Source organism: Anaeromyxobacter sp. PSR-1 (assembly GCF_000964525.1).
In the GTDB taxonomy this organism is placed as follows: Bacteria; Myxococcota; Myxococcia; order Myxococcales; family Anaeromyxobacteraceae; genus Anaeromyxobacter.
In genome coordinates this window covers 1-55349 of record NZ_BAZG01000012.1, presented here as the reverse complement: position 1 = coordinate 55349, position 55349 = coordinate 1, and the positions used below count along the sequence as shown (strand labels likewise).

The window sequence follows — 55349 nt, the reverse complement described above, 5'->3', positions numbered from 1 at the left end:
GCGTCCGCGGCGGGCCGCCGCCGTGTCCGCTTGACAGGAGGCGCGTCCGCTTCTAAGGATGTCCGCTATAACGGAATCGGCCGGGCGACCGGCGGGAGCGAGGGCGCATGCGGATCGCGGACGACGTCACGAAGCTCATCGGAAACACGCCGCTGGTGCGGCTCAACCGGATCATCGACGGCGCCCGGGCGACGGTGGTGGCCAAGCTGGAGAGCTTCAACCCCGCCTCCAGCGTGAAGGACCGCATCGGCGTGGCGATGATCGAGGCGGCCGAGCGCGACGGGAAGATCGCGCCGGACACCATCCTGCTCGAGCCGACCAGCGGCAACACCGGCATCGGGCTCGCGTTCGCCGCGGCGGCGAAGGGCTACAAGCTCGTCCTCACCATGCCCGACACCATGAGCGTGGAGCGGCGCAAGCTGCTGGCCGCGTTCGGCGCGAAGCTGGTGCTCACGCCCGGCGCCGAGGGCATGAAGGGCGCCATCGCGAAGGCGCAGGCGCTCGCGGCCGAGGACCCCCGGTACCTCATCCTCCAGCAGTTCGAGAACCCGGCCAACCCCGAGATCCACCGCCGCACCACCGCGGAGGAGATCTGGCGCGACACCGACGGCAAGGTGGACATCGTGGTCGCCGGGACCGGCACCGGGGGGACGCTCACCGGCGTCGGCCAGGTGCTGAAGGCGCGCAAGCCGTCCATCCGCATCGTGGCCGCCGAGCCGGCCGACTCGCCGGTGATCTCGGGCGGCAAGCCGGGGCCGCACAAGATCCAGGGCTGGGGACCGGGCTTCGTGCCGAAGGTGCTCGACACCTCGCTCATCGACGAGGTGATCACGGTCCAGAACGCCGACGCCGGCGACTTCGGCCGCCGGCTCACGCGGGAGGAGGGCATCCTGTCCGGCATCTCCTGCGGCGGCGCGGCCTGGGCGGCGCGCGAGGTGGCGCGGCGGCCCGAGAACGCGGGCAAGCTCATCGTGGTGGTGCTGCCCGACACCGGCGAGCGGTACCTGACGACCTGGCTCTTCGAGGAGGCGCCGGCGGCGTAGGGTCGGTGGGCGCGGCGGCGATCTCCCCGGAGGCGCCGCCGCACCGCGTCATGAGGCCTCGCGACCACGTTTCGCTCCGTGCGGGGCGCCAGCGTTCAGTTGCGGCCGGCCCCTCCACGCCCCTACCTTTCCGCGGCCCCGCCGGAACGGCCGGCGACCGGAGACGCGGACCATGACCCAGGCTTCCCGTTCGGAGTTCCGCGCCGAGCTGCTCTCCCGGATCCCGCGGTGGTACTCGCCCTGGGGGCACCTGCTCTTCCCCGCGGTGGCCGGCCTCGCCATCGCCGCGTTCGCGCTCTCGCGCATCCAGGGTCTCGCCGCGTGGCAGCTCGCCGCCGTGCCCGCGTTCCTCGTGTTCGGCAACGCCGTCGAGTGGACGGCCCACCGCGGGATGCTGCACCGCCGGCTGCGGTTCGCCGAGGTGTTCTACGTGCGCCACACGCCGCAGCACCACGCGGTGTACGTCGCCGAGGACATGGCGATGCGCGACTGGCGGGAGCTGAAGCTGGTGCTGCTTCCGGCCTACGGCGTGCTCGCCATCCTCGCCGTCACCTCGCCGCTCACGCTCGCCTTCGTCTGGCTCCGCCAGCCCAACCTGGCCGCCCTGTGGGTCGCGAGCGTGGTGCTCTACGTGCTCTCCTACGAGTGGCTGCACCTCGCCTACCACCTGCCCCAGGACCGGTGGCTGGCGCGGACCGCGCTCGTCCGGACGCTGCGGCGGCACCACCAGCTCCACCACGCTCCGCACCTCATGAACCGGTGGAACTTCAACGTGACCGTGCCGCTCTGGGACTGGGTCCGGGGCACGCTCTACCAGGCGCCCGCGCCCGGCTCCCGCCCCGCCGCGCAGCCCACCGGCGCGGCCGGCCGCGCGCCTTGATCGCGCGCAGTTCCCGCCCTCCCCGTCCGGGAAACGCGCCCCTTTACACGAGCCCAAGGGTCGGGTACTAGACCGCGCGACCCCATCGTCTAGAGGCCCAGGACACGGCCCTTTCAAGGCTGGAACCGGGGTTCGAATCCCCGTGGGGTCAAGTAGCTGAATTTAAAGGGCTTTCCGGCACATCCGGGGAGCCCTTTTGTTTATCCAAGTGTACCTATGTGTATCACTGATGTACCACCTACCCACCCAAGGAGGGTGGCATGGCCTACAAGAAATGGCTCGGTGGGCGGTACTGGGAGGCCCCTGGAATCAAGGTCTTCCACATCTACAAGATGCGGAACGGCAAGCGGTACTCGGTCAGCACGAAGTGCTCGACGGAGAAGGCGGCGCTGAAGGAGTACGAGCGGTGGGAGCAGGACCCAGACAACTACAGGCCGCTCGGAGGCGAGGACGGGGTCACGCTCGACCAGGACCTCATCGACTCGTACGTCGAGACGCTACGTGCCGGCGGTCGTTCTGAGGGTCGGATCGGACGCTGCCGGTCGTACTTGAAGTGGTGGGCGGAGCGGCTGCCCTCGGACATCTCGAAGGCGAACCTCAAGGACTTCAACCTCGCCCTCAAGGAAGCTCCGAACCGCGGGATGCGGGTGAACGTCGTCAGCGCCTTCTGGACTTGGCTCGTGAAGAGCGGCCTCGTGGAGAAGGACCCGACGAAGTCTCTGGTCAGGCCGCCCGGGAAGCCAGCCCAGCTCACCCGGCCCAAGGTCATCTCGGACGACCGACATCAGAAGGTCATGAAGCATCTGTCTGAGGAATACCGGGACCTGATGGTCTTCCTCGAGGCCACCGGCTGGCATGTCTCGGAGTTGGAACGGTTCGCCCAGGACGACGGCGGCAACCTCACCTACCCTCGGCGTAACGGGAAGGACATCTACGTGGCCGAGGTCATCCACAAGTCGGGCCGGGTCCACCGGACCGAGCTGACCGAGGAGGCTGAGGAGGTGGCGGTCCGCATCCGGGGCCGTGGCCCGTTCAACCGAGTGATGTTCTACCGGGCGGTGAAGAAGGCCTGTGAGGATGCGAAGGTGAAGCCGTTCACGCCGGGCATGTACCGGGCGACCCTGGCCACGAAGGCTGTCGAGGCAGGCGAGGACCCGAAGGCTGTGTCGGCCTTCCTGGGACACTCGTACAACACGATGATGAAGTTCTACGCCACCCGGGCTGTGGTTCCTCGTCCTAGGATGAAGTAACTCTGCGACGTAGAGCGGCGGAGATCTTGGCTCGGGTCTCCGCCGTCTGCTTCTTGCCGGTCATCCCACGATGATTCTCTGAGAGCTTCTTCCGGTATTCAGCAGAGAGCTGCTTACCCTTGTTCCAGGCAGGCGTTCCCTTCTTAGCTTCTGAAATACGCCGCCGTGTTTCCTCTGAGACGGGAGTTTTCCTCGGGCCGCGGCGTCCGCCGCCACCGTCAGAACTGTTCGTGAGGTCTAGCTCTTGCTGTCGGTAAAGAGCAATCCAGCGAATCTCCGCTGTATCGAGTAGTTCCTTAACATCTGGGCTCTCGTCAAAGCTCTCAACGACTTCGATCTCGTACTGCAAGCCTAGGCTCAGAAGCTGTCTGATCCACCTGTAGCAGTGAGATTTGCCAGCATCATGGTTCAGCCTGGCTCTAGCCGCATGATCACGGGGACGATCGAGGCCCCTGCTTGATTGTCCGATATAACGGACCCGACCATCTCTGGGGTCCTTCAGGGCGTAGATGAGATGTTTTGTGTTCACCTAATAGGTAGGCTCTACGCCACCTAACGTCCCAGTTATTCTCAGGTGCCTCGGGTCAAGACCAAGGCCTGACCTACCTCGCCATCGCCTGGAGCCGCTTCACCCGCTCACAGGAGTCGAGGCGCTCCCGGCAGTAGGTCTCGATCTCAGCCTGCTTGTCCCTGAGGGACTTGTCGGCGTCGCGCCACTTGCTGCATGCCCGATCCCGATCCTCGATCGACCTCGGGTTGTTCTGGCTGGCCATCTCTGAAGAGAGCTCACAGGAACGCTTTGCGTTCGCCAGGCTCTCGGTCGCCAGCCGCAGGCCCCAGAAGTGCGTCTCGGTGGTCTTATCGATCTGCGTGGCGCTCGGGCCGCAGGCTGCGATCAACAGTACGGCGAGAATCAGCTTCCTCATGATTATCCCCTCGAAGTTCGGTGGAGGGGCCCGCCGCCACGCCTTATCTGAACCGCCCCATCCACCATTTGTGTGGTGCAACAGCAACATGCCTGCCTCTCAAGTAGTGCGATGTCGGTGCAACCCCGATCCGGTCCATGAGCCGTTTCTGCGTCAACAGAAACGGCTTTTTTCATACCTAGATCCTGTTTAACGTCAATCCTAAATAGCAACACAAAAATAAAGAGGCCATCGCATTTGTAAATTATATCACTGAGTTTACTCAGCGTTTCACCTATGTCCCTCGGCCCGCCACTTGCTGAGGAGGTCGGCGACAATGCGCTGCACCTCGGGATCGTCCTCCTGCCTCTTGAGGCGGCCTTGGCTGCGATGGCCCATCACGGCGACTCCTGGCATGTGGTAGTAGACGGCCGCCTTGGACACTTGGACCTGCTCGGCGATCTCGGCGACCGACAGCCCGAGGGCAGCCAGACGCCGAAGCTCGGCGATCTGCTCATCGGTGACGGTCCGTCTACGGCCAGGCTTCCCGCTCATGACTTCAGCTTCCTTCCGATCTCGATCGCCTTTTGGCGCTCGGTCCTGACCCGTTCCTCGTCCACCGGGATATTCAGGCAGTAGTGGCAGACGCCATCTTTGACGAGGTAGCGGGGCAGGATCCTGAGGCACTCACGGCAGTGGGTCAGCCGATGCGCCGTGTAAAGTTCCCGTTCCCAGGCTCGAAGACAGGGCATCGCATGCAGCCTCCGGTTCACATCGCAGTCGAGGCGGTCTGACGCCTGTAGCTGTTGCGGATCGGCCTGGGAATCTCGGGATGGGCGTCGGCCCAGTGAAACCCGGAGTTGATGTGCACCACGGTTAGGTAGCCGATGCCGAAAGCGTCGGCGATCTCGTAGTACGTCTGGTCCGTGTCCCGGAGCAGCTCCACGATACGCTCGGCGTTCTCGCTGCCGATGAACTTGCGCCGCTTACGTGGGCAGAGATTACGATCCCAGGCCTCTTGGATGTTCTCGGCGTGAGTGGTCGCCCTGAGGTGTGCAGGGTTGCAGCACTGCTTCACGTCGCAGCTATGCGCTAGCTCAAGACCTTCAGCGATCTGACCGACGAAGGTCTCGTAGGCGAACCTGTGTGCCTTAATGTATAGCCCACGGCCGAGGTTGAGGCTGCCGTAGCCGTTACCGGACAGACTCCCTGTCCAGATCCAACAGCCCGTCTCCGGGTCGATACGTACCTTCTTCCAGAACCGCTTCAGCGGATCGATCCTCTTGCTTGCCATCTCATTAACTCTCCCAGACTACCAAACCAGCTCTCATGTTCCTGAGACAGTCGAGACTACATACCGGAACCTCGAAATCTGCCTCTGTGTAGAAGGTCCGTCCGCATGACTTGCACACCGATTTCACCCTGGACGGATCCTCGTGTTTGACGGGCGACCGGAACGCCACCCTCGTGCCCTGCTTCGGCCGGCGCATCACTTGCCCCCTCGCTTCTCAAGACGGTCCAGCGTCGACTCGACACGCCTCTGGCTCTGAGCGATCTCATCGATCAGCTGCCGAAGAGTCGGGGCCGGCGCCGGGACACGGCAGTCATCGCAGATCAACCTGGGACGACCGATCGCCGTGCTACGGCTGTAAGTGAACTCTGCTCCGCACTCGTTGCATACTCCCTTCAGTTTCATATCCATCGCCTCCTATCTCAATTAGGAGGTCGGACAGATATTTACCCTGGAGGACGCAAAATATTTTGCAAAAGTGACGAAGTGACTGGTGACGATCGGAGGCCCTCTGACAGCCGGGCCATCCAGGACATAGGCCTGCCGGTTCCGTCACTCGCCGAGGGGTCCTGGGTGATCGAGCGATGGTCCTGAGGAATGGTCAGGAAGTGGTTGGGATGTTCCTGGACGTCCTAGGTATCCCTGAGGAGACCCGACGATGATCCAGTGCCCGAAGTGCAAGAGTGTAGAGGTGACCCTGAGCAAGGGCTCTGGCCCGCATGCGGCAGCGGCCAGATGCAGCTCATGCAAGAAGTTCTGGTGGGTGAAGCGGGACGATCTGATCAGGCACAGGGCAGAGGAATCAGAGAATGAAATCAGATCATGATTCCAGCCATGTAATTTTTACAAAGAGCAGTAAAAAGCAGAAAAATTGGTCACAAAGTCTTTTGAGCCGCCTATTTCCCTGCAAGGGGGCTGCTGAGAGAGGCTGCTGAAAAAGAAAAAAGAGTTGTCTGCGTTCCGCCTCTATTCTTATTTCCGTTATGCCTCCGGCATGCTCTTAATCTATAGCTATAGACTATAGAATAGCTAGAAGCTTAAGACTGAAGACTAGACTATAAGAGAAGATCAGATACAGGCTGAATGCTAGATTAGATACTAGATATAGCTAGAAGCCCTGATACAGGCTTCCCTCACAGATCGGTCCTCGATCGGCCCTGACTGAACTCCTAGACAGTCAGGGCTTTTCTATTGCCCGTTCGTCGAGAATCCGACGGAAATTAATATAGCTAGGGCTGAAAGTTTGCCGAGGGCCATACCTAGAACGTGGCCCTGTCTCCCCTCAGAATATGCATGCACCCAGGCTGCTCGATCCGGGTCAGAGGAGCATCACGCTGTCCTCAGCACCAGCAGGCCGCAGCCGAGGCTTACGCACAGAGGCAGGCGCAGAACAGAGAGAAGCGAGCCGATCGCTACGCCCTCTACCGTACGCCTGAATGGAGACGGCTCAGGGCAGTTGTGCTGGCAGAGGAACCTACCTGCCGGATGTGCGGAGAGAAGGCGACGGTCGTTGATCACATCACTCCTCATCTCGGTGACCTGATGTTGTTCCTCGATAGAGCCAACCTTCAGGCGCTTTGTAAACGTTGCCACGATTCTAAAACGTGCCGTGAGGACGGCGGTTTCGGACACAAGAGGAAGGAAGTGATCAGGTGATTTGGCGGGAGTTCGACCACTCGAAGTTCAAGGGCCTACAGGTCCAACCACGGAGCGATGAGAACCCAGAGCAGACGATACGGCGGTTCAGTCGGAAGGTCCGTGACGGTCAGATCTTGAGGCAGTACCTGGACAGACGGCACCACACGAAGCCGTCCCAGCGCAGGAAGCAGAAGGAAGCGAGAGCAGCCTTCGACCGTAGAGCAGAGGATGGCTGCTCGAAGTGACCAGTGACGATCGGAGAGGGCGGGACGGAAGGGATGGTGGCAACCATGGCTCAACATCCCAATCACTCTGAAGGGCTCCGAAGGGCCTCGGTGAGTGACTCAAGATAATGGGCCTGGGGGTCCCGTCCCCCATCGCCAGGTCAAAACTTGCGCGGTCAGCGAAACGAGGAACAAAGTCTATGGGTGGCAAAGGATCGGGCGGGGCTAACCGCCTACCAGACGAGATCAAGAAGGCGTCCGGCACGCTCCGCAAGGACCGGTCGAAACCTGACGCACCTCAGATCGATGTCGTGGAGGTCCCCGCACCACAGCCCGGCCTCGATGGCACAGAGCGTACGATCTGGCTCAGATTGAAGCAGGCCGTCGACCACCTCGGAGTCTATGGCGCCGAGGATTACGACGCCTTCGTGATGACTGTCTCTGTCAGGTCCAACTACGAGCGTCTACGCCTCAGCCCGGACGCCACGCAGAAGGAGCTGATCGCCGCCCAGCGGGCGGTGAAGGAGTGGCTGTCGGTGTTCGGTCTGACTCCTCAGTCTCGATCCACCGTCAGCATCAAGGGCAAGAAGCCCGAGGATTCCGCGTTCAAGCGGATCTTTGATGACCTCATGAATTGATGCCGAAGAAGCCCGTCAAGCGTGACTACTCGAAGATAGCCAAGCAGTACGCCAGAGAAGTCATCGACGGGAAGATCGTCGCCTGTAAGCTGACGGTCGGTGCGTGTAAGAGGTTCCTGAACGATCTGGAGCGGTCGAGGTCGGACGACTTCCCGTTCAAGTTCGATCAGAAGAAGGCGGCCAAGGCCTGCACTTTCATCGAGTGTCTGCCCAGGAACGACGTTCCTCGGTACGAGCGGATCCACCTCGAACCCTGGCAGGTGTTCATCGTCGCCAACCTCTTCGGTTGGGTCGACAAACGGACAGACCTCAGGCGCTTCCTGGTCGCGAACATCTGGATGGGTAAGGGGAACGGCAAGTCGTTCTTGGCCGCGCCCATCGGCATCTACATGGCGTTCATGGACGGCGAGATGAACGCCGAGGTCCTCGCCTACGCCTTCAGCAAAGAGGGCACGGACTACGTCTGGAAGACCGCCAAACAGATCCTCGAGGCGGCCGTGGGCTCACAGCTCGACATCGCCAAAGAGCTCGGGATCGAGCTCAACGCCAGCTCCCTGCTAAACACGAAGTCTGGCTCTGTCTTCAAGCCGAAGACCGCCAACGCCGACAGCCAGCACGGATCACGCCCGAACTGCCTGATCCTCGATGAGCTGCATGTCCTCAGGTCTGACCTCTGGGACGCACTCAAGGGAGCCATCGTCAAGAGGAAGCAGGCCCTGCTCCTCACCCTCAGCACGGGCGGCTTCGACACCAGCTCCATCGGCTACGGCATCTTCCAGCAGAACAAGGACATCCTCGAAGGGAAGGTCGAGGCCGAGGAGACGTTCACCGTCATCTATCAGGCCGAGACGGACGACATCGCCGATCGACGTGGCTGGCTCATGGCCAACCCGAACCTCGGTGTCAGCGTCTACGAGCGGAACCTGGAGAAGCTGGCCCGTGACGCCCTGGCCATGAGCCAGCAGCGTGGCCAGTTCATCATGTACCACCTGAACCGCTGGGCCGGCGCCGCCGAGGGGTGGATGGCGATCGAGAAGTGGGACGCCTGCGCCGATCAGAAGCTCAGCCTCGAACAGTTCAAGGGACAGCGGGCGTTCATCGGTCTGGACCCGGCCGCCAAGGGCGACATCTTCGCCATCGCGATCGTGTTTGTCGGCACCGACGAGCAGGGCCGACGGAAGTACACGGCCTTCTTCGACTGTCACATCAACGAGAACTCTGTCGCCCAGATGCAGAACGCCGGGATGCTCCGTGGATGGGGCATCGACGGTCACCTCACGATCCACACAGGCGACACGATTGACCAGCTCCAGGTGGCCGAGTCGGTGGCTGACTACGTCGAGATGTTCCCGGGATCCACGGTCTGCTTCGACCCTGCCTTCGGTGACTCGGCCCTCGGTCAGGTGCTCATGAGGGAGGGTATCGAGCCCGTCGAGGTCCGCACCAACCCCGTGAACATGAACCGTCCGATGACCGAGACCGAATCGGCGGTGCTCGAGAAGCGGCTCGTCCACACCGGCAACCCGGCCGTCTCCTGGCAGATCGGCAACGTGGTGGCGTTCAAGAACCGTGGCGGACTGATCACGCCCGACCGCTCCTCACCGACGGCAAAGATTGACGCCGCCACGGCTCTGTTCACGGCCATGGCGTTGGCGCAGGACGCAGCTTCGGAACAATTCGACGGACCATTGCTATTCAGATTGTTGGGCGATCGGCCTGAAAACCAAAGTCGCGCCTAGATATGAGGAGCGCGCTAAGAACATGAGCATTTGGACACGTCTTTTCAACAGGACGCAACCGGCCGATCCAAGGTCAACCTATCCCTCGTTCTATGCGAACGGGATGGTTGCCCCGGTCCTGCGTCTGTCGACCGCCGACCAGCTGTCACTTTCGGCGGTCTTCGCATGCGTCAGGGTCATCGCCGAGGCGATCGCGTCCAGCCCTTGGGACGTCTACCAGCTGGAGGGACGGAAGCGGATCCTGCTTCCAGACGATCCGCTTCACTGGCTCCTCAACGTCAGGCCGAACCCAGACACGACTGCCCAGTCGTTCCGTGAGGCGCTGATCGTCCAGACCATCGTCCACGGTAACGGTTACGCGGAGATCGTCCGCGACCGTGCCGGCCGAGTGATCGAGCTTCAGGTGCTCCCGTCTGAGCGGGTCCAGGTGGCCCGTGATCCTGACGGCAAGCTCTACTACGTCTATTCGCAGTACCAGGGCGGCCAGGTCAGGCTTGAGCAGGACGAGGTCTTCCACCTCCGTGCGCTCGCCTCCGTCGATGGCCTGATGGGCGACTCGATCCTCGGACGGGCCGCCAAGGCGGTCGCCTCCGCCCATGCCGCAGAACAGTTCTCGTTGGCCTACTTCGCCAACATGGGCCAGCCGGGCGTGATCATGAAGGTCCCCCGCCCGCTGAAGCCAGATGAGGAGGCCAGCCTGATGCGCTCCTGGGAGGCGTCACGCGGCGGCGCTGGCAAGGCGTTCAAGCCGGTGATCGCGCCGGGCGGCGTCGAGGTCGTCTCCTCTGAGGTGAAGGCCACCGACGCCCAGGTCATCCCCTCCCGCCAGTTCTCGGTGGAAGAGGTCCTCCGCTTCTTCGGCGTCCCACCTCACCTCGTTGGCGTCTCCATCGCCAGCCAGGGTTACGGCCGGAACCTCTCCGAGCTTGGCCTCACCTTCACCCGCCACACGCTGCGCGCATGGACCAAACGCCTCGACCAGGAGGCGACCTTCAAGCTCCTGCCCCAGCGGAAGCCGTGGCGCTACGTCGAGATGGACCTCACGTGGCTCGCCGAGGCGGACGCCCTGACCAACGCCCAAGAGAAGGAGGTCTTGTTCAGGAACGGGATCCTCTCGAAGAACGAGTGGCGTGACTCACTGAACATGAACGACATCCCGGACGGCGACAGATATGACGGCAAGCCCTCCGAGGCACCCGAGCCCGCGGATGGTGTGGACCCCTTGGCTGAGGAGACGGATCCCTCCGACGAGGACGCAGGCCCCTCAGAACATGCCGGTGATGAGATGGCCATGAAGGCCGTCAACCGTCTGCTCCAGGACCGGCTCGAGCGTCACGTGAAGCGGCTCCAGGCTCGGGAGACCGATCTCAGGCGGACCAACACGAACGGCGTCCTCGGCCAGAAGCTAGAGCAGTCCAGACAGGAGCTTCGCGCCAGGGCGCTCCGAGAGTTGCATGGCTCCGATGACCTCTTCCCCGTGAAGGGAGAGGAGCTGAACAACCTCTATCTGGTGGCGATCGAAGCCGTCGAGTCAGGAGACATCAACGAAGTGGCGGCCGCCCTGACGGTGCAGCTGCTGGGGGACCAGTCATGAAAATCATCCAGCCTGTGCGGCTCAGCGCCGCCGAGCATCGAGCCCTGAAGCCAGAGGGTCTGGTGCAGATGAAGAACGAGCGGGTCCAGCTGTACCTCTACGGCGATGTCGGCCGGGTGTTCGGTGGCTTCGGCTCCCAGGACATCGCCGATGCGCTGAGCGGGAAGAAGGGACCGCTCGACATCTTCATCTCCAGCGACGGTGGCGACGCTCACGAGGGCGTCTCGATCTTTAACATCCTCGCCCGTTACCCCGGCCACAAGACCGCATACGTGGATGGCCTGGCCGCCTCGGCCGCATCCGTGATCCTGATGGCCGCCGACGAGCGGATCATGGGAGTCGGCAGCCAGGTGATGGTGCACGGTGCCTGGTCTGGTGTGATGGGCAACCCGGCCAAACTTCGTGAGGCCGCGGATAAACTCGAATTGATCACCAATTCTATCGCCGAGATCTATGTATCTCGGACGAAGCAGTCTCCCGAGAAGGTCGACGAGTGGGTCAAGAGCGAGGAGACCTGGTTCAACGCCGACGAGGCGGTGGCCAACGGTCTCGCTGACCGGGTCGATCGGATCCAGACCCCGGGGGCTGAGAACAAGATCACTGAGCCGAAGAGGCTCTCGAAGATGGACTACGCGCGCCTCAACGCGAGGATCGCGCAGAAGAAATGACCGGCCAGCCGGTCAGTAGCAGTCGGCTCTCGATGGGCCGAACAAACCAAGAAGCTTTCGCGATTGAGGTTCACCTCTAGCGAAAGGAGATAACCGAGGAAAAGAAGATGTCTATTCTTGAAACCGTTCGGGCCCGCATCCAGGAGATCGACGCCCGTCTTTCCGCTCTCAACGAGAGCGCTGTAGAACGCACCTTCACGGCCCAGGAAGCTGATGAGATCGAGAAGCTCCAGGCCGAGAACCAGGAGCTTCAGCGTGAAGTGAAGCTCCGCGAGTCCGTCGTGGCGAACAAGGCCGCGATGGCCCAGCCGGTCCGCAAGACGACCCTCGAGGTCCGTCCGGCCCTGCACATCACCAGCAACGAGAAGGCCTTCAAGAACCTGGGTGAGATGGCGAACGCCGTCCGCGCCAAGGCTCGTGGCCAGGCCAACGACCGGGTGATGAACGCCCTGTCCACCTTCGCCAACGAGGCGACCGACGCCGATGGTGGCGTGATGGTTCCCGGCGAGTTCCGCACCAACATCGAGAAGGACCTCTACGGCCAGAACTCGCTGCTCTCGTTCTGCACGAAGGTCCCGCTCACCCAGAACTCGATCGTGATCCCGGTCGACGACACCATGCCGTGGGCCCCGTTCTCCGGCACGGGCAACCTCTCCTACAAGACCGAGGGCGTCGCCCTTGATCAGGTGAAGCCGGCCCAGTCCAGCCTGACCCTCACGGCCCACAAGCTCGGCGTGATCGTCCCGGCCTCCGAGGAGCTCCTGCAGGACAACTCCGCGTTCTCGGCCTACATCAACCAGCTCGTCGGTGAGGCGCTGATCTACAAGGTCAACGACGCCATCCTGAAGGGCACCGGCTCGGGCCAGGCGAAAGGCTTCCTCTCGTCCTCGGCTCTCAAGACCGTCGCCTCCGGCTCTGGCCAGGTCGCCGGCACCGTCACGGCGGGCAACATCAAGGACATGTACTTCGCGATGCCCCAGGCCTCGCGTGGCAACGCTGTCTGGGTGGTGAACCCGAACGTCGAGTCCCAGCTCTACGGCATGGTCATCAGCGGCACCACGACCCCTGCCTTCGTGCCGGGTGGATCGATGGCGAACAGCCCCTTCAGCACGCTGCTCGGTCGTCCGGTGATCGTGCTCCCGAACGCCCCCGCTCTCGGCGCAGCTGGCGACGTCTCCTTCGTGGACCTCTCGAAGTACTGGGCGGTCACCAAGGCCGGTCTCCAGGCCGACAACTCGATCCACTTCTGGTTCGACCAGGTGGTCCAGGCGTTCCGCTTCTACATCCGCCTCGGTGGTGACACCCGCCGCCAGTCGGTCATCACGCTGCCGGATGCCTCGACGCAGTCGTACTACGTGCGCCTCGCGGCCCGGTAATCGCTGATCCAACGAGCCCAGGACTCTTCTACGGGTCCTGGGCTCTCTTGAATCTAGCGATCAAATGGAGAACATTGCGATGGCAATCACGACAGCATTCTGCGAATCGGCGAAGAGGGAGTTCCTATCAGGGACGCACTTGCCGACCCACACGTACAAGCTCGCGCTTCTCAAGCCGACGATGACAGGTACGTACGGTGCTGGCACGACGAGTTACACGAGCACGACCGGCGACGAGGTGGCGAACGGCAACGGATACACGACCGGCGGGGCGACGCTCACAGGCCTAGCCTACTCGCTCGTATCCGGTACTGCGTCCATGGACTGGTCTGACGTCACGTGGGCAAGCTCCTCAATCTCTGCGGTAGGCGGAATCATCTACAACGACTCAGCGAGCGGTAAGCCCGCTCTAGCTACGTTCTCGTTTGGTGGGACTATCACCTCAACGAACGGCGCTTTTACAGTTCAGATCCCGTCTGGCGGGGCCGGCGGTCTGATCAAGCTCAGCTAATAGACTACGTCTGAGGCAATCTCGTGGAAACACTCTGGTCGTTGGACACAACGCCTGCGGCATCAGACAGGCTCAACGACACATACGAGGCGTCGGGTCGCATCACGCTCGGCGTCACGTTTCAGGCGAACCGTGACGGTAACGTCACAGGGGTCAGACACTGGAAATCTACCAACTCCACGAGTGAGACCACACACCTCACATTGTGGTCCATCAACGGCACGAAGCTCGCAGAGACAGTAAACCCACCGAATGCTAGCGGTGCTTGGATCGGCACCGACTTCTCTTCGCCCGTCCATATAACATCAGGAACTTGGTATCGCGCTTCATACACAGTGAAGACTGGTTCTGGGGCGACTGGTTTCGATTATTCACGCACCACGGGCTACTTCCTCACAGATCCTAGGATCACAGGCAGCCTTGCGGCTTGTGTCGATGGCAACCCATACCCAAACGGCATGTACAGCTATTCGGGAGCCGGTAACACCGGTTCATCGTTTAGCAATACATCAGCCGCGCAGGCGAACTACTGGGTCACACCTGTCTTTGTCTCAGACGCCGACGCTTCGACAAACGTATCTGCTTCGCTCTCACCCGTTTCGACGAGCATAGAACTTCGCAGTCAGAACATCGTCGCTGGACAGGACTTCACCGATACGACGGTCTGGACTACGTCAAGCACGACCATAACGCCAGGCCAACTCGCGCCCAACGGCACCAATACAGCCACTGAATTTCGTGGCCGCGGGACTATATACGGAGGCATCGCTACCACGGTAGCTACCCTGGTCTCGCCGCCTTCGACCGAGATCCGTTGGACGGTCTACGCGAAACTGGTCTCTACTGGATCCTGGAACGGACGGCTGATCATCGGGTCTACAAACGCTTGGGCACGCTTCGATCTCGTCACCGGTGACTGGACGTACTCAGGCTGGAACTACAGCGAGTCTCCTACCATGGTAGCCGTAGGAGACGGCTGGTACAAACTCACCCTGAAGACATCAGCCAAGATAAGCCAGCCCGCGTTCAAGATTGACCCACAGGCGTACAGTTTCGACTCTGGAGACGCATTTCTAATCTGGAACCCAGAGACGACAGTCGTCGGTGCAGCGAGCACGGGCGAGGCTTCAACGGCGCTCTTAGCAGCTGAAGGAACCACAGGATTGGGTGTCATCTCGGCGACCGGGGTCGCCGATGCCGCTGTCGTGCTTCCTGCTGTCACGGCTACGATCTTGGTCACAGACATATCGGCCGGGGTCAACGTGGCACCAGAGATTACACCAGTTGAGGCGGTTTCTGCTGTCACCGCCCTAAGTATTACGACGACAGTCAATCTTCCTTTGCCGTCGATCAACCTAGTGAGTGCCGTAGCTCCGATCAGAGTCGTCCTGCAGCTGCCGCCGGCTTCTATCCGAGTCGCCGGTGCAGAATTCAGAGGTCATTTCGCATCTGCTGGGGGACGGATTACGGGCCAAGTGGCTGCCGCTGGTGCTGGTCTAGTGGGAGTTGATGTGACCCTTCGAAACTGAATAGACAGGAGATCTTAATCTAATGGCAGTGCAGATTCGTTGGTCGCCATCATCAGACACAGACATTGATTATTACAATGTCGAATCAGGACCAGAAGCTATCGGTCCATGGACGTCTATCGTACATGTTTCAGAGAGCCTGACTGGCTCATACTTCAATACGACACTAGGCCTGTACGAATACACAGACCAAAATGGTTCGTTATCTACTTGGTACAGAGTGACGGTCGTCAACCAGCTCGGCATCTTGTCGTCACCGAGCGCGCCGTTCCAGAGCATAGGTCTCGTGTCACCACCGTTGGCCGATGTTGACGAGCTGAAGGCTTACCTCGATATCACACATACCAACGATGACGCCCTAATCACGACGTTGATCGCCGCCGCCAGCACTTTCGTTGAATCGTACACAGGGGTTGACTTCCGGTACCGTCTGAAGACTGAGATTCGAGACGGAGACGGAGGGAAGCTCATGACGCTTCGTGAACGTCCCGTCGTAAGTATCGTGTCAGTGGCTATCGACGAGCAGTCCATCGCCGAGAGTGTCGGACTATCCGTCGACGGCTGGTATTTCCACGATGGTCATCTCAGATTACGCGGTCACCGGTTCACGCTGGGCGATGGCAACGTACAGATCTCATATACGTGCGGTTACCCAGTCGTACCGTTCGATATCAAGCAGGCAGTGATCGAAATGGCCGGACTCAAGTACCGAGACCGGACCCGGATCGGCAAGACCAGCGAGTCCATGGCGGGCCAGTCGGTGTCGTTCCTTCCCGCGGTCGTGCCGCTTTCCGTACTGGCAGTACTAGATGCATACAGGCGGATCCCCTGCCTGTGAGTTCTGAGGGCCCTCCGAGGCCCGCCGAAGGGTTTTGGTCCCCAGGCCATAGGGGACAAGGGGCCAGCGAGCAGAGGGGCTCCGAAGTGACGGAGAGTGATCGAGCGTGGCTGATGAACTGAGACTGGAGAACGCCAACCGGCTGGCCGTGAAGTACAGCACCCGGATCCCTGACGAGATCAGGCTGTCGGTGCGTAACGCCCTCCGCAAGGACATGCGTGACGCCAAGGCCCGGATGATGGCGAACGTCAGCGGGGCCGTGCTTCATCGGAAGACGGGAGGTCTGGCCTCCACGATCAAAGCCACCGTCAGGGCCAGGAAGTGGGAGGTCTTCGCCAAGGCGGGCTCCCGCTACTTCATCGGACGTTTCTGGAACTACGGCTTCAACCGGAAGGGGAAGCAGATCGCGGCCAAGCCCTGGGCGACCCCGGTCGTCAACACGCTCGAAGCGACCGTCATGCGGAACGTGAAGCAGGCGATCGATGACGCGATCAGGAAGGGGGACCGCTGATGGCCACCAACAAGGAAGACATCTACGCAGCGCTATATGCCCGGCTATCGGGCTCGGTCACCGGCCTGACCACCATCAGTCGACGGCTCAAGAGCTTCGAGAGCACCGATCCGAGCGAACAGCCGGCCATGTTCGTGCACCAGTCCAGCGTCGAGTCGGTCTCGACCACGGGCATGCCGAGCAAGCAGACGGTCCGGGCCGAGGTCTACGTCTACGTCTACAAGGACGCTGACGAGGGCCCCATGCCGACGTTGAACGGCATCGTCCATCAGATCGAGACCGCCCTGGAACGGAAGGCCGCCGACCCTCTGGCGCATGCCAAGGGGAACACGACTCTGGGCAAGGCGGTGGCCTCCGCTCGTCTGACCGGGATCGAGTACGGCGGCGGCCTCGGGGATGGGGCGCAGGGAGTTGCCATCATCTCGGTCGAATTGGTCGTCCCGTCCTAAGTAATACAGGCATGCCGCTGCCTACTGAAGCGGTGACCAACTCTTTCAAAGGAGTTCCGATAGGAGAAACATATCAATGAGCTCGATTCTATTTGGCAGCGGCAAGCTGTACGTGAAGGACTCGACCGGTCAGAGCTACCAGGTCGGCGTCCTGCAGGACGTCTCAGTCAACTTCGAGGGATCCACCAAGGAGCTGATGGGCTCCAAGCAGTGGCCGATCGCGGTGGCGGCCACCGGCAAGAAGATCAGCGGCAAGGCTGGCTTTGCCTCGATCGATGGCAAGCTGCTCAAGAACGTCTTCGGCGGCACCAGCTCGGCCGGTCGCACCCTCATCAAAGAAGAGTCGCTGACCATCGCCCTGGCCGCCGTGACCGGTACACAGTCCGCCACGTTCACGGCTGACCTCGGCGTCCTCGATGCCGAAGGCAACACGATGACCGTGACCGGCTCGACCCCTGCTCTCGGTTCCTACACCGTCACGGCGGGCAAGTACGGCTTCAACGCCTCCCAGTCCGGAACGGTGACCGTCAGCTACCGCTACACGACCGGCAGCGGTGAGACCATCACGGTCAAGAACCAGGACATGGGAACCCAGCCCGTCTACACCGCATTCCTCCAGGAGGAGTGGGACGGCGAGACGCTCGGCATGGAGTTTCTGGCGGTCACGATCCCGTCGCTCGACATGAGCTTCAAGAACGAGGACTTCGCGGTGGAGAACCTGAACTTCTCCTGCCAGGCGAACGCCTCGGGCGACGTGTTCAAGATCTTCGTCGAATAAGTGAGGGCCCCAGATGACAGTCAACTATGACGGGACTCTCCTGAAGATCGGCGGCAAGCAGCTAGAGGTCCCCCCGCTCAACCTCAAGTCGATGAAGCGTCTCAGTACCAAGGGCTACCTGCCCGTGCTGCTCTCGCTTCGCAGCGACGGGGCCATGAGCGCCGAGCAGCTCGAGGCCGTGATCGAGGCGATCACCTGCGCGATCCAGCAGAACTACCCTGAGATCGACAGCGGGTGGATCGAGGACAACATCTCGCTCCCCGAGATCCCCTACATCCTCGCAGCAGCGTTGTCCGCCCCGGTGTCGAAAAGCCCAAACGTGGAGAGCCCCTCACGCTGAAGTCGCTGAGGGGCCTCTACGCCCAGCTCGCCACTGAGCTCGGGTGGACATACGACGCCATCGATCGGCTGACGCTGTTCGATGTGGACGACATCTACCACCAGTGGGAGGACACGCCACCTCTGAACATGCTGGCGGCCATCTATCTCGGCGTGAAGAAGGAGAAGCCGAAGCGTGCCAGCAAGGAGGGGCTGAGGAAGCTGGCGCAGACGTTTGGAGGCAAGTGATTCATGGCCGAACCCCTAATTCTAAAGTTTCTGTTCGAGGGAACCGGCGCGCTTCGTGGCCTCGATAACGTCGGCAAGGCGACCAAGAACCTCGGTGAGTCTCTGAACAGAGCCAAGGAGGGCGCCTCGAAGTTCGGCGGTGTCATCCAAGTCCTCGGCAACACCTCATCCACCACAGGGAAGATGCTCGGAACGATGCTCGGCGGTCTCGCCGCCGGCGGTCCGATGGGCATTGCCCTGGCTGGCGTCCAGCTCCTGGTCAACCACTTCCAGGAGGCTGGTGCTGCGGCCAAGAGGGCCGCCGAGGAGACGAAGAAGTGGCAGGCCGACCTCGGGAAGCAGATCGAGGACAACCGCACCGCCATCCGTCTGCTCATGGCCGAGATGTCTGGCGGCGACTACGGCGTCGCCCGTGAGAAGGCCGCCGTGGCCCAGGAGAAGGCGGCAGCTGAGGTCGCCAAGGCCTCCGCCGCCAGACAGGCCATGGAGGACCAACGGAAGGTCGTCTTCGGAGTTAAAGGTCAGGTCTTTGGTTCCGACGACGATGTCGAGCAGTACAAGAGACTGAAGGATGCCGAGGCCAAGGCGATCGAGGATCTCGGCTTGGTCACGAAGAGGACCGAGATAGATGTCGGCAAGGCCCGTGAGGCGGCCGGCAAGGCAGCCACGAAGGCCGCCGAGGACGCCCTCAAGAAGGCCCAGGAGGCGGCGAAGGTAGCCGCCGAAGCCAAGGTGAAGGCTGACGCGATCGCGCTCGGCCAGGCGCCGGAGGGTGGCGACGCCGGCATGCGGCGTGACATCACCGGAGAGCTTCAGCTCGAGGGCGCCATCACCGCCAAGCAGATCGGTGACGACTATCGGAAAGAGGCCGAGAAGGGCAACGAGAGCCTCTACGGCAAGAGTCCCATCTTCGCGGGCGGCGACAACGAGGGCAGCGTCCTCGCCCAGTCCAACAAGAAGTTCAACGAGGGCAAGGCGAAGGACGCGTCCAAGGAGATGGACGCCTTCAACAAGCAGCTCGAGACCACCCAGATGGTCGGCGCCACGATCGCCGATACGCTCGGTTCCTTCGGCGATGCCATCGGTGGCTCAACCGGGAAGATGACGGCCACCCTCGGCAAGCTCATCCAGCAGGCCATGCAGCTCGCCATCGCCATGAGCGCCACGGCCGGACCGTTCGCCTGGTTGAACATCGCTGCATCGGCGGCGGCCATCATCAGCACGATCGCCTCAGTCCCTCAGATGAGAGCGGCCGGCGGACCTGTCATGGCTGGTCAGCCGTACATCGTCGGTGAGATCGGCCCTGAGCTGTTCGTCCCCTCGATGAGCGGGAAGATCGTGCCGAACAACCAGCTCGGCGGAAGGACGACGCAGAACACCTACGTCATCAACGCCATCGACACGAAGTCGTTCTACTCGGCCCTGAAGAGCAACGACGGCCAGCTGATCAGGGTCCTGAACGAGGCGTCCAAGGACGGGAGGTTCTAAGCGATGTCAAACAGCGTATTCCCAGAGCTTCCTGGTCTGGACGTAGAGGTCGAGCGAGAGACAATCTACCGGAGCAGCGTCTTCGAGACTGCCGGTGGCAAGGAACAACGGGCCGCCTACTGGTCCACTCCCAGGTACCGCTACCAGCTCCGCTGGAACGTCCTCCGTACAGACGTGATGGCCCCGGCCCCGTGGGCTGCGTACTCCGAGGTGGCCACGGTCCAGAAGTTCTTCGATGACCACCTCGGCAGCTGGGACTCGTTCCTCATGAACGACCCGTACTCTGGTTCTCAGGTTCGAGTCCGCTTCGTACAGGACTCCCTCAAACTCCACCGGATCGTCCCGGGCATCTGGGAGGCAGAGGCCACGGTCATCTCGGTGAAGTGACCCGATCACCCAGGATGACGTCGGAGAGGCCCAAAACCTCCGGCCACCTATACCTATGGGGTACACGCTCCGTCACATCGGAGTGAATCGGAGAGGCCCAGGATGAAGCCCACCAGCACCCAGCTCGACTCTACGCTCTACGGGACCGACAACCACCTCGTGGCGGAGCTGTTCACGTTCGAGTTCCGGGAGGGGACGCAGCGGTGGACCTCGGCAGACGTTGATGTCGTGTCTGGCTCGACCACCTGGTCATGCGCTGGCCCGGGAGTCTCGAAGGGCAAGTCCCGGACGAAGACCGGGCTCGAGGTCGACACGATCGGCCTCACGGTAGTCCCGGGCAGCGGCACTCTGGCTGGCACCCCGATGCTTCAGGCTGCGCTCCAGGGCTCGTTCGATGACGTCCGGGTCCTGGTGCAGCGGGCGTACTTCTCCGGGAGCTGGGGAAACCTGGCCGGCATGGTCACGGACTTCGACGGACGGATCGTCAACGTCGAACCCGGCTCCACGAGGATCGAGCTGACGGTGAAGTCCCTGATCGCCTCGATGTCGAGGGCGTTCCCGCCACGCATCGTCCAGGTCTCGTGTCCCTACGTCCTCGGCGACGGCTGGTGCCAGGTGAACATGACCCCGCACACCTTCAGTCGTGTGGCCTCCTCCGGTTCGACCACGACCGTCCTCCGGGTCGGTTCCTCCACGTTCACCACGAACGACCTGAAGATCGGGACCGTCTCCATCACGTCTGGGCCGATGAGCGGTAGCACCCGGACGATCGTCTCCAACTCCCAGGTCGCCACCGGGATCACGGCCGTAGAGATCACCCCTGCCCTGCCCCAAGTTCCACCCTCGGGCACCGGTCTGGTCCTCCGCCGTGGCTGCGACCACACGCTGCTCAAGTGCAGCGGCACGTTCTCAAACATCGCTCGGTTCGGAGGGTTCCCGTTCGCCCCGAGCTCAGACGCAGGAACCTAACAGATGGCCACAAGGATCGATCAGGACAGGCCGGCCGCCGGAAGCGAGGACCAACACCCGCCATACATCCCACCGAAGCCGGCCCTGCCCCCACAGACCAGGCTCGGCGAGCCGTTGGCGAAGGTGTACGGCAACGCCCGGGTCACCGCCCGGGCGATCCACTCCTCCGGGAGGACGGCTGCGTACCTGTCCGCCTCAGGCCAGGTCCCGACGCTCTACAGCGGCAACTACAAGGGACAGACGCTCGCTATGGTCTGGGCCATCTGCGAGGCTCCGGTCGCCGGCATCATCAACGCCTACCGTGATGGCGACCTCCTCCAGCTCTTCCACCTGGTCGGTGAGGGCGGCTGGTACGAGGTCATCTCGGGCAGCACCGCCCCGACGTGCAGCTTCGTCACCTACGGCTCCGGTCCCGGTCCGACCTTCGCCGGCACCGCCCAGTTCCGTTCCAACATGTTCGGCACGCCCGAGGGCAAGATCCCTCGAATCGAGTTCGGCGTCATCGGCACGCTCAGCCACCCGGCGGACGTGCTGGTGGACCTGGTCGTCTCCGGTTCCAGCATCCCAGCCTCGGCGGTCCAGACAGGTTCCTACCGGGCCTACTGCGATGCCATGGGGTTCACCCACGTGGACCGGGCCATCAACGAGTCCACGAGCGTCGACAAGCTCATCGACGAGCTGATGCGTGACACTGACAGCACGATCGTCTGGTCGAACGGTGGACTGAAGGTCATCCCCAACGGCACCTTCGCCACGGGCTCGTACACGCCGCCGACCAAGAGCCTCACCATCGACCAGAACGAGCTGATCGTCACGGAGGGTGAGGACCCGGTCACGGTGATCCGTATCCCAGAGGATGAGGTCTTCAACGAGTTCCCGATCAGCATCGAGAACAACGACGCCAACGGCTCGGCCGGCACCTACTCGCTGCCCGACGCTGGTCACCAGGCCACCTACGGTCAGCGTCGTGCCCCGACCACCACCAGCTCGTGGATCAAGAACCCGAAGCAGGTGATGACGCTCAGCGGCCTCATGGCCCAGCGCTCCATCACCCGTCGAAACAAGTACAGGTTCCGTGTCGGTCCACGCTGGGACGCTCTCGAGCCCGGAGACCTCGTCGGTCTGACGGAGCCGATGTTCGGTCTGTCCGATCAGACCGTCCGCATCAGGTCCATCGAGGAAGAGGACGACGGCATCCTCAGCATCGAGGCCATCGAGTGGCCGCACGTGGCCTCGGTGGACGTGACCCCGCAGACCCACGACGGCTACGACGATGGCCTGATCAGACTCTACGCTCCACTGGTCGTGGAGAACGTCTCGGTCACGGCGAGCGCTGCGTCCGCCTCGGCGGCCGTGGCACAGACCTCGGCCACCCTCGCCTACAACACGGCGAACAGCGCCTTCACCACGGCGAGCTGGGCGATGAACAGTGCCTCGATCGCTCAGGCCTCGGCCACCCTCGCTTTCCAGAGTGCATCGGCAGCACAGACATCGGCGAGCCGGGCCTTCACGTCAGCCTCGGCCGCCCAGTCTGCCGCCTCCGCCTCACAGGCTACAGCTTCCCTGGCATTCACGTCGGCCAGCAACGCCCAGCTCTCGGCCTCACGTGCGCAGACCACCGCATCGTGGGCGTTCACCTCAGCATCGGCCGCCCAGACAGCAGCCTCGGCTGCGCAGGCTACGGCCAGCCTTGCCTTCTCCTCAGCCTCGGCCGCCCAGGCCGCTGCTTCCGCATCCCAGGCCTCTGCCTCGCTGGCCATCCAGAACGCCTTCACCGCCCAGGCTTCGGCATCAGACGCATTCGCTCAGGCGGATGCTGCGTTCGCCTCCTCCTCGTGGACGAAGGATTACGTCCAGAGCCGGGGAATGAACCTGATCGCTAACGGGACGAGCCTGCTCGGCACCAACTACAACTTTTCTGGCTTCACGTTCACGGGCGCCCAGGCGAACGGTGGTGTGGGCAGCTTCTACACGGATACGCTCAGCACCGAGAAGCGCAACGACGAGGTACTACCGGTCGAACCGAGCAAGACCTACGAGCTTCGCTTCTCAGCCATGGTTGAGACCGCAGCTACGGCGAGCAGGGCGTTCGCTGGCGGCGTCTTCTTCGATATCGACAAACTCCAGTGCTACGCCTGGACGTGCGGCCACTTCCCTGCCTCTAACACGACCCTGGCTGCACCTCTTAAGCCAGGCGACACCACGGTCACGCTCACGGATGGTTCTGGTTGGACAAATGATGCGAGTCAGTACAACCGCGGGTTGATCATCTGGGGATACAAGAACAGCTTCGGCTACAAGTACCCAGACTTCACATACAGCCGCTACGCCTGGACGTTCGGCGCGGGCGCGCTCTACGGCACTACGGGCGTCAACGGCAACGTCATCACCCTGAGCTACCCGATCCCGGCGAGCATGGGTAACCCGGATACTCCTGATGGCGCGTGGCCGATCGGCACTCCCGTATCCCAGGGCCGTGCCGGCAACACCTCCGGATACAAGTACTTCGCGGCATCGAACGTGACCGTTCCGTCCGTGTGGACTGCATACCGTGGCACCGTCGGCGGAACCGACCTGAGCGGCAACAGCGTGAGCAACATGTTCCCGCCCGGTTCCGCCTACATGAAGCTCCTGTTCCTGCTCAACCGAGACACGGCTGGTGTCGCCAGCAGGACGTACCTGGCCAACATCTGGCTGAGCGAGCTCGCCGCATCGAACCTGGCTGACGGCACACTCTCAGCAACGAAGATCGTCAGCGCCTCGATCACTCAGGACCGTATCAGCGCCAACGCCATCGGCGCCCAGCAGATCATCGCCAACGCTGTGACCGCCGGTAAGATCAATGCGGACGCCATCACCTCACGTGAGATCGTGGCTGGCTCGATCTCTGGTTCGAGGATTGTCGCGGCCACGATCCAGGGAACGCACCTGTCTGCCTCGACGATCCAGGGCTCGCACATCAAGGCCCAGACGATCAGCGGATCTCACATCGCCTTCAGCACCCTGGTCGGCGACCACATCCAGGCGGGCACCATCTCTGGTTCTGAGATCGCAGCCAACACCATCACCGGCCAGAACATCGCCGCCAACACGATCACCGCGAACAATATCAGCGGCTCTACGATCACCGGTGATCGGATCAAAGCCAACACGATCAGCGGTTCGAACATCGCTTTCGGCACTCTGACTGGCGACAACATCAAGGCTGGGACCATCTCTGGTTCGGAGATCGCCGCCAACACGATCAGCGGAACGAACATCGCCGCCAACACCATCACCGGCCAGAACATCTCCGGTTCGACGATCCAGGGCACGCACATCCAGGCTCAGACGATCAGTGGCACCCATCTCGCTTTCGGCACCCTGACTGGCGAGCACATCCAGGCAGGCACTATCCAAGCGCAGCATCTCTTGATCGCTCCGAAATCACTCAATCTTGATCCATCATTTGAAACAGGTCTCACTGGTTGGGCAGGCTTCTTAAGACGGTTGCCAAGTTCAAACGCCGCAGTTCCGGTTGGTTGTCCGAAGCCGTATGCCTCTGAGTTCAGTGCTCGTGACAACATCTCTACGATGGTGTTCCCTGTCCAGCCGGGTGAGACGTATAAAGCGTCCGGATGGGTCAATCGTGCTGGTACGGGTGGAACGGCCAGACTGGGAATCGTGGGGTACGCTGTCGGTGCAGACGGCCAGGATGTTTCCGGGTGGGTCTGGCCGGGACAGAACGGTATAGGCGAGGCGGCGACCTATGCCGCCGGATGGCAGTATGTGACGGGTACGTACACCGTGCCGGCGAATATCGCTGGTTTGAGGTTCGGACCGTGGGCGGATCGCGTCGCGTACGTAGGTCAGTCCTGGTATACTGACTTCAACATTGAACGTGTCGCGGATGCGACGTTGATCGTTTCTGGCGCCATCAAGGCTCAGCACATCGCAGCCCAGACGATCCAGGGCACTCATCTTCAGGCCCAGACCATCTCCGGCACTCACGTGGCTGTCGGGACCCTGACTGGCGATCACATCAGGGCCGGTTCGATCAGCGGCACCGAGATCGCTGCCGGTACGATCACGGCGAGCCACCTGGCGGCGGACACGATCAAGACGAGCAACTACCAGGAGGCCTACGGCGTCATCTATCCCGCGGGCACGAACGGCTACTACGCCGTCTCAGGTTCGAAGATGTTCATCGGATCCACGACGCCGATGCGGATCGCCCCCGGCGGCGCCTACATCGGTAAGTGGCTGCTCGATGAGGTGGCGGTCCGGTCGGTCAACGCCATCGACTTCGATACGACCAAAGGCGCCTCGTTCTACCGTGGCGAGAGCCGTGGATCTCCCGTCCTCTACGATGCGACCAACGGTGACCGTCTCGCGATCTACCAGCGTGGCGGGCTCTGGGACGGAGGCGTCCTCCACAACCAGGCCACCTGGGACTTCGTGCTCTGGCCGCGGTCCAGCTCGGACGGCTTCGATGGCCTCCGCTACCTCGAGGTCACTGTCTACAACAGCGCGCCGAACAACATGGGCACCGTCTTCATCCCGATCCCGGACCGGAAGTACCAGACCGCCTCGTTCGTCTCCGTGGAGAACGCGACAAAGGTCACGTACACGTACCACAAGCACACGGACAGCAACCAATACGTCTACAGCGCGGCTCCCAACAACTGGAACGGCTACCTCCGGGTCAAGCTGCACAACGTCTACGGCTACTCGCCGACTCGTGACTTCCAGTCAACGAACACAGCGGGCGGCCTGATGACGGCCGGTGCCTACTCGCTCGGTGGTTCGACAGGCTCGGGTGGTGGCGGTGACTCATCATCGGACCCGATCGGTTGTCCGGTGCCCGAGACCCCGGTCCAGCTCTGGGACAAGACGTGGAAGCTCGCCGGTGATGTCCAGGTCGGTGACCTGCTCTGGTCGTTCTCGGAGGAGCGTGGCTGCTACGACTACTTCCCGGTCGTCTATGTCAGCCGCGGCGAGCTAGACCTCTATCGCCTAACCACCGAGGACGGGCGCTCGCTCCGAGTCTCGGTCGGCCACCAGTTCATGACGCCTTCAGGCTGGGCACTGGTCCAGGACATGAGGCCTGGGGACGAGATCCTCGGTCAACCAGGCGGTGTGGTCGCCAGCGTGGAACCGGATGGCCGGGGCGAGACGTGCCGCATCACCGTCCGTGATGCGCATACCTACCTGACCGATGGCCTGCTCAGCCACAACGCGACGAAGCTCTAAGGAGAGACGAAGATGGGAACGACTTACCGGGTCAGCTGGATGGCCCGCCAGGGTGAACAGATCCAGTTACAGGTCGATGTCGTCGACGACGTGACCTCCGAGGTGATCGTCCGGGACTGGGTATTCATCCCTGTCTCGGCCACGCAAGAAGAGGCGCAGGCGGCGGTGTCCGTCACGGCCGCCCGGGCCTACCAGCTCGACCAGGAACGTCGGCGGGCAGAGTCCCTGTTCATGGGCCTGTCGGGCAGCATCGTCTAAGCAACGGAGCGACACATGACATGGAGTACATCGCAGACATCAAGGAACACCTCACCCTGCTCGTCGGAGCCGGGCTGGGCATCTACTGGATCGTGAAGCGGGTCACCGAGGCGATCCGCGCCGCCAAGGGCTTCGTGAACCACGCCGTGGACGAGCGGATGCCGCAGATCATCAAGTCCACCCTCTCGAACGGTGGCGGCGAGATCATCCGGAAGATCGTCCGCGAGGAGAACACCACGGCGAACAGGGAGATCATCGAGAGCCTAGCCACCGAGGCCAACAAGGTCCGGGAGCACGGCCTGAGGATCAACGACCTAGAGGACCGGGTCGATGCCCTGGAGAAGGGCAGCTCGAAGTGACCGGAGGCCCGCCGAAGGGCCCGGACCGGCTGGCCATGGACATACCTGGCCGCGGTCTCCGGGCTCTCCGATCGTCACTGGGGTGATCGGAGAGGTTGGGTCGGCAAGTAGGCATCCGACCCGGTACTACGCTCAGCACATCACTTCTGGTGATTGCACACGTGTGGTCTCATGTTGACCTTCTGGAAGGGCTCGGTGATGCCGGCTTCCTTGCAGAGACCGCACCGCCACAACATGGGTACTCCCTGACGCCAGTTTTCTTGCAGCTTCTCCCAGGTATGTTTCACGGTGATGTTGTTCATCCTCTCTTCTGCGACGGTGAACCCGCAGTATGCGCACGTCATCCGGTCCAACATCATTGCGCTCTGGGTCTCGCCTTTCTCGTTCATAACCAGTATAGCGAATGGGGGCGCCCATCTACGGTCATGAAGTGGTACTTGAGTTTGTCCGAATCTTTCGTGGTCTCACTCATACGTTCCTCTGGCTCTGGTTCGTCCGCTTGCTCTGCTTCATGATCGCCGTCTTCTTCGTGGCCCTCGCCTTCTCGACCACGAACATCTCGAAGCGGAAGCGCTGCTTGTTCGGATCGCTCTCTAGCGGCTCCTTGCCGGTGAATACGATCCTGACCCGGGTGACACCCTCGGTCAGATCGCTCAGGTTCTGGCGGACGAGCTGCTGCAGCATGTACGGGCACCTGATCCCGTAGACGCGCTCGCCATCCTTGACCCGGATGATGTCCTGGGGTTTGTCGAAGTTTCCGGGCACGTTCGGTTCGTAACGATCCAGGATCCCCTCGATCGTCTGGCCGGCGTCCTCCCAGTGCACCCAGTCCGTCACCGTCGAAAGCCGGCTGAGCCGCTCCTTGACGTCCTTCGTCGAGAGGGCCGTCCGTACCTCTTCCTTCGTCTCCATCGCATCCATTCACTGATCCTCCTGATCAGGTCGCGGTTCGCTTGATCGCGCCGGGACGGGACGGGATCTCTCACGTGGATGATCGGGCGTCAACGTCTAACCACGCGGAATTACTTTATTTTATCTATCGTAATCTATTCTGGGAGGAGTGGCCGCCATCCCAGGTGACCGGACCACCGCTCGAAGTGACCAGAGGCCCTCCGAGGCCCACCGCTGCCCGGGCCATGGTTCCCCATGGCTGAGAAAAGAGAAGGGCGCCGAACTCATCGGCGCCCCTCGAGCACTGGCCTGTGGTTGGTGGCCTAGGTGTCCAGGATGACCTTCTGCTTCCGGCCTCCCTCGTCCACCCAGACGATGATGTCGGCCGGGTAGATGAAGCTGTCCTCACCGTCCTTCACCACGTAGACGGTCCGGTCGAGGAGCCTGGGGTTCGCCTGGGCGATGGCCATGAGCTGGTCGATGAGGGTCCTGAGGGTCAGCGGCATGACTAGAACCCCAGGCGGCCGATGGCCACGAGGATGGCCGACGCCGAGAGCATGAACTTGATGGCCTCGGAGACCGCCTTCACCGCCACGTTCTGGTCGGCGTTGAGGAGCTGCCCCCGGACCTTGCCCAGCCGCTTCGCCTTCGCCTCGGCCTCGGAGAGCTCGGTGATGCCCGGCGTCTTCACGCAGAAGCCCGCCAGGTCGATGCGGCTGCCCCGCTTGGCGATGTACATGCGGATGCTGGGGGACTTGCCGACGATCTTGTAGAAGCCCGAGTTCTCTTCGACCGTGAGGCCGGCGTCCTTGGCCAGGCTGACCAGGCCGTTCACGTCCAGCCCCTTCTTCGGCTCGGGCTTCTTCTCCTCGACCTTCTTCGTCTCGACCGGCTTCGGCTCGACGGGCTTGGAGGCGTTCTTGATCGAGGGCTTCTTCGAGGTCGTCTTCGTGGTCTTGGTCGTCATGTGCTCTCCAGTTCCCCACTTGACTGTGGGTCAAGACGCACCATAAGTGGAGTCTCTGAGGATGTACACAGACGGGGCTAGTCGGGGATTACCGTTCGGCTTTCTTCGCGGTATTCGATGGCGAGCCCGGAGGCTTCAGGTCTGGCCTGGCTCCGCCGTGTATCACCTGTGTATCACTGAAAGCCTTAATGGTACCTCATAACATGACATTTCGTTGGCACAGCCGGCCGTATCTGGCCCTTTCAAGGCTGTAACCGGGGTTCGAATCCCCGTGGGGTCACTGCTTCGCTGAAGGTCGCCGCCGGTCCCTGGGCCTCTCCGCGCGCTTCGCACGCGAAGACGATGGGCTTCGCCCATCTCCTGAACGCCCAGGGACCACGGCACGGTTCAAGGCTGTAACCGGGGTTCGAATCCCCGTGGGGTCACAGGATTTTTTGCGGAACGCCCGGCCCGACCCTGGACCGGGCGTTCGTGCTTGGTGCCGGGCTCGATGCCCGCGCTAGCCGGGCCGCACGAAGTACCCGGCGACTCGCCACCTGCCGCCGTCCATCATCATCGTGACCTGCTCGACGGCCTCGGGCACGGCATCGAACCGGCTCTTCCAGAGCAGGACGACGGTGGGCGCGGCGTTGCCGTCCACGTAGGTGGCCGAGTCGAAGGTGCGGCCGCGGAGGGCGCCCACGGCGGCGCGTGCCGACCTCGCCATCTCCACCCATTGGTCCCGGCCGACCTGCTGCCGGAACAGCGTCGAAGCCTCCGCCCAGCTCTCGGCATACCTCTCGCCGTCCACGAGGGCGAGCCACGCCGTGCCCGCAGCCGACGCGCCCTGCTTCGCGCCGGCCACGTCCACGCCTTGTCCCGGACCGGCCGCCGTTCGCTCGGGAACGGCCGCGAAGGTCACGAGCGCGAGGACCGCTCCGATACCGATGGTTCGCATCACGGGCACCTCCTCTAGAGCCGTCCCCACGCCATGGCGTACTCGCCCAGCACGGCCACGCCCGCTCGTTCCGAGCGTGCCCACAGCATGAGCGCCACGTCTCGGTGCGTGCGCACCCAGAGGAAGACGGGCGTCTCGGAGAAGACGGGGTCCGCGATGTCCCCGAACTCGACCGTCGTCGCGCTCGGCTTCAGGTTCAGGGTCCCGTGCCGCGTCGCCTTGACGCGCGTGCGAGCACTGGCCTGAAAGCCTACGAACAGCTCGTCGACGTCACCAGCGGTCGGGTCGAACCTCATGATCACGACCGTCGTCCGGTCGCCGGAAGGCGAGACCACGACGGACGTCGCCCCGTCGCGCATGCCCGCGCGCTGCGGCATCGGCTCGACCGACGCGACGACGTGGGTGAGCAGCTTCGCGCGCGCCAGCTCCCCGGCCGTACTGGATGAGTCCGGCAGTCCCGCCCTCGGTGCCCGGCATCCGAGGACGGCGACGAGGCAGACCGCGGCGACGCGGCCGCACCGGGGTCGAGAACGCACGTCACGCAGAGTACTATGACTCGGCGGCGCCGTCCTCTGGCGAGGGCCGGGCGGCCCGGCCACCGGCACGCGCGTCGTGCTCATGGGCCAAGCCTCGAAGCCGGTGTTCAAGAGGAAGGCCTTCCCTCCACGCCTCCCCTCCACGTCAGGCCGCCACGGAGGCGATCCGGGCGTTCGCGCCGGAGCGCAGCGCAGCAAGCCCTCGGCACGTCCCCAGGATCCTGGACCTGCACCGCCGTGGACAGCCGCTGCGAGGGGACCGTCGCAGCCGGCGCCGGCACCGCACCAGCGGCTGGCCCGTCCGGTGCGTCGGCTTCCACGGTCCCGCGGCCCCGGTTCCGGCCATCCATCCACGTCCCGGGCCTTGCGGAGCGAGCACCGCCGCGAATGCCCGGAGCGCCGACCCCGCGGCCCCCTCCAGGACAGGGCCCGCTGCACACCGAAACGGGAGGACAGGGCCCGCTGGATGACGTTTCAGTCGACGATGGCGCCGCAGCTCAGGTCGACCACGGCGCCGGCCATGGCGCCGGCCGCGGGCGACGCGAGGTAGACGGCGGTGTCGGCCACCTCGGAGAGGCGCGGCAACCGACCGAGCAGCGTGTCCTTCACGAGGAACGCGAGCGCCGACTCGGAGAGGCCGGGCCGGGTCTCGGGCGTGAAGTTGGGACGCAGGCCGACCACGCGGACGCCGTGGCGCCCGACCTCGCCGGCGAGGCTGCGGGTGAGCGCCTCGACGCCGGCGCAGGCGAGGTTGAACCCGCCCATCTGGTGGCGCGTCTCCTTCGCCGCCGACGACGAGAGCAGGATGATGACGCCGGAGCCCTGCCGCGTCATGCGGCGCGCCGCGGCGGTCGCGGTGATGAAGTGCGTGCGCGCCGCCTCGACGACGGGCGCGAGGAAGTCCTGCAGCCGGATGTCCACCAGCGCGACGTTCTGCAGCGCGCGGAACGAGGTCGCGTTGAACGACACGTCCAGGCTCCCGGCCCGGGCGACCACCTCGTCCGCGTGTGCCTCGACCGCATCCCGGTCCTGCGCGTCCACCGGGGCGACCTGCGCCCGGCCGCCCGCGGACCGGATGTCGTCGGCCACCGCCTCGAGCGTGGCGGGCGTGCGCCCGGCCAGGAACACGCTGGCGCCCGCGCGCGCGAACGCGCGCGACACCGCCCCGCCGATCGCCCCCGCCGCGCCGTAGACCACCGCGTTCTTTCCGTCGAGGAGCACGCACCACCTCCCGCGGGCCCGTCCCGCCCCGGCGCGTGCTCTCGTAGCCGCGGCGCCCCCGCCTGTCGACGGATCGATCGCGAGGCGCCCCTTCACGGAGCATGCCCACCCCGTGGATCCGGAACGCGGGAGCCTGCGGCACGCGACCCCGCACGTCTCGTGAAGTTCGCCGTGCGCAGGCGCTGCGGCAGGGTTATCCGGTCGCTCCGTTCCGGCGCTCGCCGGCCCTCGCACGAAGCGGGAGACCTGGACGACCCGGAGGGAGAGACGATGCACCCGCTCACGCCTGCACGGGCTCGACTGATCGCGTTCGCAGCTGCGGCGCTCGCATGCTCCCTCCCTGCGCTCGCCGAGACCGGTCGCGCCGCGCCAGCCGCGGCCGCGCACGCGCCGACGGCGGAGCGGGATGGCTCGCACGACTTCGACTTCGAGATCGGGACGTGGAAGACCCGCCTCAAGCGCCTGAAGGCCCCGCTCACCGGGTCGAGCACGTGGCTCGAGTACGAGGGCACCACCGTCGTCCGGAAGGTGTGGGGCGGCCGCGCCAACCTGGTCGAGCTGGACGCCACCGGGCCGGCCGGCCGGCTCGAGCTCCTCAGCCTGCGGCTGTACAACCCCGCGTCGCGCCAGTGGAGCCTGAACGTCGCGAGCGTCCGCGGCGGGACGCTCGGGCCGCCGACGGTGGGCGAGTTCAAGGACGGGCGCGGCGAGTTCTACTCGATGGAGACGATGGACGGCCGGGCCGTCCTGGTCCGGTTCGTGGTGTCGGACGTCACCGCCGACTCGTGCCGGTTCGAGCAGGCCTTCTCCGTGGACGGCGGCAAGACCTGGGAGGTGAACTGGGTCGCCGTGGACACGCGCGTGAAGGACGGCGCGGGTCCGCGCACGGCGCACTAGTCGACGACCGCTCCGCAACTGCGGCATCCGGCCGAGCACCACCTCGTCCGCCACGGGCTGCAGCGTGGCCAGGGGCGCCTCGTTCCGGCGGTGCCGGCCGGACGAAGCCGGTCCCGTACCGGCGGGACCGTACCGCGCCTCCATCGACCTCCTCGGGACGGGCACCACAGCTCTCGCCGGCCTCACCCGGGGTCGACAAGACCGGGTCCTTCCACCTCCAGGCCTCCTGATCGCACCGGTCTGCGGCGCCCCGGTGAGGCCCACCCGCCCCGTACCCACGGTGCGCAGAGACGGACGTTGGGTCCGCGAAACGTCAGTCGACACGGCACATTACGACACATTTACCCACGCCGTCGCTTGATGGGCCACACCGACGCCATGCAAGGGTGTCCCGCGAACATGGGACGCGATATCGCGGAGGTGAACATGCGACACGGATGGTGTGGGCTCGCGGCGGTTCTGCTGATCGCCACTGGATGTGGCGGACCGACCGACACGGTGGACACGCTCGGTGACGGCCTACCGGCCGCACCGGCAGCGGCGACAGCCGCCTCTCTGACGGTGCAGCCCGGCTTCCCGGTCGCGACCGAGACCAACGGCACCGGCAGTGCCACCACCCCGAGCTACGCCGTCGCCGCCACCGACGTCGTCCTCGCCTTCGTCGCCTCCGACGCGCCCGCCGGCAACGCCGGCTTCTCCATCTCCAACCGCACCGTCTCCGGCGGCACCCTCGCCTGGACCCGCGTCGGCTCCATCGCCAACTCGCGCAACGGCGCCGTCGCCGTGTTCCGCGGCACCCCCTCCGCCGCGCTCTCCGGCGTCACCACCACCGTCACCGAGACCGGCGGCAACCAGGCCTACATCTCCGTCGTCGCCATCGCCGGCGCCAGCCAGACCCTCGGCGCCGTGACCGCCGGCTCCGGTTCCGGCTCGGCCGCCTCGCTGACAGTCAACGCCACCGCCGCGGGATCCTGGATCCTCGCCGTCGGCGAGGACTGGAACAACACCACCCGCCGCACCCTCTCCGCCACCACCACCCCCACCCTCCTCGACGAGCGCTCCGACCCCGCCCTCAACGACTACTGGGTCGAGCGCGCCGCCACCACTGCGGCCGGTTCGTTCCGCATCGGCACCTCCGCCCCCTCCACCGCCGACTGGAACATGATCGCCGTCGAGGTCGTGCCCGCCGCCGCCACCCCCACGTCGCCGCCGCCGCCTGCGCCCGCGGCCGCGCAGCCGTCCATCAGCCCGGCCGCCGGCACGTACGCCAGCAGCGTCACGGCCACGATCACCTGCCCGACCGCCGGCACCCTCCCCTACCGCACCACCGACGGGAGCACGCCGACGACCTCCTCGACCCAGAGCGCCACCGCGACGTTCAGCGCCTCCGGCACGCTCAGCGCGATCTGCGCCGGCACCGGGTACTCGCCCAGCCCCGTCTCGTCCGCCGCCTACACGGTCACGACCAGCACCGGCGGGACCGGCGGCACCGCGACCGGCTCGCCCATGACCACCGCGCACCGGACCTCGGGCGTGGCGCCGCTGGCCGTCTTCTTCGACGCCGTGAACACCAGCCCCTCCGGCACCGCCGCCCCGTTCACCTGGAACAGCGGCGTGTACCAGCCCTCCGACCTCGAGGGCACCCAGTACACCTGGAGCTTCGGCGATCCCGGCTCCGGGACCTGGAGCGCGACCGGCGAGCCGAAGAACGTGGCCAGCGGCTACACCGCCGCGCACGTCTACGAGACGCCCGGGACGTACACCGTCTCCCTCACGCAGACGGACACCGCCGGGACCGCGCGCACGTACGTCCAGACCATCACCGTGACGGCGTTCTCCGGGACCACATACTACGTCGCCGCGAACGGCAACGACGCCGCCGCGGGCACCTCGGAGGCGACGCCGCTCCGCACCGTGGGCCGCGCCATGTCGGTCGCGCTCGCGACCTCCGGGCCGGTGCGGGTGCTGTTCCGCCGCGGCGACACCTTCCCCGTCTCCGCCGCCTACGCCATCACCAAGCCTGGCCCCGGCATCATCGGCGCGTACGGCACCGGGAACCGGCCGATCTTCACGGTGGCGGAGCTCGGGGACGTGAACGTGTTCAGCCCGCGGGGCACCGGCGCCGACTGGCGCATCATGGATCTCGACATGCGCGGGCCGAGCCTCTCGACCGGAACCGGACCGGTCGGCCCCGACGTCTCGCACCAGGGCGTGAACCTGCTCGTGCTGCGCCTGCGCGCGTCCAACTGGTACGTGGGGATCGGCTGGGGTGACTGGACCCCGATCTACGCGACGCCGCACGACGGCATGTTCGTCGTGGACAGCGAGTCGCCCGGAAACGGCGGCTACGGCATGTACGTGGGCGGCCGGAGGATCGCCCTGCTCGGCAACACCGTGAGCGACCCCGTCCAGACCCACGTCTGCCGCGTGTGGCAGGCGCACAAGGGCGTCATCTCGAACAACGCCCTGCTGCGGCCGGGCGGGCAGCGCCACGCCCTGAAGCTGCACGGGCCCGAGATCAACGACGGCCGCCCGGAGACGCGCTGGGTCTCCATCACCGACAACTTCTTCCAGGCGAGCGGCACCTCGCAGTGGACCGTCTCGATGGGCTCGCAGAGCTCGGCGCTCTCCGAGAGCGACCCGGTCTCGCACGTGGTGCTCGAGCGGAACCGCTTCGCCGGCTCGGCGTCGCTGGTCGCGGACATCGAGAGCGAGGCGAGCCACGCCATGGTGCGGAACAACGTGTTCGACGACACGGCCGCCTCGTCGGCGGTGGCGGTGCTCTGGACGCAGCGGAACACCGGCGTCCCGGCGCCCGACGACGTACGCATCTACAACAACACCGTGTACGACGGCACCGCCGGCTCGGGCGGCTCGGGGCTGCTGCAGACGGACTCGAGCGTCACGAACCTGCGCGTCCGCAACAACCTGTACGGCGCGGCCACGCTCTCCACCGTGTCGCTGATCCAGGGCGCGGGCGGCGCGGGCTGGGCGGCCGACCACAACCTCGCGACCTCGTCGCCGGGGTTCACGAACGCCGCCGCGGGCGACTTCTCGCTGGCCACCGGCTCGCCCGCCGTGGACGCGGGCGCGGCCCTCCGCGACGCCGGGCTCGACTACCAGCTCTCGGCCCGCCCGCGCGGCGCCGGGTACGACCTCGGCGCGTACGAGTCACGGTAGCGGTGGCCCGGCCGCCGGCGGGGGTCACCGCCCCGCCGGCGCCGCCGCCCCGGCCAGCGCGCCGGGCCCCAGGAACGCCTCGACGGTGCGCGCGAGCCGCTCGCCGGTGAGGTCGCCGCGCCGCACCGCGTCCACCAGGAACGCGGGGACCACCACCGGGCCGCCCGCGGCCGCCTCGGCGCGCCGGAGCTCGACGTAGAGCGCGGCGGCGAGCACGTGCATGCCGTCGTCGTGCGTGCGCCAGTAGCCGGCCTGGTCGGCCCGCCCGACGCCGAGCTGGTCCGCGATGACGGCCTCCATGGCCTCCACCACGTCCTCCTCGACGTAGCCCTCGACGGTGTTGTAGCCGAACGACCGGTCGTGGTGCTCCACGCGCGCGCGGACGAGCGGATCGGCGCCGAGCGCCGCCACCGCCCGCGCGAGCTCGGGGCGGGAGGCGTCGTACGGCGGGTGCATCATCTCGTGGATGGCGTTGCGCACCATCACGTCGGAGGCGAAGGTCACGTCGGCGAGGAAGCGGGTCCCCACGATGCGGATCCCGTGCGGCCGCGCGAACGCGAGCACGTGGACGGTGATGCGGCGCGAGGGCAGCGGCTTCCCGAGCCGCGCCTCCACGGCGGGGACGACGTCGTGGGCCCGGAGGAACGGGGCCAGCTCGGCGATGCGCCGCTCGATCCGGGGTCGCGCCTGCCGCTCCCAGAAGTCCTCGAACCCGGCGCGGCCGAGCGCCTGGAGCGCGCGGACGAGGTGCGGCCGGGCGCGCGCGTAGGCGGCCCACCCCTCCTCGCTCCAGTACGGCGTGCGCGCGAGGGCGGCCCGCGCCCGCACCGGATCGCGCGCCACCCGGAGCAGCCACGCGATGGACCCGCGCGCGCGCGCCGGCGCCGCGCCCAGCCCGCCCGCCTCGGCGGCCGAGAACACGAGGCCGAGGCGCGCCGAGACGATGCCCGCGGTCTCGTCCTTCAGGATCCGCTTCACGGCGCGGAACGCGTCGCGCTCGGCGGCGGTGAACCTCGCGTCGAAGCGGCGGTACGTCTCCTCGAAGTACCGCACGTAGAACGGGTCGCCGCCCAGCACGCCGACGAGGCAGAGCGCGTCGTAGGCGGGCGCGGCGGAGACCTCCCACTCGGTGGCGCGGGGCGACGGCGCAGCCTGGGCGGGAAGCGCGCGCGCCACGGCGGGCGCGGCGGCGGCGAGCGCGAGGGCGAAGACGAGCAGGACGGGGGGCCGGCGTGGGTTCATGCCCGCCGGATAGCAGGCCGGAGGCGGCCCGGGCTTGTACCGGATTAACCTGGGCGCGCGGGAGGCCGCGCACGCCCCATCCGCGCGGCGCGGTACTGGCTGGGCGTCAGCCCGGTCGCCTCCCGGAAGCGGCGCGCCAGGTGCGGGTGATCCGCGAACCCGCACGCGGCGGCGGCCTCGGTGACCGTCCGCCCGGGCTCGGCGAGCAGGTCGAAGGCGCGGCGGAGCCGGACGCCGGCCAGGAACTCGCCCACCGTGCACCCCAGCACGCGCCGGAAGGTCCGCGCCACGTGCACGGGGTGGACGCCCGCCGCGCGCGCCACGTCGGCGAGGCCGATCGGCTCGTCGGACCGGTCGTGCAGGAGCTCCACGGCGCGCCGGAGCCAGCCGGGCCGCCCCGCCTCCTCCGCGGCCGGCGCGAGCGCCGCGAGCTGCAGCGCCGCGTCCTCGGCCGCCGGACCTGCCCCGGACAGCGCCCGGAACAGCCCCAGCGCGGCCGCGTACGGCACCCCGCCCCGCGCCATCCGGGCGGCGGCACCGGGCGCGGGCCGCACCCCGGCCTCCTCGAGCAGGCCGGGCGGCAGCTCCAGGTTGAGCAGGTGTCCGCCGGAGGGCGAGAACCGGTCCTCGTGCGCCTCGCCCGGCGGGTGCCAGATCACGGTCCCGAGCGCGCACTCCCGCTCGCCGGCCGCGGTCCGCTCCCGGTACGTGCCGGAGAGCAGGCAGGACACGTAGGCGCGCTCGTGGCGGTGGGCGGGGAGCGCCTCGCCGCCCGCGAACAGCGCCTCGCTCACCTCGAAGCGGCCCGCGCGCCGCCGGCGGACGATGTCGCCCAGGTACGCCACCCCGGATCCATACGGCGCGAGGCCGCCGGGCGCACGCGCACCGAAGGGCCGCGTCGCGCTCGGCGTCGCGCTCAGCGGGGGGATCCCGCGGCGCCGCCGGCCTGCTTGGCCTGCTCGCGCGCGGTGGCCCGGGCCCGCACCTTCCGGAACTCGGCCTCGAGCTCGGTCAGCTCCTGCTCCGTGGCGTGCTCCAGGTCGGCGAAGATGTTCCGGGCCCGCCGCTGCGCGCGGATCAGCTCGTCGATCTTCAGGTGCAGGGCGCGGGTCTCGCGGTTCTGCGTCGCCTGGATGAGGAACACCATGAGGAACGTCACCACCGTCGTGCCGGTGTTCACCACCAGCTGCCAGCTGTCGCTGAAGCCGAACAGCGGCCCGGTGGCGGCCCAGACGACCACCGCCCCGAGCGCCACCAGGAACGCCCGGTGCGTCCCGACCACGTCGGAGATGAAGAAGGCCAGGCGCTGGAACGCGTCCTTCACGCCCGCAATGTGAGCACCGGACGGGCGAGCGGCTCCCGGCGCCGCGCGCGGCGGCCGCCCGCGAGGCCGTCCGGCGGCCTAGGGTGCGGTCCCGTAGCCGCCCCGCTCCACCGCGACCACCTTGCCGGCCTCCAGCCGGGCGATCAGCGTGAAGCGCTGCGGCCCGAAGTCGAACGTCCACAGCTCCACCGGCACGCGCGCCTCGCCCGGCGCGCCGCCCGGGACGCCGGGCGGCAGCGCGCGCGGCTCGATGGCCACGTCCTTCGCGATCGGCTCCCCGCAGCGGACCAGCAGGTCGAGCTTGCTCTCGCCGATCCGCACCGCCGACGGATCGCAGCTCGCGCGCCCGGGCGACCGCACCGCGGCCACGCGCTCGGGCGCGTACCCGTACCCCCCGCGCTCGATCGCCACCACCTTGCCGCCCTCCACCGTGACGAGGTCCATGAAGCGCTGCGGGCCGTGGTTGTAGGTCCACTGCTCGACGAGGACGATCGAGTCCTGGGACGCCCGACCGGCGATCACGAGCACGCTGCGCTGGATCTCGTGCGCGTCGCGCAGCGCCGGCTCGCCGCACCTCGCGAGCAGGTCCAGCCTCGACGCGCCGAGCTCGACGGTGCCGCCGTCGCAGCGCAGGGACGACTCGCCGGCGCGGGCGGCCGGCGCGAGCAGCGCGAGCAGCAGGATCACGAGCGACCGGGCGTGCATGCAGGGCCTCCGGGAGAACCGAGGGGCACACGGTACCACGGCGGGTGAACGCCGGGGGGTGCGCGGCAGGCGTGCGCGGGCCCGGCCGCTGCCCTGCTGCGCGCCGCGCCCGCGCGACCGCATCCTTCCGCCGGAGGCCGGCATGACCGAGATCCCCTGGAAGACCGTGTGCTGCCCGGTGGACCTGTCCGACGCCTCGCGCGCCGCGCTGCGCGTCGCGAGCGACGTGTGCCGGCGCCTCGACGCGTCGCTCATGCTGCTGCACGTCCAGGAGGGCGAGCCGGCCGCGGAGCGGCTCGCCGAGTGGCGGGCCGCGGCCGAGGCGGCCGGGGTCAAGCGGGTCTCCGCCGAGGAGACCGGCGGCGACCCGGAGACCGCCATCGCGGACTGGGCCGACGCCCACGGCGTGGACCTGGTGGTGATGGGCACGCACGGCCGCACCGGGCGGAGCCACGCGCTGGTGGGCTCGGTGGCGGAGAGCACGGTGCGGCGGGCGCGCTGCCCGGTGATGGTGGTCCACGACCAGTGGACCGGCACGCTGCACTGAGGACGCGGGGCCGGCTCAGCCGCGCCAGGGCTCGCTGGCGCGGAGCGCCGCCACGATGGCGCGGGTCGAGGGCGAGCGGTTCAGCGTGTAGAAGTGGATCCCGGGCGCGCCCCGGCGGAGCAGGTCGGCGCACTGCAGCGTCGCGTAGGCCACGCCCAGCTCGCGGGCGGCGTCGGCGTCGGCGCGCCGGACCTCCATCGCCGCGCGGAGCGGCGGCGGGATGGCGGCGCCGCACATCGCGGTGAAGCGCTCCACCTGCTCGACGTTGGTGAACGGCATGATCCCGGGCACCACCGGCACCTCGACCCCCGCGGCGCGCGCGCGCTCGACGAAGCGGAAGTAGTGCGCGTTCTCGAAGAACAGCTGCGTCACCAGGAAGTCGGTGCCGGCCTCCACCTTGAGCTTCAGGTTCCGGAGGTCCTGCGCCAGGTCGCGGGTCTCGACGTGGCCCTCCGGGTACGCGGCGGCGCCCACGCAGAAGCGCCAGCGCTCCGGCCGCGACCGGATGAACGCGACCAGCTCGCTCGCGTGCGTGAAGCCGTCCGGGTGCGGGACGAACGCGCTCTGCCCCCGCGGCGGATCGCCGCGCAGCGCGAGCACGTTCTGGATCCCGGCGTCCGCCACCTCGTCCAGCACCGCCGCGATCTCGTCGCGCGACGCGCCCACGCACGTGACGTGGGCCATCGCCTCGACCTCGGCGTCGCGCTTCAGCCGCTTCACCAGGTCGATGGTCTTCGCGCGGGTGGACCCGCCGGCGCCGTAGGTCACCGACACGTAGGCGGGGCCGAGCGGGCGCAGCGCCTCGACGGTCTCGAACAGGCCGCGCACCCCGTCGTCGGTCTTGGGCGGGAAGAACTCGAAGGAGAAGATGGGCTCGCCCCGCTCTCGGGCGAAGCGCAGGAGGTCGGTGATCCGCACAGGCTCGCGAGAGTAGCCCGGCCCGGCGGCGCGGCGCCAGCTTCCTGCGGTTGACAGCGGCGCCGCTCCGCGGGGATCGTTCGTCGCACCGCCATGTCCAGGACGCCCCGCTACATCACCCCCGAAGGCTTCCGGCGCCTCGCCGCCGAGCACGCCCGCATCTGGACCGAGCAGCGGCCGCGCATCGTGGCCGAGGTCGAGGCCGCCGCCGCGCTGGGCGACCGCAGCGAGAACGCCGAGTACATCTACGGCAAGAAGAAGCTGCGCGAGCTGGACCGCCGGCTGCGCTTCCTCTCGGAGAAGATGGACTCGCTGTCCGTCGTCGAGCCGCGGGCCCACCCGGACGGCCGGGCCTTCTTCGGCGCCTGGGTGACCGTGGAGCACGAGGACGGGCAGGAGCGGCGGTACCGGCTGGTCGGGCCGGACGAGTTCGACGTCTCCGCGGGGCTCATCAGCGTGGACGCGCCGCTCGGCCGGGCGCTGCTCGGGAAGCGCGAGGGCGACATGGTGGTGGTGCACCGGCCCGCCGGCATGGTGGAATTGACCGTGGTGGAGGTCTCCTGGTCGGCCCCGGAGGACGGATGACGATCGAGACGGATCGGGCGGCGCAGCGCGCGCGCGTCGAGCGCTTCGCCCGCGAGCACCCCGGCAGCGTGATGTACGACGGCGCCACCCTGCTCGACGTCTACTCGGGCAAGGCGCTGCACCTCGACTGGATGCGCGTGGCGCGCCTGGAGGAGCGCTCGGACGCCGAGACCGGGCGGCCGTACCTGGCGCTCGGGCGCGACGACGGCAGCGAGGTCGCGATGGCGGAGCAGGGCGTGGTCTTCCCGCCGTGCACCACCGGGACCGGGCCGCTGGAGGGCCTCCCGCGGGCGGTCTGCTTCCGGGACCTGGCGCAGGCCGAGGGCCGGCTCACCCACTTCCTGCTCGACCACCCGGACGAGCGCCCGAGCGCGACGCACGTCTCGCTGTTCCTGTTCTGCCTGGCGGTGGTGGACGGCGCGCGCGCGGCGGGGTTCGACGTGTCGCGCGAGGAGCGGCGCCTCGAGGCCGTGCTGAACGAGCTCGAGGCGCGCAAGCGCGGCTGAGCGCCCCGCCGTCCGCGGGTGCGCCGCCGTCGCGCCCTCCCCATCTTGCGCCCGTGGCGCGCGGCCGGCGTGCCCGGGCGCCGGGCCGGCCGCCGCGCGGAGGGAGGGCGGGCCGGGGTGCGCTTCCGCGTGGTGACCTGGAACGTGCACGGCCTGCGCGGCGTGGACCGGCGCGCCGATCCCGAGCGCATCGCCCGCGTGCTCGAGGAGATCGGCGCGGACGTGGCCGGGCTGCAGGAGGTGGGCGCGAGGCTCCCCGGCGCGGACGCGCACGCGGCCGAGGCGCTCGCGCGGCTCACCGGCCTGCACGGCGCGTTCGGCCCGACGCTCCAGCACGCGCGCGGCTTCGCGTACGGCAACGCCATCCTCTCCCGCCATCCCATCGACGCGACGCGCACCTACGACCTCACGGTGCCGGGCCGCGAGCCCCGCGGCTGCCTACGCGCGGACCTGGACCTCGGCCCGATGCGCGTCCACGTGTTCGCCGCCCACCTCGGCCTGCACTGGCGCGAGCGGCGCCGCCAGGCCGCCGCCCTGCTGTCGGCGGACATCCTGCGCGACGCGGCGCTCGCCCACCCGCTCGTGCTGGTGGGGGACTTCAACTCGCCCTCGGACCGCTCGGCCGTGCCGCGCTGGCTGCGCCGCACGCTCACCGACTGCGCGGTCGCGGCCGGCCGGCCCGCCGCCACGTTCCCCTCCGCCTGGCCGCTCCTCCGCCTCGACCGCGCCTACGTGGACGCCGCGCTGCGCGTCCTGGCGTGCGAGGTGGTCCGGACGCCCCTCGCCCGGCGCGCCTCGGACCACCTGCCGCTCGTCGTGGACCTGGAGCTCACCGAGGCGGCGCGCCGGCCGCCCGCCCCGCGGCCGGTCGAGGCGCCCGGCGTCCGGACGCGCACCGGGTGATCCCGCCGCCGGCCGCGCGCGCCCGCGTGGACGGCGGAGGGGCCTCGATCGCGCCCCGCCCGATGCGCAGGCTGTGACGCGGGCCCGGGAGCGGGCGGGAGGGATACGACATGGCGATGTCCTGGAAGGCGATGAAGGGGATGCTCGACCGCGAGCTGCTCTTGAAGCGCATGGGGCTCGAGGAGCGCAGCCCGGCCGGCGACTTCTTCACCGGCCTCGGCCTGTTCTCGGTCGGCGTGCTGGTGGGCGCGGGGCTGGGCATGATGTTCGCGCCCCGCCGCGGCGAGGACCTGCGCGCGATGATGACGGACGCGTGGCGGCAGCGGGCCGGCAAGCCGGCGCAGGGGCCCGACTACCAGGCCATGGGCGCCGAGACGGCGATGCCGTCGCCGCAGCACTGACGGCTACGCCGGCGGCTCCGCCTCGGCCGTCCGCGCCTCCTCGGCGGCGAGCGCGGCGAGCCGTGCCCAGAGCGCGTCGGTGCCGGTGCCCTCCACCGCGGAGAACGGCACCGCGTCGCCGCGGGCCAGCCCGAGCGCGCGCTCCACCTGCTGGAGCGCGAGCACCCGGCGCGCCTTGGGCAGCTTGTCCATCTTGGTCGCCGCCACCACCAGGCGCCGCCCCGCCGACACGAGGAACGCGGCGGCGTCCTCGTCGCTCTCGGAGGGCGGGTGGCGCGCGTCCACGATGAGCACCACCGCGCGCAGCACGTCGCGGTCGCGCAGGTAGTCCTCGATCATGGCGGTCCAGCGGTCGCGCTCGGCCCGCGAGACCTTGGCGTAGCCGTAGCCGGGCAGGTCGCAGAAGCGGATCGGGCGCGGGCGCGCCTTCGGCGTGGGCCGGTACGAGAGGTCGAAGAACTGGAGCGCGCGGGTGCGGCCGGGCGTGGACGAGACGCGCGCCAGCCCCTTGCGGCGGGCGAGCGCGTTCAGCATCGACGACTTCCCCACGTTGGAGCGGCCCACGAACGCGATCTCGGGCGTGGCGCCGCGCGGCCACTCCTCGGGGCGGGTGGCGGTCTTGTCGAAGTCGGCGGAGACGACCTGGATCGGCACGTCGGGCTCCTAGCGGCCGCCGGGGCGGCGGGCGGGGGCCGGGGCTGGCCGCGCCGGCGCGCGGGGACCCGCGGGCGCAGCGGCGTCGCCGGGCGCCGGGGTCCAATGCGGGGTCCAGTGATCGATGAGCGGCAGCTTCCGCTTCGGATCGAAGCGCAGCAGGCTCGGCGTCGAGTCGGTGTGGCAGGCGAGGCAGGTCTTCGGGCCCGGGTCCACCAGGCCGACGGCGCGCGCCAGCTCGCGATCGCGCATGACGTAATCCGCCGCGTAGGCGCGCCCCGGGCCGTGGCAGGTCTCGCAGGAGACGCCGGCGAGCCCGTCCTCGCGGTCGGGCGCGTGGCACGAGAGGCAGCGCGGGTCCTCCCGGCGCTCCGCCGGCAGCACCTCGAGCGCGCGCGCGTGCGGGCTCACCCGCCAGCGCTCGTACGCGGACGGGTGACACGCCTTGCACGCCTCGGGTCCCACCTTGTCGCCTGCGGCGCGCGCGGCGGGCGGGAGGGCGAGGACGGCGGCGAGGAGCGGGAGGCGGAGGGCGGGGAGCACGGGGGCCGGAGTATAATGCGCCATGCGCCTCGTCTGGCTCTCGACCGCCATCCTCCTCGCCCTCGGCCCCGTTTCCGCCACCGCACGCCCGTGGAAGGGCGTCACCCCGGGCGTCACGGCGCAGGCCGAGGTGGTCGGGAAGTTCGGCGAGCCCACCGCCCGTACCCGCCGCGGGGCGCGCACCGTCCTCGCCTACTACGGCGACCAGGCGCTGGAGGGGACCAAGCAGGCGCAGTTCCACCTCGACGCGGCCGGCACCGTCCAGGAGATCACGATCTTCCTGACCGTCGCCCTCGACGCGGACACCATCGAGGGGACCTACGGGAAGCCCACGCAGAAGACGTTCGTGGAGGACACGTTCCAGAAGGTCTGGCTGTACCCGGCGCAGGGCGTGACGGTGTACTTCGCGAAGGACGGGAGCGTCGAGGCGCTCGCGTTCGCGGCGGGACGGCAGAAGGCCGCGCCCGCGTCGGCGAAGCCCGCCGCGGCCGAGACCGCCACGGCCCGCTGAGGCGGCGTGCGCGTCATCGGCCTGACCGGCGGGATCGCCACCGGCAAGAGCACCTTCGCCGCGCTGCTGCGCGCGCGGGGCGCGCCGGTCGTGGACGCGGACGCGCTGGCGCGGGCCGCCGTCGAGCCCGGGACGCCGGCGCTGGCCGAGATCGCCCGCACCTTCGGGGCGGAGGTGCTGCGCCCGGACGGCGCGCTCGACCGCAAGGCGCTCGGCGCCCGCGTGTTCGCCGATCCGGAGGCGCGGCGCCGGCTCGAGGCCATCACCCACCCGGCCGTCCGCCTCGCCATGCGCGAGGAGACCACCCGCCTGGCCGCGCAGGGCCACCCGCTCGCGTTCTACGACACGCCGCTGCTCTACGAGGTCGGGCTGGAGGCCCTGCTCGACGCGGTGGTGGTGGTGTGGGCCCCGCGCGACCTGCAGCGCGAGCGCCTGATCCGCCGCGACGGGCTCGGCGGCGCGGAGGCCGACGCGCGCCTGGCCGCGCAGCTCCCCGTGGACGAGAAGGCCGCGCGCGCCGACTTCGTCGTCGAGAACGCGGGCGCCCCCGAGGCGCTGGCGGGCAAGGCCGATCGCCTGCTGGCGGACCTCCGGGCGGGCCGGGGGCGCAGGCTTCCCAACGCGCCCCCCGTGCGCTATTGACCGCGCATGGGGGCCGGCGCGCGCGTCCACTTCGTCACGGGGTACCCGGGGTTCATCGGGAAGCGGCTGGTGCGCCGCCTCCTCGAGGACGCGCTGCGCGGCGAGGACCGCGTGGTGCTGCTGGTCCAGCCGCGCAACGCCGCCGCGGCGCGGGCCGACCTGGGCGCGCTCGGCGCGGAGCGGGCCGAGGTGCTCGAGGGCGACGTCGAGCAGATGCACCTCGGCCTCGCCGGCGCCGAGTGGAAGGCGCTCGCCCGCGAGGTGACCGACGTCTGGCACCTGGCGGCGCGCACCTGGCTGGGCGCGTCGCGCCCGGAGTTCCGCAGGGTGAACCTTGAGGGCACGCGCAACGTGCTGGAGCTGGGCCGCGCGGCCCGCCGGCTGCGGCGGCTCAACCACTTCTCGACCGCGTTCGTCTCCGGCGACCGGGTGGGCGTCATCCTCGAGGACGAGCTGGCCATGGGCCAGCGCTTCCACAACGCCTACGAGGAGACGAAGTACCAGGGCGAGCTGCTGGTCCGCGCGGCGCAGTCGGAGCTGCCCGCGACCATCTACCGCCCCAGCATCGTGGTGGGCGACTCGCGGACCGGCGAGATCGACCGGTTCGAGGGCCCCTACGCGCTCGCCATCCTGCTGGTGGCGTCGCCGCTGGCGGTCCCGCTGCCGCTCCCGGGCGACGCGGTGGCGCCGCTCAACGTGGTCCCGGTGGACTTCGTGGTGAACGCGGCGGTGGCCATCGGCGAGGCGCCCGCCGCGGCGGGCCGTACCGTGCACCTGGTGGACCCGTCGCCGCTCTCCGCCCGGCGCGTGTACGAGCTCATCGCCGCGCACGCGGGCAAGCGCCTGCCCTCGGTGTCGGTCCCGGCGCGCGTGCTCCAGGCGCTGCTCCAGCTGCCGCTGCTGGAGCGGCTCTCGCGCGTGCACCGGCCGGCCATCGAGTACGTGAACCACCTGGCCATCTACAACTGCCGCAACCTGCTCGAGCTGCTCGACGGCACGGGCCTCCGCTGCCCGCCCATCTCCAGCTACCTCGACCGGCTCATCGAGTTCGTGCAGGGGACGTTCGAGAAGCGGCGCGAGGCCGAGCTGGCGCAGCTCGCGGGCGAGGCCGACGACCCGCTCGATCCGCCCGCCCCGCCCGCGTCCGGCGCCGCCTGATCCCGCCGCCCGCGCGCCCGCGCGGTGACGCCCCGCGTCGTGATTCCGAGGGGGTGCGCGGGCTTGTGCTCCGCCCGGACCTCCCTTACACGGGAGGGATGAAACGCCTCCAGGACTTCACCGTGGGCGACACCTTCGAAGCGTTCCGGGAGGTGGACTCGTACCGGCCGATCTACTACGCGGCCGCCTCCGGCGACTTCAACCCGATCCACATCGACCCGCAGGTGGGCCGCGCCGCCGGCTACTCGGGCGCGATCCTCCAGGGCATGTGCACGTTCTCGTGGCTGTCCGACGCGTGCGTCGCGTACCTCGGCGATCCGGCGCGCCTGCGCCGGATCCGGGCCCGCTTCACGAAGCCGGTGCAGGTGGGCGACGTGATCCGGTTCCAGGGCCGGTGCGTGGCGCTCGACGGCCCCCGGATCGCGCTCGAGCTGGAGGCGACGAACCAGCGCGGCGAGGAGGTCCTGAAGGGCGCGGTGGCCGAGGGCCACCTCGGGGAGGGGTGACCGCGTGCCCATCGACCGCAAGCACCTCGGCCGGCGCTACGGCCCGTACCGCTTCACCGTGGGTCCCGAGCAGATCCGCGACTTCGCCTCGGCCACCGGCGGCGGCGTGCCGGGCCGGGTCTTCTCGGTGGCGCCGGAGCGCGCCCACCCCTGGACCTGGGACGAGGCCGCGGCCGCCGCCTCGCCGCACGGCGGGCTGGTCGCGCCGCCCACCTTCGCGGCCGCGTTCGCGATCCAGCCGTTCGCGAACGCCTGCGCCGACCCGGAGCTGGGCGTGAACGTGCTCCGCCTGGTCCACGCCGAGCAGTCCTTCGAGCTGGAGGCGCCGGTGCGCCCCGGCGACGTGCTCGAGACCGAGGGCGAGATCACCCGGATCCAGGACCGGGGCAGCCTCGACTTCCTCGAGGTCACCACCGAGACCCGCAACCAGCGCGGCGAGCGCGTGGTGCGCGGGGTCTGGACCGCGATCATCCGGAACTGACGCTCAGGCGGTGATGACCCCGTCCGCGATCAGGTTCGCGAGGATGCGGGCCGTGTCGAGGCGCGGGAGCCCGGAGAGCGCGAACAGCGCCTCGTAGTCCACGAAGCCGTCGATCTGCGCGAGCAGGAAGCCGGCGCGGTGGTCCAGGTTCAGCCACATGATCTCCTCCGGCTTGATGGCGAGCCGGGGGACGCCGCCGAGCGGGCCGAGCTTCGACTCGTACATCGCGATGAGGGTGGCCTCGTTCTGGCGCAGGTACTCGCGCGCCTCGCGGTGGTCCGGGTCCACCTGCAGGATCTTCTCGATGAGCTCCAGGGAGCCGGTGAAGTCGCCCAGCGCGAACAGCTCGCGGGCGGCCTGCATCCAGACCTCCACGTCGCGGCCGCCCGGGGACTCGCCGGGCGCGAACTTCGCCGGCACCAGCGGGCGGATGTCGGACTTCTCCGCCACCGCGTCGAGATCCAGGCCACCCTCCGGGTCCAGCTCCAGCTCGATGATCTCGGCCGCGGCGGGCAGCGCGTCCCAGGGCGAGTGCCCGGGCGCCGCGGCGGGGGGCGGGAGCGGGACCGGCTCCGCCGTGGCGCCGCCGGGCATCCCGCCGCCGAGCAGGGACAGGTACGAGCGCGCCTTGGGGTTGCCGGGGTCGCGCTCCAGCGCCTGCTGGAACGAGCGCAGCGCCTCGCCCACCCGCCCCGCCACGTAGGCCTTGATGCCGCGGTCGATGAGCTCGCTCACGTCCGCCACGGCTCACCTCGCCCCGGGTCGCGCGGTGGCGGCCAGGCCCTTGAACAGCTGCAGCGTGCGCTCCAGCGGCTCCTCCTCGGCGGCGAGCGCGGCGAGGTCGCGCGCCTCGACGGCGGTGCGCGCGCGGGCGAGCACCCCCTCCGCCTTGAGCACCGCGTCCTTGCCGAACCGGGTGCGCTCCAGCGCGTCGTGCACCTCCGGGCCGAGCGCCTCGATCTCGCGCACCAGCGCCAGCACCCGGTCGCGCCGCGCCTCGAACTCGCGCGCGGTCTGCTTGCGCTCGAGCAGCTCGTCGATCTGCTCGTCGAGGATGTGCCGCATCTCGTCCTCGGTGAGGCCGGAGGTGGCGGTCACCGAGATCGACTGCTGCAGGCCGGTGGCCACGTCGCGGGCCGACACGCCCACGATGCCGTCGGCGCTGATCTCGAAGGTGACCTCGATCTCCACCTCGCCGCGGCGCGCCGGCCGGATGCCGTCGAGCACGAACTCGCCCAGCAGCTCGTTCTCGATGGCGCGCTCGCTCGCGCCCTGGAGCACGGCGATGCGCACCGAGGTCTGGTTGTCCTGCACCGTGGTGAACAGGTGGGTCTGGCTGGTGGGGACGGTGGTGTTCCGCGGGATGACGGTCTGGAAGTAGCCGCCCACCACCATGAGCCCGAGGTTCTGCGGGGTGACGTCGAGCAGGAGCACCTCGGCGCCGGCGTGCGGCGCGGAGAGCGCCTGCGCCTGGATGGCCGCGCCCAGCGCCACCACCTCCTCCGGGTGGACGCCGCGGCACGGCTCGCGCCCGAAGAACTCGCGCACCGCCTGCTGCACCCGCGGCATGCGGGTCATCCCGCCGACCAGCAGCACCTCGCCCACCTGCGACGGCCGCACGCCCGCGTCGCGCAGCGTGCGCTCGGTGACCGCGATGCACCGGTCCACCAGGTCCTTGGTGAGCTCCTCCAGCTTCTCGCGCGAGAGCTGGCGGTCGAGGTGGAGGGCGCTCTTGCCCTCCCCGCCCCCCACCAGGAACGGCAGGTGGATGGCGGTGGACGGGAGCGAGGACAGCTCGCACTTGGCCCGCTCGGCGGCGTCGCGCAGCCGCTGGAGCGCCATCTTGTCCTGGCGGAGGTCGATCCCGCCGTTCTCCTTGGCGAAGCCGAAGGTGAGCCAGTCCATCACCCGGCGGTCGAAGTCCTCGCCGCCGAGGTAGGTGTCGCCGCCCACCGCCACCACGTCGTAGACGCTCTTGCCGATGTCGAGCACCGACACGTCGAACGTGCCGCCGCCCAGGTCGAAGACCACCACCTTGCGCTCGATCTGCTTGCCGAAGCCGTACGCGAGCGCGGCGCTGGTGGGCTCGTTGATGATGCGGAGCACCTCGAGCCCGGCGATCCGCCCGGCGTCCTTGGTGGCGTGGCGCTGGCCGTCGTTGAAGTAGGCCGGGACGGTGATCACGGCGCGGCTCACCGGCTGGCCCAGCCACGCCTCGGCGTCCGCCCGCAGCTCGGCCAGCACCATGGCCGAGATCTCCTGCACGGTGAGCGTCCGCCCGCCCAGCTCCACGCGGACGTCGTGCCCCTCCGGCCCGGCCACCAGCCGGTACGGCAGCACCCGGCGCGCGTCCTCGATCTCCTTCGAGCCCCAGCGGCGGCCGATGAGCCGCTTCGCCGCGAAGACGGTGTCCTCGGCGTTGGTGATGGCCTGGCGCTTGGCGAGCGCGCCGACCAGCCGCTTCCCGTTGCGCGCGAACGCCACCACCGACGGCGTGAGGAGCTGGCCGCTCCGGCCCGGGATGACGCGCGGGACGCCGTCCTGCACGGTGGCGACCACCGAGTTGGTGGTGCCGAGGTCGATGCCGATGACGGGCTCGCTCGCGCTCATCCGAGGAAGCTCCAGCGCAGCCGCTTCAGCCGCTCGCGCGCCTGCTCCAGCTTCGGGTCCAGCTCCACCGCCCGCTCCAGCGCGCGGCGGGCCTCCTTGCGCGCGCCCTGGGCCTCCAGCGCCAGCCCCAGCGCCTCGTGCGCGAACCCGGCCGACGGCTGGGCGCGGACCGCCGCCTCGGCCAGCTCGCGCGCGGCGACCGCGTCGCCGGCCGCGAGCGCCGCCCGGGCCCCGCCCGCGGCCGCCCGCGCGTGGCGGGGGTCGGCCTCGAGCGCCTCGCGGAAAGCCGCGAGCGCCCTGGCGGGCGCGCCCATGGCCTCGGCCGCCAGCCCGCGCTCGTACGCGTCGCCGGCGCGCTGCACCGCCGCCCGCCGCCGCGCCTCGGCCGCGAGCGCGGCCACCTCGGCGTTCTGCGGGTCCATCCCCTGCGCCAGCACCAGGTCGTTCGCGGCCTGCGCCACCTGCCCGGCCTGCAGGGCCTCCTTCCCCCGCCGCACCAGGTCGGCCACGCGCCCGGCGCGGGCCACCAGCGGGCTCTGCCGGGCGAGCCGCGCCCGGCGCTCCGCCGAGCGGCGCTCGTCCTCCAGCTTGCGCAGCTCCATCCGCGCGAACTCGTCGGCGGGCGCGGTCTGCCGCGCGTAGGCGGCGCGCCGCGCCTCGTCGCAGAGCACGTCGCGCGCCTCGGTGAGCCGGCGGAAGACCTTCTCCAGCCGCGCGCGGTAGCTGCCCAGCCGCTTCCCCGGGTAGCGGTCCGGGTGGAAGACCTTCACCTTCTCGAGGTACGCGGCGCGCGCGGCCTCCACCGGCGCGTTCCAGGCCAGGCCCAGGACGTCCCAGTGCGTCCAGCGCGGCAGGCTCCCCTCGGCGAACAGGATCTCGCGGCGCCGCTCGGCGTCGAGGTCCACGTCCTCCTGGAGATCCGCCGGATCGAACGCGAAGCCGCTGTATCGATCCACGCTCAACCGTTTCCCCCCGCCCGCACCTCGGCGGCCCCGAGATTAACGACCGGGACCGCAGGGGGTCAAATCCGCTCCGGCGCGCGCGCCCGCCCCACGGGCCCCGGACACGCGCCGGGGCCCGTCCCGGCGGCCAGTCACCGGCCCGCGAGCAGCAGCTCGAGCAGCGCCTTCTGGGCGTGCAGGCGGTTCTCGGCCTCGTCGAACACCGCCGACTGCGGCCCCTCCAGCACCTCGTCGGTGATCTCCTCGCCGCGGTGCGCCGGGAGGCAGTGGAGCACGACGGCGTTCGGCCGCGCCTGGGCCATCAGCGCCCGGTCCACGATGAACCCCTCGAAGCGGCGGCGGCGCTCCTCCGCCTCCTGCTCCTGGCCCATGCTGGCCCAGACGTCGGTGTTCACCACGTGGGCGCCCGCCACCGCCTCGGCCGGCGAGCGGAACACCTTCGCGCGCCCGGCGGCACGGGCGAGCAGCGCCGCGTCCGGATCGTAGCCCGCCGGGCAGGCGAGGTGCAGCTCGAACCCGAGCAGCACGCAGGCCTCGAGCCAGCTGTTGGCCATGTTGTTGCCGTCGCCCACCCAGGCCACCCGCAGGCCGGGCTTGGTGAGCGCGTCCGACCCGAAGCGCTCGGTGACGGTGAGCAGGTCGGCCAGCACCTGGCACGGGTGCGAGGCGTCGGTGAGCGCGTTCACCACCGGCACGCCGGCGTAGCGCGCCATCTCCTCGATCTTGTCGTGCCCGTAGGTGCGCACCACCAGGCAGTCGAGGTAGCGCGACAGGACGCGGGCGGTGTCGCGGATCGGCTCGCCGCGCCCGAGCTGCGTGTCGCGCGGCGAGAGCATGATCGCGCCCGCGCCGAGCTGGTTCGCGGCCACCTCGAACGAGACGCGGGTGCGGGTGGAGGCCTTCTCGAACACCAGGCCGACCGTGCGCCGCTCCAGCGGGCGCGGGCCGCCCCTGCCGAGGAGCTTCCACTCCGCGGCGCGCTCCACCAGCTCGAGCAGCTCCGAGCGGTCCAGGTCGGTGATGCGGAGGAAGTCGCGCTTCTCGCGAGGCGAGGTGGCCATCGGGGTCCTCTCTCAGGGCTTCGCGGGCGCCGCCGCCAGGGCCGCGCCGAGCCGCTCCAGGGCCAGGTCGGCCTCGGCGGCGGTCAGGTTGAGCGGCGGGGCCAGGCGCAGCACGTCGTCGCCGATGGCGTTCACGAGCAGCCCGCGGGCGCGGGCGGCCTTCATCACCTCGGCGGCGGCCACGCCCTGCACGACGACGCCGAGCAGCATGCCGCGGCCGCGGACCCGGGCCACCCGGCCGCCGGCGGCGAGCGCCTCCAGGCCGGCGCGGAGCCGCGCCGCGACCTCGCGCGAGCGCTCCAGCACGCCGCCCCTCAGCTCGGCCAGCACCGCCAGCGCCACCGCGCAGGCGAGCGGGTTGCCGCCGTAGGTGGTGCCGTGGCTGCCCGGGGTGAGGTGCTGGCCGACCTCCTCGGTCGCGAGCATGGCGCCGATGGGGAACCCGCCGCCGAGCGCCTTCGCGCTCGACATGAGGTCGGGGGTGATCCCCTCCCACTCGTGGGCCCAGAACCTCCCGGTGCGGCCCATGCCGGTCTGCACCTCGTCGAGGCACAGCAGCACGCCCTTCCTCCGCGTCAGCTCGCGCACGGCGCGCAGGTAGCCCTCCGGCGGCGGGACCACGCCGGACTCGCCCATGATCGGCTCGACCATGAACGCGGCCACCGTGTCGTCGAGCGCCGCCTCGAGCGCGGCGAGGTCGCCGTACTTCACGTGGCGGACGCCGGGGACGAGCGGCGCGAAGCCGACCTGGTACTTCTCCTGCCCGCCCACGGTGACGGTGAAGAGCGACCGGCCGTGGAACGAGTCGGTGCAGGAGACGATGACGTTCCGCTCGGGGTGGCCGCGGTCGTGGTGGTACTTGCGCGCGAGCTTCAGCACCGCCTCGTTCGCCTCGCCGCCGCTGTTGCAGAAGAACGCGCGCGACGCCCAGGGCGTCACCGCCAGCAGCGCCTCGGCGAGCTCGACCTGGCGCGGGATGAAGTAGTGGTTCGAGACGTGCCAGACGGTGCGGGCCTGCTCCTCGAGCGCCTTCACCAGCGCCGGGTGGCAGTGGCCGAGCACGTCCACCGCCACGCCGCCGAGGAAGTCCAGGTACTCGTTGCCGTCGGCGTCCCAGACGCGGACGCCCTCGCCGCGCGCGATGGCCACCGGCTGCTGCCGGTAGTTGGGCGTGAGCACCTTCTGCGCGCGCTGGGCGATCGACTCGTTGCGTGTCATTCCGCGCTTATAGCAGCCGGGCGGCGGAGAGTTCCAGATCCGCGAGGGCCCGCGCCTCACAGGATGTAGCGCGAGAGGTCCTCGTCCTGCGCGATGCCCTGGAGCCGGTCGCGCACGTAGGCGGCGTCCACCACGATCCGCTGCCCGCGCAGCTCCGAGCCCTCGAACGAGAGCTGGTCCAGCAGGCGCTCCATCACGGTGTGGAGGCGGCGCGCGCCGATGTTCTCCATGCGCTCGTTCACCTCCGCGGCGATGCGCGCGATCTCGTCCACGGCGTCGTCGCGGATCTGCACGTCCACGCCCTCGGTGGCGAGGAGCGCGGTGTACTGCCGCACCAGGCTGTTGCGCGGCTCCTTGAGGATGCGCACCAGGTCCTCGCGGGTGAGCGGCTCCAGCTCCACGCGGATGGGGAAGCGCCCCTGCAGCTCGGGGATGAGGTCGGACACCTTGGCGACGTGGAACGCGCCGGCCGCCACGAACAGCATGTGGTCGGTCTTCACCACGCCGTACTTGGTGTTGACGTTCGACCCCTCGACGATGGGCAGCAGGTCGCGCTGCACGCCGCCCCGCGAGACGTCCGGCCCGCGCACGCCGCCGCCCTCGCCGCCGGCGATCTTGTCGATCTCGTCGATGAACACGATGCCGGCGTTCTGCGCGCGATCCAGCGCCTCGCGCGTCACGCGCTCCATGTCCACCATCCGCGCGGCCTCCTCGTCGGTGAGCAGCTCGAGCGCCTCCTTCACCTTCACCTTGCGCTTCCGCTTGCGGCCGCCGCCGCCCAGCATCCCGAGCAGCGGGTTGTTCCCCAGGTTCTGGACCATGTCCTGGAGGCCCTGCGCCATGTCCTCCATGCCCGGGCCCATGAACGGCATCACCGGCATGGAGCGCTCCGAGAGCTCGACCTCCACCAGGTCGTCGTCGAGCGTGCCGGCGCGGAGCTGCGCGCGCGCCTTGTCGCGGGCGCCGGCCGCGGAGCCGGCCGGGTGCGACGCCGGCGCGGCCTGCGGCTCCTCGGCCTGCGCGCCCCGCCCGCCGAACGGGTTCCGGAAGCCGAGGCCGACCCCGGAGCCGAAGCCGAGCGCGTCGAGGACCTTCTCCTCGGCCGCCTCGCGCGCGCGCTCGCGCAGCTTCGCGATCTCCTCCTCCTTCACCAGCTTCACCGCCGCCTCGACCAGGTCGCGGATCATCGAGTCCACGTCGCGGCCCACGTAGCCGACCTCGGTGAACTTGGACGCCTCGACCTTGACGAACGGCGCGCCCGCGAGCCGCGCCAGCCGGCGCGCGATCTCGGTCTTCCCCACGCCGGTGGGGCCGATCATGATGATGTTCTTGGGCAGGATCTCGTCGCGCAGCTCCGGGCCGACGCGCTGGCGGCGCCAGCGGTTGCGCAGCGCGATCGCGACCGCGCGCTTCGCCTGCGCCTGGCCGACCACGTAGCGATCCAGCTCCGCCACGATCTCGCGCGGCGTGAGGTCCTGCGGCTTCGCGCTCGGCGCCATCACAGCTCCTCGATGGTGAGGTTGCCGTTCGTGTAGATGCAGATCTCGGCGGCGAGCTTCATCGCCTCCTCGGCCACGCGCCGGGCGTCCAGCGTGGAGTGGGCGAGCAGCGCCCGGGCCGCGGCCAGCGCGTAGGGGCCGCCCGAGCCGATCGCCGCCGCGGCCCCGTTCGCCACCGGGTCCGGCTCGATGACGTCGCCGGCGCCGGACAGCACCAGCACGTGCTCGCGGTCGGCCACCACCAGCAGCGCCTCCAGCCGGCGCAGCATCCGGTCGGTGCGCCACTGCTTCGCGAGCTCCACCGAGGCCCGCGGCAGCGAGCGCGCGTGCTCCTTCAGCTTCTTCTCGAACAGCTCGAAGAGCTGGAACGCGTCGGCGGTCGCGCCGGCGAACCCCGCCACCACCTGGCCCTCGCCCAGCCGCCGCACCTTGCGGGCGGTGGCCTTCATGACGGTCTTGTCCAGGGTGACCTGGCCGTCGCCGGCGATCACCACCCTGCCCTCGCGGCGCACGCAGAGGACGGTCGTTCCGTGCATGGGGCGCATGCCCGAGAGGTAGCGCGGCCGCGCCCGGGGGGCAACGATTCACGGCGGGCCGCCCGCGCCCGAGGTCCGGCGTCAGC

61 protein-coding genes and 2 tRNA genes are annotated in these 55349 nt (G+C 68.1%); 38 read left to right on the top strand and 25 right to left on the bottom strand.

The genetic code is table 11. The features are described 5' to 3' along the window. Positions 1-107 precede the first annotated feature (107 nt). From cysK to PSR1_RS04065, 4 genes are all read left to right on the top strand, one after another. The gene (gene cysK / locus PSR1_RS04080; protein ID WP_059436361.1) at positions 108-1043 is read left to right on the top strand and encodes a cysteine synthase A; all 936 of its coding nucleotides are present in this window, start codon (positions 108-110) and stop codon (positions 1041-1043) included. Between the two features lie 172 nt (positions 1044-1215). Then, positions 1216-1923 (top strand): sterol desaturase family protein, encoded by a 708-nt coding sequence (locus PSR1_RS04075; RefSeq protein ID WP_059436360.1) that lies wholly within the window; start codon positions 1216-1218, stop codon positions 1921-1923. A gap of 78 nt (positions 1924-2001) precedes the next feature. Further along, positions 2002-2074: transfer RNA gene (locus PSR1_RS04070), tRNA-Glu, on the top strand. Between the two features lie 109 nt (positions 2075-2183). Next, positions 2184-3173 carry a tyrosine-type recombinase/integrase gene (locus PSR1_RS04065; RefSeq protein ID WP_059436359.1) on the top strand — a complete coding sequence of 330 codons (990 nt, stop codon included), beginning with the start codon at positions 2184-2186 and terminating at the stop codon, positions 3171-3173. Here PSR1_RS04065 and PSR1_RS23375 read toward each other — a convergent pair. Beyond that, positions 3160-3522 (bottom strand): NUMOD3 domain-containing DNA-binding protein, encoded by a 363-nt coding sequence (locus PSR1_RS23375; protein WP_160309003.1) that lies wholly within the window; start codon positions 3520-3522, stop codon positions 3160-3162. The genes PSR1_RS04065 and PSR1_RS23375 overlap by 14 nt on opposite strands. 253 nt (positions 3523-3775) lie before the next feature. Further along, positions 3776-4099, bottom strand: coding sequence for a hypothetical protein (locus tag PSR1_RS04060; protein ID WP_059436358.1), 324 nt, complete (start codon positions 4097-4099; stop codon positions 3776-3778). 72 nt (positions 4100-4171) lie between these two features. Here PSR1_RS04060 and PSR1_RS23735 point away from each other — a divergent pair. Further along, positions 4172-4237, top strand: a tRNA-Glu gene (locus PSR1_RS23735). A gap of 132 nt (positions 4238-4369) precedes the next feature. Here the strand turns inward: PSR1_RS23735 and PSR1_RS04055 are convergent. Further along, positions 4370-4633, bottom strand: a complete 264-nt coding sequence (locus PSR1_RS04055; protein WP_059436357.1) for a helix-turn-helix domain-containing protein — start codon at positions 4631-4633, stop codon at positions 4370-4372. A gap of 214 nt (positions 4634-4847) precedes the next feature. Then, positions 4848-5372 (bottom strand): HNH endonuclease signature motif containing protein, encoded by a 525-nt coding sequence (locus PSR1_RS04045; RefSeq protein WP_059436355.1) that lies wholly within the window; start codon positions 5370-5372, stop codon positions 4848-4850. Between the two features lie 1290 nt (positions 5373-6662). Between PSR1_RS04045 and PSR1_RS24965 the strand changes: the two genes are divergently transcribed. From PSR1_RS24965 to PSR1_RS03960, 21 genes are all read left to right on the top strand, one after another. Next, positions 6663-7025, top strand: a complete 363-nt coding sequence (locus tag PSR1_RS24965; protein WP_082100131.1) for an HNH endonuclease signature motif containing protein — start codon at positions 6663-6665, stop codon at positions 7023-7025. Then, a complete protein-coding gene (gene rpsU, locus PSR1_RS24960; protein ID WP_082100130.1) occupies positions 7022-7252 on the top strand; it encodes a 30S ribosomal protein S21 in 231 nt (76 codons plus the stop codon). Before PSR1_RS24965 ends, rpsU begins: the two co-directional genes overlap by 4 nt. A gap of 350 nt (positions 7253-7602) precedes the next feature. After that, positions 7603-7869 (top strand): hypothetical protein, encoded by a 267-nt coding sequence (locus PSR1_RS04040; protein ID WP_059436354.1) that lies wholly within the window; start codon positions 7603-7605, stop codon positions 7867-7869. Beyond that, positions 7869-9608, top strand: coding sequence for a terminase large subunit (locus tag PSR1_RS04035; protein ID WP_059436353.1), 1740 nt, complete (start codon positions 7869-7871; stop codon positions 9606-9608). The genes PSR1_RS04040 and PSR1_RS04035 overlap by 1 nt, the downstream gene beginning before the upstream one ends. A gap of 103 nt (positions 9609-9711) precedes the next feature. Beyond that, positions 9712-11202, top strand: coding sequence for a phage portal protein (locus PSR1_RS04030; protein WP_059436352.1), 1491 nt, complete (start codon positions 9712-9714; stop codon positions 11200-11202). Continuing rightward, complete coding sequence (locus PSR1_RS04025) at positions 11199-11870, top strand: head maturation protease, ClpP-related (RefSeq protein WP_059436351.1); 672 nt, start codon at positions 11199-11201, stop codon at positions 11868-11870. The genes PSR1_RS04030 and PSR1_RS04025 overlap by 4 nt, the downstream gene beginning before the upstream one ends. A 107-nt stretch (positions 11871-11977) precedes the next feature. After that, complete coding sequence (locus tag PSR1_RS04020) at positions 11978-13246, top strand: phage major capsid protein (protein WP_082100128.1); 1269 nt, start codon at positions 11978-11980, stop codon at positions 13244-13246. A 64-nt stretch (positions 13247-13310) separates the two neighbouring features. Continuing rightward, positions 13311-13757 carry a hypothetical protein gene (locus tag PSR1_RS04015; RefSeq protein WP_059436349.1) on the top strand — a complete coding sequence of 149 codons (447 nt, stop codon included), beginning with the start codon at positions 13311-13313 and terminating at the stop codon, positions 13755-13757. A gap of 23 nt (positions 13758-13780) precedes the next feature. Continuing rightward, positions 13781-15286 carry a DUF4082 domain-containing protein gene (locus PSR1_RS23360; protein ID WP_082100127.1) on the top strand — a complete coding sequence of 502 codons (1506 nt, stop codon included), beginning with the start codon at positions 13781-13783 and terminating at the stop codon, positions 15284-15286. 220 nt (positions 15287-15506) lie between these two features. Continuing rightward, entirely contained in the window at positions 15507-16124 is a 618-nt protein-coding gene (locus tag PSR1_RS04010) for a head-tail connector protein (protein WP_059436348.1), read from the top strand. A gap of 106 nt (positions 16125-16230) precedes the next feature. Continuing rightward, positions 16231-16635, top strand: coding sequence for a hypothetical protein (locus tag PSR1_RS04005; RefSeq protein ID WP_059436347.1), 405 nt, complete (start codon positions 16231-16233; stop codon positions 16633-16635). Next, on the top strand, positions 16635-17084 hold the full coding sequence (locus tag PSR1_RS04000) for a hypothetical protein (RefSeq protein ID WP_059436346.1): 450 nt from the start codon (positions 16635-16637) through the stop codon (positions 17082-17084). Before PSR1_RS04005 ends, PSR1_RS04000 begins: the two co-directional genes overlap by 1 nt. A 76-nt stretch (positions 17085-17160) precedes the next feature. Continuing rightward, positions 17161-17862 carry a hypothetical protein gene (locus PSR1_RS03995; RefSeq protein ID WP_059436345.1) on the top strand — a complete coding sequence of 234 codons (702 nt, stop codon included), beginning with the start codon at positions 17161-17163 and terminating at the stop codon, positions 17860-17862. Positions 17863-17875: 13 nt separating this feature from the next. Then, positions 17876-18202: a hypothetical protein gene (locus tag PSR1_RS03990; protein ID WP_059436344.1), complete on the top strand. Its 327-nt coding sequence runs from the start codon at positions 17876-17878 to the stop codon at positions 18200-18202. Positions 18203-18285: 83 nt separating this feature from the next. Then, positions 18286-18429, top strand: a complete 144-nt coding sequence (locus tag PSR1_RS24045) for a hypothetical protein (RefSeq protein WP_160309002.1) — start codon at positions 18286-18288, stop codon at positions 18427-18429. Between the two features lie 3 nt (positions 18430-18432). Beyond that, positions 18433-19917: a hypothetical protein gene (locus tag PSR1_RS03985; protein WP_059436343.1), complete on the top strand. Its 1485-nt coding sequence runs from the start codon at positions 18433-18435 to the stop codon at positions 19915-19917. Between the two features lie 3 nt (positions 19918-19920). Continuing rightward, the gene (locus PSR1_RS03980; protein WP_059436342.1) at positions 19921-20304 is read left to right on the top strand and encodes a DUF2460 domain-containing protein; all 384 of its coding nucleotides are present in this window, start codon (positions 19921-19923) and stop codon (positions 20302-20304) included. Between the two features lie 102 nt (positions 20305-20406). Continuing rightward, positions 20407-21273: a DUF2163 domain-containing protein gene (locus tag PSR1_RS03975; RefSeq protein ID WP_059436341.1), complete on the top strand. Its 867-nt coding sequence runs from the start codon at positions 20407-20409 to the stop codon at positions 21271-21273. 123 nt (positions 21274-21396) lie between these two features. Then, complete coding sequence (locus PSR1_RS03970; protein WP_237757811.1) at positions 21397-26505, top strand: phage tail protein; 5109 nt, start codon at positions 21397-21399, stop codon at positions 26503-26505. A 12-nt stretch (positions 26506-26517) separates the two neighbouring features. Then, positions 26518-26763: a hypothetical protein gene (locus PSR1_RS03965; protein WP_059436339.1), complete on the top strand. Its 246-nt coding sequence runs from the start codon at positions 26518-26520 to the stop codon at positions 26761-26763. A 20-nt stretch (positions 26764-26783) separates the two neighbouring features. Next, the gene (locus tag PSR1_RS03960; RefSeq protein ID WP_059436338.1) at positions 26784-27122 is read left to right on the top strand and encodes a hypothetical protein; all 339 of its coding nucleotides are present in this window, start codon (positions 26784-26786) and stop codon (positions 27120-27122) included. A 140-nt stretch (positions 27123-27262) separates the two neighbouring features. Here PSR1_RS03960 and PSR1_RS24040 read toward each other — a convergent pair whose 3' ends face one another. The 7 genes from PSR1_RS24040 to PSR1_RS03925 form a co-directional block, all read right to left on the bottom strand. Further along, entirely contained in the window at positions 27263-27424 is a 162-nt protein-coding gene (locus PSR1_RS24040; protein WP_160309000.1) for a hypothetical protein, read from the bottom strand. A gap of 166 nt (positions 27425-27590) precedes the next feature. Next, entirely contained in the window at positions 27591-28043 is a 453-nt protein-coding gene (locus PSR1_RS03950; RefSeq protein ID WP_059436336.1) for a hypothetical protein, read from the bottom strand. 293 nt (positions 28044-28336) lie between these two features. Continuing rightward, entirely contained in the window at positions 28337-28519 is a 183-nt protein-coding gene (locus PSR1_RS03945; RefSeq protein ID WP_059436335.1) for a hypothetical protein, read from the bottom strand. A 2-nt stretch (positions 28520-28521) separates the two neighbouring features. Continuing rightward, positions 28522-28980, bottom strand: coding sequence for a hypothetical protein (locus tag PSR1_RS03940; protein ID WP_059436334.1), 459 nt, complete (start codon positions 28978-28980; stop codon positions 28522-28524). Positions 28981-29479: 499 nt separating this feature from the next. Further along, entirely contained in the window at positions 29480-29917 is a 438-nt protein-coding gene (locus PSR1_RS03935) for a DUF4019 domain-containing protein (RefSeq protein ID WP_152643292.1), read from the bottom strand. A gap of 14 nt (positions 29918-29931) precedes the next feature. Then, on the bottom strand, positions 29932-30564 hold the full coding sequence (locus PSR1_RS03930; protein WP_152643291.1) for a hypothetical protein: 633 nt from the start codon (positions 30562-30564) through the stop codon (positions 29932-29934). Positions 30565-30927: 363 nt separating this feature from the next. Beyond that, entirely contained in the window at positions 30928-31674 is a 747-nt protein-coding gene (locus tag PSR1_RS03925; RefSeq protein WP_059436331.1) for an SDR family NAD(P)-dependent oxidoreductase, read from the bottom strand. 270 nt (positions 31675-31944) lie between these two features. Between PSR1_RS03925 and PSR1_RS03920 the strand changes: the two genes are divergently transcribed. Together PSR1_RS03920 and PSR1_RS03915 are read left to right on the top strand one after the other, a co-directional pair. Further along, on the top strand, positions 31945-32571 hold the full coding sequence (locus tag PSR1_RS03920) for a hypothetical protein (protein ID WP_059436330.1): 627 nt from the start codon (positions 31945-31947) through the stop codon (positions 32569-32571). Between the two features lie 561 nt (positions 32572-33132). Beyond that, complete coding sequence (locus PSR1_RS03915) at positions 33133-35751, top strand: PKD domain-containing protein (protein ID WP_272946324.1); 2619 nt, start codon at positions 33133-33135, stop codon at positions 35749-35751. Positions 35752-35775: 24 nt separating this feature from the next. Here the strand turns inward: PSR1_RS03915 and PSR1_RS03910 are convergent, their stop codons facing one another. From PSR1_RS03910 to PSR1_RS03895, 4 genes are all read right to left on the bottom strand, one after another. After that, on the bottom strand, positions 35776-36993 hold the full coding sequence (locus tag PSR1_RS03910; protein WP_059436329.1) for a hypothetical protein: 1218 nt from the start codon (positions 36991-36993) through the stop codon (positions 35776-35778). A 44-nt stretch (positions 36994-37037) separates the two neighbouring features. Beyond that, positions 37038-37838 carry a helix-turn-helix transcriptional regulator gene (locus PSR1_RS03905; RefSeq protein ID WP_059436328.1) on the bottom strand — a complete coding sequence of 267 codons (801 nt, stop codon included), beginning with the start codon at positions 37836-37838 and terminating at the stop codon, positions 37038-37040. A 71-nt stretch (positions 37839-37909) separates the two neighbouring features. Continuing rightward, positions 37910-38317 (bottom strand): low affinity iron permease family protein, encoded by a 408-nt coding sequence (locus PSR1_RS03900; protein WP_059436327.1) that lies wholly within the window; start codon positions 38315-38317, stop codon positions 37910-37912. A gap of 78 nt (positions 38318-38395) precedes the next feature. Next, on the bottom strand, positions 38396-39022 hold the full coding sequence (locus tag PSR1_RS03895; protein WP_059436326.1) for a DUF2845 domain-containing protein: 627 nt from the start codon (positions 39020-39022) through the stop codon (positions 38396-38398). A gap of 142 nt (positions 39023-39164) precedes the next feature. Between PSR1_RS03895 and PSR1_RS03890 the strand changes: the two genes are divergently transcribed. Next, the gene (locus PSR1_RS03890; RefSeq protein WP_059436362.1) at positions 39165-39569 is read left to right on the top strand and encodes a universal stress protein; all 405 of its coding nucleotides are present in this window, start codon (positions 39165-39167) and stop codon (positions 39567-39569) included. Positions 39570-39584: 15 nt separating this feature from the next. Here the strand turns inward: PSR1_RS03890 and metF are convergent, their stop codons facing one another. Further along, complete coding sequence (gene metF, locus PSR1_RS03885; RefSeq protein ID WP_059436325.1) at positions 39585-40487, bottom strand: methylenetetrahydrofolate reductase [NAD(P)H]; 903 nt, start codon at positions 40485-40487, stop codon at positions 39585-39587. Positions 40488-40580: 93 nt separating this feature from the next. Here metF and greB point away from each other — a divergent pair, with 93 nt between their 5' ends. From greB to PSR1_RS03865, 4 genes are all read left to right on the top strand, one after another. After that, positions 40581-41072 carry a transcription elongation factor GreB gene (greB, locus tag PSR1_RS03880; protein ID WP_059436324.1) on the top strand — a complete coding sequence of 164 codons (492 nt, stop codon included), beginning with the start codon at positions 40581-40583 and terminating at the stop codon, positions 41070-41072. Next, positions 41069-41578, top strand: a complete 510-nt coding sequence (locus tag PSR1_RS03875) for a hypothetical protein (RefSeq protein ID WP_011421730.1) — start codon at positions 41069-41071, stop codon at positions 41576-41578. Before greB ends, PSR1_RS03875 begins: the two co-directional genes overlap by 4 nt. A 117-nt stretch (positions 41579-41695) precedes the next feature. Continuing rightward, a complete protein-coding gene (locus tag PSR1_RS03870) occupies positions 41696-42481 on the top strand; it encodes an endonuclease/exonuclease/phosphatase family protein (RefSeq protein ID WP_059436323.1) in 786 nt (261 codons plus the stop codon). Between the two features lie 110 nt (positions 42482-42591). After that, a complete protein-coding gene (locus PSR1_RS03865) occupies positions 42592-42882 on the top strand; it encodes a YtxH domain-containing protein (RefSeq protein ID WP_059436322.1) in 291 nt (96 codons plus the stop codon). Between the two features lie 3 nt (positions 42883-42885). Here the strand turns inward: PSR1_RS03865 and yihA are convergent, their stop codons facing one another. Further along, complete coding sequence (gene yihA / locus PSR1_RS03860) at positions 42886-43536, bottom strand: ribosome biogenesis GTP-binding protein YihA/YsxC (protein ID WP_059436321.1); 651 nt, start codon at positions 43534-43536, stop codon at positions 42886-42888. 9 nt (positions 43537-43545) lie between these two features. Then, the gene (locus tag PSR1_RS03855; RefSeq protein WP_237757810.1) at positions 43546-44079 is read right to left on the bottom strand and encodes a cytochrome c family protein; all 534 of its coding nucleotides are present in this window, start codon (positions 44077-44079) and stop codon (positions 43546-43548) included. A 22-nt stretch (positions 44080-44101) separates the two neighbouring features. On the opposite strand from PSR1_RS03855, the gene PSR1_RS03850 reads away from it, so the two are divergent. The 5 genes from PSR1_RS03850 to PSR1_RS03830 all read left to right on the top strand — a co-directional run bounded on the left by PSR1_RS03850 (position 44102) and on the right by PSR1_RS03830 (position 47377). Continuing rightward, positions 44102-44590, top strand: a complete 489-nt coding sequence (locus tag PSR1_RS03850; protein WP_059436319.1) for a hypothetical protein — start codon at positions 44102-44104, stop codon at positions 44588-44590. 6 nt (positions 44591-44596) lie between these two features. Then, a complete protein-coding gene (gene coaE / locus PSR1_RS03845; protein ID WP_059436318.1) occupies positions 44597-45232 on the top strand; it encodes a dephospho-CoA kinase in 636 nt (211 codons plus the stop codon). Positions 45233-45238: 6 nt separating this feature from the next. After that, the gene (locus PSR1_RS03840; protein WP_059436317.1) at positions 45239-46390 is read left to right on the top strand and encodes an SDR family oxidoreductase; all 1152 of its coding nucleotides are present in this window, start codon (positions 45239-45241) and stop codon (positions 46388-46390) included. A gap of 98 nt (positions 46391-46488) precedes the next feature. Further along, complete coding sequence (locus PSR1_RS03835; protein ID WP_059436316.1) at positions 46489-46896, top strand: MaoC/PaaZ C-terminal domain-containing protein; 408 nt, start codon at positions 46489-46491, stop codon at positions 46894-46896. Positions 46897-46900: 4 nt separating this feature from the next. Continuing rightward, positions 46901-47377 (top strand): MaoC family dehydratase N-terminal domain-containing protein, encoded by a 477-nt coding sequence (locus tag PSR1_RS03830; RefSeq protein WP_059436315.1) that lies wholly within the window; start codon positions 46901-46903, stop codon positions 47375-47377. A gap of 3 nt (positions 47378-47380) precedes the next feature. On the opposite strand, the gene PSR1_RS03825 is transcribed toward PSR1_RS03830, so the two are convergent. The 7 genes from PSR1_RS03825 to hslV all read right to left on the bottom strand — a co-directional run bounded on the left by PSR1_RS03825 (position 47381) and on the right by hslV (position 55272). Further along, entirely contained in the window at positions 47381-48121 is a 741-nt protein-coding gene (locus tag PSR1_RS03825) for a M48 family metallopeptidase (protein WP_059436314.1), read from the bottom strand. A gap of 3 nt (positions 48122-48124) precedes the next feature. After that, on the bottom strand, positions 48125-49987 hold the full coding sequence (dnaK, locus tag PSR1_RS03820; protein WP_059436313.1) for a molecular chaperone DnaK: 1863 nt from the start codon (positions 49985-49987) through the stop codon (positions 48125-48127). Continuing rightward, complete coding sequence (locus PSR1_RS03815; protein ID WP_059436312.1) at positions 49984-50943, bottom strand: tetratricopeptide repeat protein; 960 nt, start codon at positions 50941-50943, stop codon at positions 49984-49986. Before PSR1_RS03815 ends, dnaK begins: the two co-directional genes overlap by 4 nt. Positions 50944-51080: 137 nt before the next feature. After that, positions 51081-52010, bottom strand: a complete 930-nt coding sequence (argF, locus tag PSR1_RS03810; RefSeq protein WP_059436311.1) for an ornithine carbamoyltransferase — start codon at positions 52008-52010, stop codon at positions 51081-51083. 12 nt (positions 52011-52022) lie between these two features. Next, the gene (locus PSR1_RS03805) at positions 52023-53228 is read right to left on the bottom strand and encodes an acetylornithine transaminase (protein ID WP_059436310.1); all 1206 of its coding nucleotides are present in this window, start codon (positions 53226-53228) and stop codon (positions 52023-52025) included. A gap of 56 nt (positions 53229-53284) precedes the next feature. Then, positions 53285-54727 (bottom strand): ATP-dependent protease ATPase subunit HslU, encoded by a 1443-nt coding sequence (gene hslU, locus PSR1_RS03800; RefSeq protein ID WP_059436309.1) that lies wholly within the window; start codon positions 54725-54727, stop codon positions 53285-53287. Next, the gene (gene hslV / locus PSR1_RS03795; protein WP_059436308.1) at positions 54727-55272 is read right to left on the bottom strand and encodes an ATP-dependent protease subunit HslV; all 546 of its coding nucleotides are present in this window, start codon (positions 55270-55272) and stop codon (positions 54727-54729) included. Before hslV ends, hslU begins: the two co-directional genes overlap by 1 nt. Positions 55273-55349: the final 77 nt, after the last annotated feature.

What these genes read in the sequence shown, in the direction of transcription:
- PSR1_RS04055 (WP_059436357.1), bottom strand. Translation starts at nt 4,633, where the DNA reads ATGAGCGGGAAGCCTGGCCGTAGACGGACCGTCACCGATGAGCAGATC.
- PSR1_RS03950 (WP_059436336.1), bottom strand. Translation starts at nt 28,043, where the DNA reads ATGGATGCGATGGAGACGAAGGAAGAGGTACGGACGGCCCTCTCGACG.
- PSR1_RS03895 (WP_059436326.1), bottom strand. Translation starts at nt 39,022, where the DNA reads ATGCACGCCCGGTCGCTCGTGATCCTGCTGCTCGCGCTGCTCGCGCCG.
- PSR1_RS03940 (WP_059436334.1), bottom strand. Translation starts at nt 28,980, where the DNA reads ATGACGACCAAGACCACGAAGACGACCTCGAAGAAGCCCTCGATCAAG.
- PSR1_RS03890 (WP_059436362.1), top strand. Translation starts at nt 39,165, where the DNA reads ATGACCGAGATCCCCTGGAAGACCGTGTGCTGCCCGGTGGACCTGTCC.
- PSR1_RS03960 (WP_059436338.1), top strand. Translation starts at nt 26,784, where the DNA reads ATGGAGTACATCGCAGACATCAAGGAACACCTCACCCTGCTCGTCGGA.
- PSR1_RS04030 (WP_059436352.1), top strand. Translation starts at nt 9,712, where the DNA reads ATGGTTGCCCCGGTCCTGCGTCTGTCGACCGCCGACCAGCTGTCACTT.
- PSR1_RS03975 (WP_059436341.1), top strand. Translation starts at nt 20,407, where the DNA reads ATGAAGCCCACCAGCACCCAGCTCGACTCTACGCTCTACGGGACCGAC.
- PSR1_RS04045 (WP_059436355.1), bottom strand. Translation starts at nt 5,372, where the DNA reads ATGGCAAGCAAGAGGATCGATCCGCTGAAGCGGTTCTGGAAGAAGGTA.
- argF (WP_059436311.1), bottom strand. Translation starts at nt 52,010, where the DNA reads ATGGCCACCTCGCCTCGCGAGAAGCGCGACTTCCTCCGCATCACCGAC.
- PSR1_RS03985 (WP_059436343.1), top strand. Translation starts at nt 18,433, where the DNA reads ATGGCCGAACCCCTAATTCTAAAGTTTCTGTTCGAGGGAACCGGCGCG.
- PSR1_RS03980 (WP_059436342.1), top strand. Translation starts at nt 19,921, where the DNA reads ATGTCAAACAGCGTATTCCCAGAGCTTCCTGGTCTGGACGTAGAGGTC.
- PSR1_RS03945 (WP_059436335.1), bottom strand. Translation starts at nt 28,519, where the DNA reads ATGCCGCTGACCCTCAGGACCCTCATCGACCAGCTCATGGCCATCGCC.
- PSR1_RS04015 (WP_059436349.1), top strand. Translation starts at nt 13,311, where the DNA reads ATGGAGAACATTGCGATGGCAATCACGACAGCATTCTGCGAATCGGCG.
- PSR1_RS04075 (WP_059436360.1), top strand. Translation starts at nt 1,216, where the DNA reads ATGACCCAGGCTTCCCGTTCGGAGTTCCGCGCCGAGCTGCTCTCCCGG.
- PSR1_RS03910 (WP_059436329.1), bottom strand. Translation starts at nt 36,993, where the DNA reads ATGAACCCACGCCGGCCCCCCGTCCTGCTCGTCTTCGCCCTCGCGCTC.
- hslV (WP_059436308.1), bottom strand. Translation starts at nt 55,272, where the DNA reads ATGCGCCCCATGCACGGAACGACCGTCCTCTGCGTGCGCCGCGAGGGC.
- PSR1_RS03840 (WP_059436317.1), top strand. Translation starts at nt 45,239, where the DNA reads ATGGGGGCCGGCGCGCGCGTCCACTTCGTCACGGGGTACCCGGGGTTC.
- PSR1_RS03805 (WP_059436310.1), bottom strand. Translation starts at nt 53,228, where the DNA reads ATGACACGCAACGAGTCGATCGCCCAGCGCGCGCAGAAGGTGCTCACG.
- PSR1_RS04035 (WP_059436353.1), top strand. Translation starts at nt 7,869, where the DNA reads ATGCCGAAGAAGCCCGTCAAGCGTGACTACTCGAAGATAGCCAAGCAG.
- PSR1_RS04060 (WP_059436358.1), bottom strand. Translation starts at nt 4,099, where the DNA reads ATGAGGAAGCTGATTCTCGCCGTACTGTTGATCGCAGCCTGCGGCCCG.
- greB (WP_059436324.1), top strand. Translation starts at nt 40,581, where the DNA reads ATGTCCAGGACGCCCCGCTACATCACCCCCGAAGGCTTCCGGCGCCTC.
- PSR1_RS03935 (WP_152643292.1), bottom strand. Translation starts at nt 29,917, where the DNA reads ATGCGAACCATCGGTATCGGAGCGGTCCTCGCGCTCGTGACCTTCGCG.
- PSR1_RS03995 (WP_059436345.1), top strand. Translation starts at nt 17,161, where the DNA reads ATGAGCTCGATTCTATTTGGCAGCGGCAAGCTGTACGTGAAGGACTCG.
- PSR1_RS04065 (WP_059436359.1), top strand. Translation starts at nt 2,184, where the DNA reads ATGGCCTACAAGAAATGGCTCGGTGGGCGGTACTGGGAGGCCCCTGGA.
- PSR1_RS04020 (WP_082100128.1), top strand. Translation starts at nt 11,978, where the DNA reads ATGTCTATTCTTGAAACCGTTCGGGCCCGCATCCAGGAGATCGACGCC.
- PSR1_RS03875 (WP_011421730.1), top strand. Translation starts at nt 41,069, where the DNA reads ATGACGATCGAGACGGATCGGGCGGCGCAGCGCGCGCGCGTCGAGCGC.
- PSR1_RS03850 (WP_059436319.1), top strand. Translation starts at nt 44,102, where the DNA reads ATGCGCCTCGTCTGGCTCTCGACCGCCATCCTCCTCGCCCTCGGCCCC.
- PSR1_RS03835 (WP_059436316.1), top strand. Translation starts at nt 46,489, where the DNA reads ATGAAACGCCTCCAGGACTTCACCGTGGGCGACACCTTCGAAGCGTTC.
- hslU (WP_059436309.1), bottom strand. Translation starts at nt 54,727, where the DNA reads ATGGCGCCGAGCGCGAAGCCGCAGGACCTCACGCCGCGCGAGATCGTG.
- dnaK (WP_059436313.1), bottom strand. Translation starts at nt 49,987, where the DNA reads ATGAGCGCGAGCGAGCCCGTCATCGGCATCGACCTCGGCACCACCAAC.
- PSR1_RS03965 (WP_059436339.1), top strand. Translation starts at nt 26,518, where the DNA reads ATGGGAACGACTTACCGGGTCAGCTGGATGGCCCGCCAGGGTGAACAG.
- PSR1_RS03865 (WP_059436322.1), top strand. Translation starts at nt 42,592, where the DNA reads ATGGCGATGTCCTGGAAGGCGATGAAGGGGATGCTCGACCGCGAGCTG.
- PSR1_RS03920 (WP_059436330.1), top strand. Translation starts at nt 31,945, where the DNA reads ATGCACCCGCTCACGCCTGCACGGGCTCGACTGATCGCGTTCGCAGCT.
- PSR1_RS24965 (WP_082100131.1), top strand. Translation starts at nt 6,663, where the DNA reads ATGCACCCAGGCTGCTCGATCCGGGTCAGAGGAGCATCACGCTGTCCT.
- PSR1_RS04025 (WP_059436351.1), top strand. Translation starts at nt 11,199, where the DNA reads ATGAAAATCATCCAGCCTGTGCGGCTCAGCGCCGCCGAGCATCGAGCC.
- PSR1_RS03990 (WP_059436344.1), top strand. Translation starts at nt 17,876, where the DNA reads ATGACAGTCAACTATGACGGGACTCTCCTGAAGATCGGCGGCAAGCAG.
- PSR1_RS24040 (WP_160309000.1), bottom strand. Translation starts at nt 27,424, where the DNA reads ATGAACAACATCACCGTGAAACATACCTGGGAGAAGCTGCAAGAAAAC.
- cysK (WP_059436361.1), top strand. Translation starts at nt 108, where the DNA reads ATGCGGATCGCGGACGACGTCACGAAGCTCATCGGAAACACGCCGCTG.
- PSR1_RS04000 (WP_059436346.1), top strand. Translation starts at nt 16,635, where the DNA reads ATGGCCACCAACAAGGAAGACATCTACGCAGCGCTATATGCCCGGCTA.